This window comes from Clostridioides sp. ES-S-0048-02 (assembly GCF_020658495.1).
Lineage (GTDB): Bacteria > Bacillota > Clostridia > Peptostreptococcales > Peptostreptococcaceae > Clostridioides.
Window position 1 is genome coordinate 1 of the sequence record NZ_JACVWH010000006.1, and the last position, 57,671, is coordinate 57,671.

A 57,671-nucleotide genomic window follows, 5' to 3' on the forward strand; every position below is an offset into this window, starting at 1 on the left:
TCAAGATAAGATTTCCCACCGCAAGGGTAAGACCCCAGAAAGACTATCTGGTTGATAGGTCGAAGGTGTAAGTGCAGCAATGTATTTAGCTTATCGATACTAATAGGTCGAGGACTTGACCAATATTATTTGATGTTCATTGATTAAAATATATATGTAGTTTTTAGAGTGTTAACTCTAAAGAATCTAGTTTACTAGTTTCAATAACTTAATAGTAATATTAAGCATAAAGATTATGTGGTTACAATAGCAGAGAGGATACACCTGTTCCCATTCCGAACACAGAAGTTAAGCTCTCTAGCGCTGATGGTACTTGGTGGGAAACTGCCTGGGAGAGTAGGACGTAGCCACGTTGAATATTCCAAGGTAGCTCAACGGTGGAGCAACCGGCTGTTAACCGGTAGGCTGTGGGTTCGAGCCCCACCCTTGGAGCCAAAAAAGCCGAAGTGGCGGAACTGGCAGACGCACAGGACTTAAAATCCTGCGGGACTTACCTCTCGTACCGGTTCGATTCCGGTCTTCGGCACTTATTTATAAAACAATATCGCGGAGTGGAGCAGTTGGCAGCTCGTCGGGCTCATAACCCGAAGGTCGTAGGTTCGAGTCCTGCCTCCGCAACCATTAAAATGGCTCGTTGGTCAAGAGGTTAAGACACCGCCCTTTCACGGCGGTAACAGGGGTTCAATTCCCCTACGAGTCACCAAAAAACAATTAAATAAGCGGGTGTAGCTCAATGGTAGAGTTCTGGCCTTCCAAGCCAGCTGTGAGGGTTCGATCCCCTTCACCCGCTCCAAAAAATGGGATCATAGCTCAGCTGGGAGAGCACCTGCCTTACAAGCAGGGGGTCGCAGGTTCGAGCCCTGCTGGTCCCACCATTTGCGGCCTGGTAGTTCAGTTGGTTAGAATGCCAGCCTGTCACGCTGGAGGTCGAGGGTTCGAACCCCTTCCAGGTCGCCAAATTAAATAAGCGGGAATAGTTCAGTGGTAGAGCGCAACCTTGCCAAGGTTGAAGTCGCGAGTTCGAATCTCGTTTCCCGCTCCATAATGATTTGGGTGCATAGCTCAGCTGGATAGAGCAACGCCCTTCTAAGGCGTGTGTCCGGGGTTCGAATCCCTGTGCGCTCATTAAGAAAAGTTTACTATATTTATAGTAAACTTTTATATTGTTTAAAAAGACACAGGATACATGCATGTCACCTGTGTCTTTTTCTTTATAAATATAAAATTATATAAGAGTTACATTATATTCATTAATATTGTAATCATATTAATGGTAATGTATAATAGTCTACAAGAAGTTTATAGAAAGATTTATTGCATAGATTTAATTAATTAGTAAATAGGCTCATATACATTATACTGTATACTTTATAGTACTAAGATATTAGAATACTATTTAAATTTATAAATTAATTTCTTATACTGAAAAAGAACGATGAAATCTACTATGAAATACTAGAGATTCTAAATACTTGATAATATAGTGCTTGTAGATTATTGTATTAAATGAATTGTTATACTTATAAGTAATATATCTATGACTTTGAAATAGATAAGTTGTTTTAATTATTTTTATAATAAAAGATAATTTCTAGAAAAGATACATAATAAGATATTAATAGAACTTGATATAAATTATTTATAAGGTAAATTATTAGTATAAGATAAAAATAATATTACTAATATAATATTAATAGAAATAATGTTACAATTTTATATAATTAATAAATAGATTATTAAATTTATTGTAGCAAACATATATTGAAAAATAATATGTATTTTGAAATAGATTTTATAGTATAAAATTGCATCAAGGCGCGAGTACTATTTTGTATTCGCGCCTTGATGATTTGAATTATTTAAACTAGATTTAACTTTAATAAAAAATATATATTTAATGAGCAATATTTTTAATGTATTTAGAGATTATTTAACAATCTCAATCTATAAAAATAGAATTATTTACACAAAAGTTAAATAGTTTGTATAGAGTTAGATTTATATAGTATAATACATAGTGTAAATAATTAAGAAGTTATCGAACAGGAGGATAAAACTGTGTTAGATATAAATTCTTTTTTAAATGAATTTTTTAATATAATATTAAGAATGAGTATATATGATTTAATTGACATATCCATAGTAGCATATATTTTTTACAAAATATTTATGTTTATAAAAGATACAAGAGCAGAACAAGTATTTAAAGGTATAATATTTCTTTTGCTAGCAACTCAACTTAGTAACACTTTTAAATTGCATACCGTTTATTGGATATCTCTTAAGGCTCTGGATTATGGAGTTATAGCAGCTCTTATAATTTTTCAGCCAGAATTTAGAGCAGGACTTGAACATATAGGAAGAGCAAAGTTTAATTTATTTGGAAAAAATGTAAATACTTCAGAAGAAACTCTTAATAGAACTATAGAAGAGATTGTAGAAGCTTTATATTCACTTTCTAGACAAAAAATAGGAGCTCTTATCATAATGGAGAGAGAAACCAGAATAAGTGATATAATAAATACAGGAACTATAATTGATGCTGAAATTTCTAGGCAATTATTGATAAATATATTTATACCAAATACACCATTACATGATGGCGCTGTTGTAATTAGAGATTCTAAGGTAAAGGCAGCTGCATGTTTCTTGCCGTTGACAGAGAGTAAAGATTTAAGTAAAGATTTAGGCACTAGACATAGAGCGGGAATAGGTGTAAGTGAAGTATCTGACTGTATAACACTAATCGTATCAGAGGAAACTGGAGGCGTATCAATTGCTAAAGCTGGTAAGTTATATAGAGATATTTCTAGAGAAAGAATGATGAATATATTACGTAGTAATCTAAAAACGAATACGGAAACAAGAAGTTTTTTCAAAGGTGGTATATTTAAATGATAAATAGACTAAAAAATAATACCAAAATAAAAATAATATCATTTTTAAGTGCAATTGCTTTATGGATGTATGTCATGGCTGTAGTTGACCCTGAAGAAACTAGAGGGTTTGAAGATATACCTGTATCTATAAGTAATATGAGTGATTTAAATGATAAAAATCTTGTTATATATCCAGACGAAAAATTAACAGCAGATGTGTATATAAAAGGTAGTTTATCAAAGGTACAAAAAGTTAAAAAAGAAGATATACATGTATATGGAACTGTTGAAGACCCAATACAAGGTAAGAAGGAAGTATATTTAAAAGCAAATATTCCTCAAGGTGTTACTTTAGAATTTAAGCATGACGTTTTAATAGTAAATCTTGAGAAAAATATAAAAGAAAAAAGAGATATAAAGGTAGAAGTAAGTGGAAATTCTAAAAGAAATATAGATAAAATTGAACTGAATAAAAATTATGTCGATATATCGGGTCCAATGAGTCTAGTTAAGGAAGTTAAGAATATAAGAGCTAATCTAAATGTAGGTAACGAGACAGAAGATTTCTCTAAAAAATTGGATTTAATACCTTTAAATAGTGATGGAACTAAGGTTGAAGGTGTGACACTAAGTTCAAATTCTGTAACAGCAAGTGTACAATTATTAAAAGAAAAAACTGTACCAATAAGAGTAGATTTAAAGGATAATAATCAAGATAATAATACATTGAAAAATTATAAATTAAGTAAAGATGAAGTTAGCATAAAAGGTAAAAAAGAAAGTATAGACAAAATAAATTATATTAAGACAAAACCTATTGATTTAGTTGATTTAGCTAATGGAGAGGAAAAAGAAGTGAGTCTAGAGATTCCAGAAGGAATAACTATTGATGATAGCTCTATAACTATAAAACTAAATGAAACAAAACAATTAAGTGCTGAGTTTGTATATAGTTCAGAAGATATTATGTTAAGAAATATTCCAGCAAATATGGACAATCCGAGTATAATTTTTACTGGAGATATTCAAGTTGTTGTAGAATCAACAGAAGATTTAAGTAAGCTAAATAAAAAAGATATTTCGTTATATATCGATTTATCAGAAGCACCTACTGAAAATGGTAAATATAAAATAAAATATGAAACAACATATCAATTTAAAAAAATAAATATAGAACCTAATATTGTTGAAGTGGAATGAACAAATATTTTGAATATTTAGTTGTTACAAGATGTGACAAAAAAATCTATAAAATTAAGTTTGTTAATTTTATGTTTTTGTTGCATCTTGTTTATTTTAGTTATATTATAAAATAAGGACAATGAGATATTTGTTAAATCTAAAAAGTGTTAGATATATGAAAAAAGACTGATAAATAGATTTAAATAAATATTTTTGAATTAAATATTTCAATTATCCCTAGGAAAACGTTGCTGAACGAGTTATAATTTAATTGAGATATAAAAGTTCTATTTCAAAAAATTCAAGATGAGGTGGAAATGCATGAGAAGTTTTGAAGAAGTAATTAAGTTTGCAAAAGAAAGAGGACCTAAAACTATATCAGTAGCATGTTGTCAAGATAAAGAAGTTTTAATGGCAGTTGAAATGGCTAGAAAAGAAAAAATAGCAAATGCCATTTTAATAGGTGATATAGAAAAGACTAAAGAAATTGCAAAAAGCATAGACATGGATATCGAAAATTATGAAGTAATAGATATAAAAGATTTAGCAGAAGCATCTCTAAAATCTGTTGAATTAGTTTCACAAGGAAAAGCCGATATGGTAATGAAAGGCTTAGTAGACACATCAATAATACTAAAAGCAGTTTTAAACAAAGAAGTGGGTCTTAGAACTGGTAATGTATTAAGCCACGTAGCAGTATTTGATGTAGAGGGGTATGACAGATTATTTTTCGTAACTGATGCAGCTATGAACTTAGCTCCTGATACAAATACTAAAAAGCAAATCATAGAAAATGCTTGCACAGTAGCACATTCATTAGATATAAGCGAACCAAAAGTTGCTGCAATATGCGCAAAAGAAAAAGTAAATCCAAAAATGAAAGATACAGTTGAAGCTAAAGAACTTGAAGAAATGTATGAAAGAGGAGAAATCAAAGGTTGTATGGTTGGTGGACCTTTTGCAATAGATAATGCAGTGTCTTTAGAAGCAGCTAAACATAAAGGTATAGATCATCCTGTAGCAGGAAGAGCTGATATATTATTGGCTCCAGATATCGAAGGTGGCAATATATTATACAAAGCTTTAGTATTTTTCTCAAAATCAAAAAATGCAGGAGTTATAGTTGGAGCTAAAGCACCAATAATATTAACTTCTAGAGCAGATAGTGAAGAAACTAAGCTTAACTCAATAGCCTTGGGCGTTTTAATGGCAGCAAAGGCTTAAATTTAAGGGGGAAATAGGCAAATGAGCAAAATATTTAAAATCTTAACAATAAATCCTGGTTCGACATCAACTAAAATAGCTGTATTTGATAATGAGGATTTAGTATTTGAAAAGACACTAAGACACTCTTCTGAAGAAATAGGAAAGTATGAGAAGGTTTCAGACCAATTTGAATTTCGTAAACAAGTAATAGAAGAAGCATTAAAAGAGGGTGGAGTAAAAACATCTGACTTAGATGCTGTAGTAGGTAGAGGTGGTCTTCTTAAGCCTATAAAAGGTGGAACTTACTCAGTAAGTGATGTTATGATAGAAGATTTAAAAGTAGGAGTTTTAGGAGAACATGCTTCAAATTTAGGTGGTATAATAGCAAAACAAATAGGTGATGAAGTTAATGTTCCTTCATACATAGTAGACCCAGTTGTTGTGGATGAACTAGAAGATGTTGCTAGAATTTCTGGTATGCCTGAAATAAGTAGAGCAAGTGTAGTACATGCTTTAAATCAAAAGGCAATAGCAAGAAGATTTGCTAAAGAGATAAACGCAAAATATGAAGATATAAATCTTATAGTTGCACATATGGGTGGAGGAGTTTCTGTTGGAGCTCATAAAAATGGTAGAATAGTAGATGTTGCAAACGCATTAGATGGAGAAGGTCCTTTCTCTCCAGAAAGAAGTGGTGGATTACCAGTAGGAGCATTAGTGAAAATGTGCTTCAGTGGAGAATATACTCAAGATGAAATTAAAAAGAAAATAAAAGGTAATGGTGGATTAGTTGCATATTTAAATACTAATGATGCTAGAGAAGTTGAAGAAAGAATTGAAGCTGGTGATGAAAAAGCTAAATTAGTATATGAAGCTATGGCATATCAAATCTCTAAAGAAATAGGAGCTAATGCAGCAGTTCTTAAGGGAGATGTAAAAGCAATATTATTAACTGGTGGAATCGCATATTCAAAAATGTTTACAGATATGATTGCAGATAGAGTTAAATTTATAGCAGATGTAAAAGTTTATCCAGGTGAAGATGAAATGATTGCATTAGCTCAAGGTGGACTTAGAGTTTTAATTGGTGAAGAAGAGGCTCAAGTTTATGATAACTAATGATAAAAGAATAAGAATCATAACAGGTCACTATGGAAGTGGTAAAAGTGAATTTGCGATGAACTATGTTGTTAAATTAAGAGATATGGTTTCTGGCAAAGTTGCTATAGCTGATTTGGATGTGGTGAATGTATACTTTAGAACTAGAGAAAAGAAAGAGTTAATGAAATCTTTAGGTATACAACCAATAGATAGTTCAATTAATGCTCCAACATTAGATTTACCAGCAGTATCAGCAGAAGTAATGTCACCTATGGTTGATCATTCATACAATTCTGTTATAGACTTAGGCGGAGATAATGTAGGTGCTAGAGTTATAGGAAGATTTAGTCATTTATTAAAAGAAGGCGACTATGACATGCTTTTTGTAATAAATGCAAATAGGGAGAAAACTCAAACTTCTGAAGAAGTTATCCAATATATAAAGGAAATAGAAAAATCTTCTAAACTAAAGGTAACAGGTCTAATTAATAATACTCATCTTATTAGATTTACTACTATTGATGATGTATTAAGAGGTCAAAAAGTTGCAGAAGAAGTTTCTAAGGAGTGTAATATACCTATAAGATATGTTGCATGCTTAGAAAATCTTGTTGAACAATTACCAAAAGATTTAGAGGGAGAAATTTTTCCAATAAAATTATATATGAGAGAAGACTGGATGTAGTTTGAGCTCAAATATATAGAAAGTTTAAGGAGGCTTAGGTAAATGGCTAAAGGAAAAGTATCTTTTAATCAAGAACGTTGTAAAGGTTGTGGATTATGTGTTGAAGCATGTCCAGTAAAAATCATACAATTAGACTCAAACACAATAAACAAAAAAGGGTATAACCCAGCAACTGTTTCTGAAATGGAAAAATGCATAGGATGTGCAAGTTGTGCGACTATGTGTCCAGATGTAGTTATAACAGTAGAAAGAGATTAATTTAAATTAATATTTAAGGGGGAATTTTAATGGCTAAGATACTTATGAAAGGTAACGAAGCATTTGGAAAAGCAGCTATAGAAGCTGGTTGCAAATATTTCTTCGGTTACCCAATAACTCCACAAAGTGAATTACCAGAATATTTATCAAGAGAGTTACCTAAAATAGGTGGAGCGTTCGTTCAAGCTGAATCAGAAGTTTCTGCGATAAACATGGTTTATGGTGGAGCAGGTGCAGGAGCAAGAGTTATGACTTCTTCATCTTCACCAGGAGTTGCTTTAAAACAAGAAGGTATAACATATGCAGTAGGAGCAGAAGTTCCTTGTGTTGTACTTAACGTAATGAGAGGTGGTCCAGGACTTGGAAGTATACAACCTTCACAAGCTGACTACTTTATGTCTACAAGAGGTGGAGGAAATGGAGACTACAGAACTCCAGTATTCGCACCAGCTACAGTTCAAGAAGCTGTTGACATGATAATGGAAGCTTTTGATGTTGCAGATTACTACAGATCACCTGTTATGGTAGTTGCAGATGGTATGATAGGTCAAATGATGGAGCCAGTTGAATTCAAAGCTCCTGAAAAGAAAAGAGAATTGCCTCCTAAAGATTGGGCAACTGTTGGAACTAAAGGAAAAAGAGTACCTAATGTAATAAACTCTTTATACTTAGAGCCAGAAGTATTAGAAGATCACTGTTGGCACTTAGAAGCTAAATTCAATGAAATGGAAAAAAATGAAGTACAATATGAAATGTACAAAACAGAAGACGCTGAATTTATATTTGCAGCTTATGGAACTACTTCAAGAATAGTGAAAAGCGCAATTGATATATTAAGAGAAGAAGGAATAAAAGCAGGTCTTATAAGACCTAAAGTATTATGGCCATTCCCATTTGAAGCATTTGATCAAATCCCTAGTGCTAGAAACATATTAACTGTTGAAATGAGTATGGGACAAATGGTGGAAGATGTAAAAATGGCAGTAGAAGGTAAATTACCAGTTTACTTCCATGGAAGACCAGGAGGAATGACTCCAACACCAGCAGAAATAGTTGAAAAAGCTAAAAAAATTATTGCCGGAGAATTGGTTGCAGGAGGTGCTAGATAATGGCTGTTGTATTTAAGAAAACTGAAGGGTTACAAGATACTCAAACTCACTACTGTCCAGGATGTACACATGGTATAATCCATAGATTAGTTGGTGAAGTATTAGAAGAATTAGGAGTATTAGGTGATGCTGTAGGTGTTGTTCCAGTTGGATGTTCAGTTTTAGGATATAAATATTTTAACTGTGACACTCAAGAAGCAGCTCATGGTAGAGCACCAGCTGCTGCTACAGGAATAAAAAGAGTTCATCCTGAAAACACAGTATTCACTTATCAAGGTGATGGAGACTTAGCTTCAATCGGTACTGCTGAAATAGTTCATGCAGCTGCTAGAGGAGAAAAAATAACTACTATATTTGTAAACAATACAACATATGGTATGACTGGTGGACAAATGGCTCCAACTACATTAGTTGGACAAAGAGCTACTACTGCTCAATCAGGAAGAAATGCTGAAACTCAAGGTTATCCAATAAGAGTAAGTGAAATGTTAGCTACATTAACAGGAGCTGTATTTGTAGAAAGAGTAGCAGTTGATACTCCAGCTCATGTTAGACAAGCTAAAAAAGCTATAAAGAAAGCATTCCAAGTTCAACAAGCAGGATTAGGATTTGGAATAGTAGAAGTATTATCTACTTGTCCTACAAACTGGGGACTAGCTCCAAATGATGCTTTACAATGGTTAAGAGACAATATGATACCATACTATCCATTAGGAAATTTCAAAAATGTTGAAGTTGAGGAGGTGAAGTAAATGTCTACAGCTAGAGTAATATGTGCAGGCTTCGGAGGCCAAGGTGTTATGTCTATGGGACAATTACTTACTTATGCAGGAATGTTAGAAGGTAAAGAAGTTTCTTGGTTACCATCTTATGGACCAGAAATGCGTGGAGGTACAGCAAACTGTGCAGTAACTGTATCTAGTGAACCAGTTGGTTCTCCACTTATAACAAATGATGCAACTGCAGCTATATTATTAAATATACCAGCATTTGAAAAATTTAAAGATGATGTTGTACCTGGTGGAAAAATAATAGTAAATAGCTCTTTAATAAAAGAAAAAGTTGAAAGAACAGATGTAGATGTTTATTATATCCCAGCAAATGAATTAGCTGTTGAATTAGGTAATGATAAAGTTGCTAATATGATAATGCTAGGAGCTTACTTAAAAGTAGCTGATACAGTAGATATAGAGTCTGTATTAGAAGCATTTAAAAAAGTTTTCGGACCTAGAAAAGAAAAATTTGTTCCATTAAACAGAGCAGCTTTACAAAAAGGTATGGATGCTACATGTTGCGGAGCAACTAACTAATAAAGAAAAAAGATGTCAAAAAAAAGACAATAGAATTATTTCTATTGTCTTTTTTGCTGAGAAGTATTAAAATATTTTTATGACTGAAATTAAGAATATAATAGTATTTTATGAATTATAAAAATATAATACAAATTACAAGCTTTTCAATTATGAAAGGAGAATATTTAGTGAGAAAGTATTTTGGAACAGATGGAGTTAGAGGAATAGCAAATACAGAATTAACATGTGACTTAGCATATAGACTTGGTAGAGCTGGTGGATTTGTTTTAGCTCAAGGAGACCATAGAGTAAAAGTAGTAGTAGGTAAAGATACTAGAATATCAGGAGATATGCTGGAGGCATCTTTAATAGCAGGTCTTATGTCTGTTGGATGTGATGTTATTACTGTTGGAATAATACCAACCCCTGCAGTTGCATATTTAACTAGAAAATATGGTGCTGATTGTGGTGTGGTTATATCTGCATCTCATAATCCTGTTGAATATAATGGAATTAAATTCTTTAATAAGAATGGATATAAATTGGATGATGAAATAGAATTAAAGATAGAAGAATATATAGATGACATGGCTAAAGTAGATTGTATGCCAGTTGGTGAAAATGTAGGACGAAGATTACATGAGCATTATGCACAAAGAGATTATGTAGATTATTTAAAATCAATAATTAACACTGATTTTAGAGGATTAAAAGTGGTTTTGGACTGTGCTAATGGTGCATCGTATAAAGTAGCACCAATAGTATTTGATGAATTAGGAGCAAGTGTAATTTCAATAAATAGTTCACCAGATGGAAACAATATAAATTATAAATGTGGCTCTACACATCCAGAACAACTTCAAAAGGCTGTTTTGGAACATAATGCTGACTTAGGTCTTGCGTATGATGGAGATGCTGATAGATTAATTGCAGTAAATGAAGAGGGTCAAATTGTTGATGGAGACCATATAATGATATTGAGTGCTTTAAATTTAAAGAAAAATAATAAATTAGCACAAGATACTTTAGTAGTTACAGTTATGAGTAATATAGGATTAACAATAGCTGCAAAAGAAAATGGAATAAAATTATCTACTACAGCAGTTGGAGATAGATATGTTTTAGAAGACATGGCTAAAAATGGATATAATCTTGGTGGAGAACAATCTGGACACATGATATTCTTAGATTACAATACTACAGGAGATGGAGTTCTTAGTTCTTTAATACTTGCAAATATAATATTGCAAGAAAAGAAACCTTTATCAGAACTTGCATCAATAATGAGTCAATATCCACAAGTACTAGTGAATGCAACAATAAAAAATGAAAATAAAACCAAATATATGGAATATCCAGAAATAAAAGCTGAAATAGAAAGAATAGAATCTATTTTAGATGGAAATGGTAGAGTCTTAATAAGACCATCAGGAACTGAACCATTAGTTAGAGTTATGTTAGAGGGTAAAGAGGAAGGTCAAATAAAAGAATTAGCAACAAATTTAGCTAATCTTATACAAGAAAAATTATCGTAATTTATAAGGGTATTCTCAGATATAAACCCTGAGGACACCTTTCTAAGCGCCAGAACTTAGTTATAGGCACAAGAATTAAGTATTATTGGAACTAAGTTGACGAGGTCAGAGTTAATCGAATTGTCGGCGGATGCTCTGCGGTGTGTTTACCATCGAAAGACTTCTTTAAATAATAGGAGTAATCCTATGGACAAAGGGAAGCCAAAGTAAACTTATATGACCTAACTCTTAAAATATATAAATAATATTTTTAGGAGGACACAAATAATGTGTGGAATAGTTGGATATTTAGGAAGTAGAAAGGCAGCAGAAGTTATCATAGAGGGGCTTTCTAAGCTAGAGTACAGAGGTTATGACTCAGCAGGTGTAGCAGTTAATGGTTCTAATTGTGATGAACTTAATATTAGAAAGTTCAAAGGTAGACTTTCTGTGCTTGCAGAAGATTTAGAAAAAAATCCTATTGATGGAAATTTGGGAATAGGACATACAAGATGGGCAACTCATGGAGAACCATCTGATGTAAATTCACATCCTCATTTTAATCAAGCTAAAACAATAGCAGTTGTTCATAATGGGATAATAGAAAATTATATGGAAATCAAAGAAGAATTAATTTCTGAAGGTGTTAAATTTGAATCTCAAACAGATACAGAAGTAATAGCACATTTAGTAGATAAATACTATGAAGGTAACTTATTAGACGCTGTATATAAAACTATATCAAAATTAAGAGGAGCTTATGCATTAGGTGTTATATGTAAAGAACATGGAAATGAATTAGTTGCAGTAAGAAAAGATAGTCCTCTTGTAGTTGGTGTGGGTGAAGGCGAAAACTTTATAGCATCAGATATACCTGCTTTATTAAAATATACTAGAGATGTTTATTTCTTAGAAAATGGAGAGATAGTTCACCTAAAAGATGAAAATGTAACAATTTATGATTCTAATAGAAATGTTGTAGAAAAAGAAGTATTCCATGTAACATGGGATGTAGAAGCTGCATCTAAAGGTGGATATGATTACTTTATGTCAAAAGAAATACATGAGCAACCAACAGGAGTTAGAGAAACTCTAGAAAGAAGACTTGATGATAATGGAAATATAATTTTAGATAGTATAAATATTTCTAAAGAAGATTTAGATAAAATAAATAAAGTTTATATAGTAGCTTGTGGAACGGCATATAATGCTGGATTACTTGGTAAGTATGCTATAGAAAAATTTGTAAATATACCAGTAATAACTGATATAGCATCAGAATTTAGATATAGTGACCCATTTGTAGATGAAAACTCATTAGTAATATTAGTTAGCCAATCTGGTGAAACAGCAGATACTTTAGCAGTACTAAGAGATTCAAAAGCTAAAGGAGCAAGAATACTTTCAATAACTAATGTTGTAGGTTCATCTATAGCAAGAGAATCAGATGATGTTTTCTATACTTGGGCAGGACCTGAAGTAGCAGTTGCATCAACTAAGGCATATACAACTCAAATAACTTCTTTATATATGATAGCTTTAGATTTTGCTATTAAAAAAGGAACAATAACTAGAGCGTTTTATGATGGTATGATTACTAAGATGAAAGAAATACCATCAAAAATACAAGAAATATTAGATAATGAAGAATATATAAAAGAAGTTGCTAAAACAGTTGTTAGCTCTGACCATGCTTTCTATTTAGGAAGAGGTATAGACTATAGTTTAGCAATGGAAGGTTCATTAAAATTAAAAGAAATATCATATATACATGCAGAAGCTTTTGCAGCAGGAGAATTAAAACATGGAACAATAGCATTAATAGAAAAAGGAACTCCTGTAATTGCTATAGCTACTCAAGAAAAATTATTTGAAAAAATGGTTTCTAATATGGAAGAAGTAAGAGCAAGAGGAGCTTATGTTGTAGCAATTGCTCAAAGTCATAATAAAGACGTTGAAAAAGCTGCTGAAAAAATAATTTATATACCAAACTCAGATGATATTTTATCACCAATATTAGCAGTTGTACCAATGCAATTACTTGCTTATCATGTTTCTGTATTAAGAGGTTGTGATGTAGATAAGCCAAGAAACTTAGCTAAATCAGTAACAGTTGAATAAAAATATATTAAAAAGTGCATAGATAATATCTATTAGAAAAAACTCATTCTATTTGTTATAATTTTATAGAATGAGTTTTTTATTATAGAAAAAAGCTATTAATCAATATGGAGGTGTATTTGTATAAAAGAGGTAAAGTTAAAATTAGAGACGTTAAAAAAAATCGAAAAAAATAACAATGATTGTATAAATTGCAAAAAATGTTTTAAGGTATGTCCTATGATGAAAGAATTTGGAGACTCACCAAGAGAACTTATGATAGACATTTTGCAAAATAAATCAATAAATAAAAATATACCATATTCTTGCATGTTATGTGGAATATGCAAGGTAGAGTGTCCAAAAGATATAGATTTAAAAGAAATGTTTTTTGATGTAAGGAAAGAAATATTTCATAGCAATCAAAAAGAATTAAATGATATAGGATATAGAACAATAAAATTTCATCAAACTAATAGTTTCTCTTCATTATTCTCAAAAAAATTTATTAAAAAAAACACTAAAAAGATTTTTTTTCCAGGATGTAGCCTTTCTAGCTATAGTAGTGACTTAGTATTAGCAACATATAAATATTTAGAAAATCATATAGAAAATATATCCTTAGCTTTTGAATGTTGTGGCAAGCCAACTTTAGCTATGGGAGATACAAATAAATTTGATAAATATTATTCTAAAATAGACAAGCTATTTAGAGAAAATTATATAGACGAAGTAATCGTAACTTGTCCAAATTGTTTTAATACTATAAGAAATAATAGTGATATAAAAGTGACTTCAATATGGGAAGTGATAAAAGAATATGGACTTCCAGAAAATCTAAAAAATCATTATGATGATTTAAATCAGGAATTTTTATTACATGACCCATGCCCTATAAGAAATGAGCATAATATACATGAGTCAGTCAGATATATACTAGGTTTTATGGGAATAAAAATAATTGAATTTGAAAAAAATAGAGAAAACACAGAGTGTTGTGGCTCTGGAGGTATGGTAAGAGTTACTAATAATGAAGTTGCTATAAACCAGACCAAAAATAGAGCAAATAATGAAAAAACAGATTATGTAATCTCATACTGTCAATCTTGTTGTGAGTCTATGTTAATGGCAGATAAAAAAGTACTACATGTATTAGATTTAATTTTTGATGTTGATGTTATAAACAAAAATAAATTAACCCAGAAGAAAACATCATCTATTAAAAAATGGAGTACAAGGTATAAAGGAATAGAAGTAGCAAAGACGATGAATATAGAAACTTAATAAATTCCCATAAAAAGTATATAAGCTAATGAAAGGAAATAATATGTTAGATACACATGCAAGAAAATATGTAGAGCCATTTATAATCAAAGGAGCAGAGTTCTTTTTAAAACTTAAATTAACTCCAAATAACGTGACAATAATAGCACTTATAGTTGGAATATCTACGTCTTTATTTATATATCTCGATATGAAAGTGCTAGCAATAATTACATTATGGGTTTCAGGATACCTAGATGCTGTAGATGGTGATATGGCGAGAAGTAGTAATAAAACATCCTTATTTGGAACATTAATGGATATTACTTTTGACAGAATAGTAGAAATAAGTATGATTTTAGTATTTGGCTTGAAGATGATTGATGTAAGGTTAAATCTAATGATTCTTTTAAGTAGTATTCTTATGTCAATGACTATATTTTTAACTGTTGGGGCCTTAACTGATAAAAAAGGTATGAAATCATTTTATTATCAAGCTGGTGTAGCTGAAAGGAGTGAGGGATTTATACTTTTTACTTTGATGATTTTATTTCAAAGTTATATTGGAACGATAGCAAATCTATTTTCTATAGTCGTTTTATTTACAGCAGTTCAAAGACTACTAGAAGCAAAAAAAATATTATAAATTAATTTTTGAGAGGGGAAAAAATGAAAAAGAGGATATTAACAATATTATTATGTTTAGGGCTTGTATTTGGATTGATAGGGTGTTCAAATAACGATAAAAAAGAAGAGCCTCAAAAAGATATATTAAAAAGTAGCAATGAAGAGATTTTAAAATCTGCAAAAGGTACAACAGTTAACTTTTATGGATATGGTGGAAATGAAGTAATGAATAAATGGTTTGATAGTTATGTAATTCCAAAGATGAAAGAAGACTATGACATAACTGTAAAAAGAGTAGGAATGGATATAGAAAACATTCTTAATAAACTATTGTCAGAAAAACAAGCTGGAAATGCTAAGGGTACTATAGATGTGGTTTGGATAAATGGAGAAAACTTCAAAACAGCAAAAGAGAATAAATTGTTATTTGGACCTTTTGTAGAGAAACTTTCTAATTATGAAAAGTATGTTGATTCATCTTCTGAAGATATTACTACAGATTTTGGAGTTAGGGTAGAGGGGATGGAAGCTCCTTGGGGGAAATCTCAATTTGCAGTTGTAACAGACATATCTAAGATTAATACAAAAATAACTGATGCAAAAACACTAAAAAAAGTAATTGTATCTAATCCTGGAAAATTTACCTATCCAGCCCCACCAGATTTTACAGGAAGTGCATTTGTCAGAAATATAATATATGATGTAGTAGGATATGATAAAGTAAAAAATTTACCAGAAGATGAAGCTAAAGTAAAACAAGTCATACAACCCGCTATGGAGTATCTTAAAGAAATAAAACCATACTTATGGAATAAAGGTAAAACTTATCCTGCGACATCCTCTCAGTTAGATAATATGTATTCAGATAATGAAACCTATTTTACAATGACTTATGCTCCCAATGTATTATTAGGAAGGATAGAAAGTGGAGAGTTTAGCAAATCTACAAAAGCAATAGAATTTGAAAAAGGAAATATAAGTAACACACATTTTGTTGCTATACCAGATAATTCTCAAAATAAAGAAGGTGCAATAGCGTTAATAGATTTTTTGATGAGTATAGATGCACAATCCTCTAAGACAGAAACTAAAAATTGGGGAGATACATCTGTTTTAGATATGAAGAAGATTCCAGGTGAAGATGTTAAGAAATTTAGTGAAACTATAGTATTAAAAAATTCAGTTCCAGAATTAAAAGCAGGAATAGTTCCAATAATAGAAAAAATATGGACTCAAGAGGTACTAGAAAGTGAAAAGTAAAATAATTAATGATAAAATAATTCCATATTTATTAATAGCACCTGTATCTATCATCTTGATACTTATAATGGGTGTAGGAATTATAAATTGCATCTCACAAAGTCTAGGATTTTTTCCTCATATTGGTCTTGAGCAAATTACATTAAATTATTATAGAGAAATTTTTAGAGATTCTAATTTTTTAGAATCTCTTATCTTTAGTTTGAAGATTTCTTTAGTGTCATCAATTTTGGCTATTATTATAGGTATACTTTTAGCATATATAATGTCTCAAAATAAATTTTCTAAAGTTAGATATATGATTCTAAATGTTCCACTAGTAGTTCCACATGTAATAGCTGTATTATTGGTATTTATAATATTTTCTCAAACAGGTATAGTTTCAAGAGTATTTTATTTTTTCAATATAATAAAGGATTCATCTGAATTTATACCAATGGTTTCTGATAAAAATGGAATAGGGATAATTTTAGTTTATTTGTGGAAAGGAATACCATATATAACACTGATGGTTTATAATATATTGAAAAATATAAATGATAATCTACAACAAGTGTCTATAAATTTAGGTGCAAGTAAACTTCAAACGTTTAGATATATAGTGTTGCCGCTTGCTATGCCTACAATAATTTCTTCATTTATAATAATTTTTGCCTTTTCATTTGGTTCTTTTGAAGTACCTTTTTTAATAGGTGCATCAACTCCAAAAGCATTACCAGTTCAAGCATATCTGAGTTATTCTAGCTCAGATTTAATGCAAAGACCAATCTCAATGTGTATCAATGTTGTATTATCTGGAATAAGTTTTATACTATTAATAATTTATGATAGATTTTTTAATAAAATATCAAAATATAATGTATAGGAGTATCTATGAGTAAAAAATTTAATATAATTCTTAATATCATGTTTGTAGTTATTATAGCTCCTATAATATTATTGTCAATATGGGGAGTTGTAAATACATGGGCATTTCCAAATCTTTTACCTAAGGAATTTTCATTAAGAGGATTTAGATATATTTTGGATATAAATAATCTGAATATCATTTTGAGAAGTATTATAATATCAATAACTGTAGTCTTAGTTACTATTTTATTAAGTATACCAGCATCTAAAGCGTTAGCACTATACGATTTTAAAGGAAAAAGGTTTTGTGAGTTACTGATATTGTCTCCAATTATAATTCCACTAATATCTGTTGCTATGGGCATACATATAGCATTTATTAGAATAGGTCTGGCCAATAATATTTTGGGAGTAATTATTATAAATATACTTCCATGTATACCATATTCAGTTCGAATAATAACAGATGTTTATAAATTAATAGGTGATAATTTAGAAATACAAGCGAAAGTACTTGGAGCAAGTAGATTTAATACATTTAGATATGTAACTTTCCCTTTGATTTTGCCAGGGATATTGGGTGCATCAAGTATGTCTTTCATAATATCCTTTAGTCAATATTTTTTGACTCTTCTTATAGGCGGAGGTAGTGTCATAACTTATCCAATGATTATGTTTCCATATATACAAAGTGGAGACAGGACAATCGCATCTTTGTATAGTATGCTCTTTTTAATAATAAGTTTATTTATCTTGATAATAATAGAATACAATGTAAAAAAGAACTATAAGCATATTCAAAATACAAGGCTATTTTAGTACGATTGGAGGTGTAATAATTGTCATCAGTTAAACTTATAAATTTATGTAAGAGTTTTAACAAAATCAAAGTTTTAAACAATATGAATTTAGATATAAAAGAAGGAGAAATAGTTTCTCTTTTAGGTCCATCAGGTTGTGGAAAAAGTACTACTCTAAAATTAATTGCTGGTATTTTACATCCTGATTGCGGAGATATACTTTTAAATAATGAATCAGTATTAGATATACCTATAGGAAAAAGAGATACTGTAATAGTTTTTCAAGATTATTTATTATTTCCACATATGACTTTATATGAAAATATAGAATTTGGTCTTAAAATGAAAAAAATAAATAAGAATATAAGAAAAAGTAAAGTAAACGAGCTTATAAATTTAGTTAAGTTAAAAGGATATGAAAATAAATATCCAAACGAACTCTCAGGAGGACAACAACAACGTGTTGCAATAGCAAGGTCTTTAGCAATAAATCCAAAGGTACTGTTATTAGATGAGCCATTTTCAAATTTAGATATTAATTTACGCAATGAAATGAGGGAATTTGTATTAGGATTACAAAAACATCTAAAGATAACAACGATATTAGTAACACATGACAAAGAAGAAGCGTTAATGATGAGTGATAGAATAGCAGTTATGTTAAATGGTGAGGTTAAACAATTCGACACACCTGATAATCTTTATGAAAATCCCAAAAGTAAAGAAGTTGCAAATATATTTGGAGAAAAAAATTATTTAATCGGAAATATAAGAAATGGAGAATTTGTAAATGATATAATTTCTATTAAATTAGATAAATATAAAAATATAAATATAGATAATGTAGAGTTAATGATACCAAAAGAAAGTATAATCCTAAAAACGATTGATAATGATGTAGGAAGACAAGGGTCTATATTGAAAAAAAGATATGCAGGAGATAAAGTTTACTATGATGTAGATATTGATGGAACGGTATTAAAAGCTAGTAGCAACAATAATTTATATGAAATAAATGAAAAGGTAGATGTGTTTATGGAACAAAGAAAAATTCTATTCTTTCCTGTTGAACTATAGAAAAAAACTATGGCTGTAAACAAGTAAATAAGTATCAAATATATTTTAATTTTGTTATAATGAATTCGAATACTATAATAAAATAAGATTTTATATCAAAAAAGGGAATATTTTTAATATTTGGAGGGTAATTTTATGAAATTTAGTAAAAGATTTAAAGTTTTAGCTATTGGTTTAACTTTAGTATTAACATTAGGGAGTGTAGTTGGTTGTGATTCTAAAGAATCAGAAAAACCAAAAGAATCTTCTCAAAGTCAAGATAAGGCTAGTTATAAAGAAGCCACAGGTGAAGAGGCTGTAAAAATGATGAAGAAAAATAAAGAATTATTGATATTAGATGTAAGAGGTGCAGAGGACTATGCTAAAGGTCATATTATAAATGGTATAAATATATCAGTAGATGATTTAGAAGATAAATTAAGTGCTTTAGAAGGATATAAGGATAAAACTATATTAGCGTATTGTAACTCAGGTAAAAAAAGTGCAAAAGCTGCTGAAATATTAGTAAAAAATGGATTTAAAGATGTTTATAATGTAGAAGGTGTGAAAGATTTTGATTATGAATTAGTTACATATAATGATATAACTGCGCCTGAAATGTTAAAGTTAATAAGCGAAAATAAAGATTCTATAGTAATAGATGCTAGAAAGTCAAAAGAATTTGAAACTGGACATTTAAAAGAAGCTATCAATATACCACTAGAAGACACAGAAAAGAAAATGGGAGAACTTGATAAAAATAAGGATATAATTTTATACTGTAGAACTGGAAATAGAAGTGGGCAAGCAGCTAAAATACTTTCAGAGAATGGATTTACAAAAGTATATAATTCAGTTGATGGTGTGGATGAATATGATTTTGATTTAGTTAAATAGATTTAAAATAATAAAAGATTGATTAGAAATCGGAGTACAAATTATGTCGAAGAAATTAAGAGAAGAAATAGAAGAAGGTTTTTGTGCTAATGTTAAATCAATTTCTACAGAAGATTTGAAAGAGAAAGTACAAGATGAATCTTGGGTTATAGTTGATACTCGTTTAAATGATGCATATAATGGCTGGAAATTAGATGGAGTAAAAAGAGGTGGACATATAAGAGGAGCAGTAGATTTTTCTGCGAATTGGTTATATGTAGACTCAGATAAAAAAGACAAAGTATTAGAACAAGCACTAAAAACAAAAGGTATTGATTTAGATAAAAATATAGTACTATATGATGCTAATGGAAAAGATGCTTTACTTGTAGCTACTTACTTATCTAAAAAAGGATATAAAAATCTATATAAATATGATATTAAACAATGGGCAAATAATGAAAATCTTCCAATGGAAAGATATAAAAATTATCAAATGATAGTACCTGCTTCCATAATAAAAGATATCTTGGATGGAAAAATTCCAGAGACATTTGAATATTCTAAGAATATAAAAATGATTGAAGCAAGTTGGGGAGAAGAAAAAGAATCTTATGCAAAAGGGCATATACCTACAAGTGTTCATATAAATACTGATATTATAGAACCTCCTCCAACATGGATGCTTACTAACAATGATAATTTGGCCAAATTTGCTTTAGACTATGGATTTACAAAAGATGATACTGTGATAGTTTCAAGTAGCGCATCTATGGCTTCTTATAGAATTGCTATTATATTACGATATATAGGAGTAAGAGATGTAAGAGTTTTGAATGGTGGAATAAACTCATGGTTATCAGAAGGATATGAGCTGGAGTTAACTAGCAATCCAAAAAGTTCATGTACTACTTTTGGAGCAAATATACCAGCTAATCCACAACTAATTGTTAGTATACCAGAATTAAAGCAAAAACTAAGAGATAAAAATAAATTTACATTAGTGGACAATCGTTCTTGGGATGAACATATAGGTAAAATATCTGGATATAGCTATTATGATAAAAAAGGTCGTATACCAGGAGCCTTATATGGTCATGCAGGTAGTGACAGTGTATCACTAGAAGAGTATCGTAATATAGATAACACAATGAGAAATCAATATGAAATATTGGCAATGTGGGATAAAGAAAATATAGATACTAATAAACAACTTGCATTTATGTGTGGCAGTGGATGGCGTGCTGCAGAGGTATTAACATATGCAAATGTTATGGGATTTGAAAATACTTCTCTCTATAGTGATGGATGGATGGGATGGAGTCTTGATGATTCAAATCCAATTGAAACAGGAGATTCAAAATAGAATTTTGTAAAAAATATAATATAATTGTTTAAAATGAAGGTATATTCAGTTTATTAAGTTGAATATACTTTTGTTATGTTTTAAAATATAAACATAGTTAGAATATGCTTATATGGATGTGCACTTATTTAAACATATTATTAGCAATATAGAATTATAAAATTATATATTATGAGGTGTGAAATATGATTAGTAAAGATGAAAAAGCAAGGTTAAAAGCTGAAGGTATATTAGCCCAAAGCCAAGAAGGGTATTTCTCAATAAGAATATTGAGTAGAGCGGGAAACTTTACAGCAGAACAGCTTATCAACTTATCAAAGTTATCTGAAAAATATGGTAGAGGTTATTTAGGTGTTACTACTAGATTAGCTGTTGAAATACCATGGATAAAGTATGAAGATATAGATTTAATGAAGGAAGATTTAAAAGCTGTAGGGCTAAAGCATGGTGGTACGGGTAAAAAAGTAAGACCATTAGTCGCATGCAAAGGTACTGTATGTCAACATGGAATATATGATACACAAGAATTATGTGGAAAGTTACATGATTCATATTTTGGATATGATTTACCATCTAAAACTAAAATTACACTAGTTGGATGTCCAAATAACTGTGCAAAAGCAAATACTAATGATGTGGGTATAGTAGGTCAAGTATACGTAAAATTTAATGAAGATAAATGTAAAAATTGTGGATTGTGTACATCATCTTGTAGACAAAAATCAGTTTATATGGAAGATAAGAAATTAGTGTGGAATAAAGAAGAATGTGTAAATTGTGGAAAGTGTGCTCAAGCATGTCCATTTGGAGCTATGGAAGTTGATAAAAAAGGACTAGCTGTTTATCTTGGTGGTAGAATGGGAAGAGGCTATAGATTTGGAGATAGACTTAGTAATTTGTATACAGAGGATAATATAGAAGAATTAGTGCAAGATGTATTTTATACATATAAACAATTAGCAAGTCCAGGAGAAAGAATAAGTAAAGTATTAGAGAGAATTGGAATCGAAGAGTTTGAAAAACATTTATTTAATATAAAATTACAAAATGCATAAAAATACATATTGATAAAGTATATCTCTCTTAAATTTGTTAATAATTCTGTTATAGAGAAAAACAAATTTAAGGGGGATTTTTATTATGAAGATAATAAAATTAGTTGTAAGTTTTTTTATGTTAATGGCTATAGGCATGACAATATCTTATGCAAATATAAATACTAGATATAATAAATTAATTAGTGCTCTTGAAACTTCAGAAGCCGATTTTAAATATTATAATATGAAAATTAATTCTGTTATAAATTACAATTTATCAAATAAAGAATTACATAATATTTTTCTAGAAATAATTAACAATCTAAAGTTAGATGAAAAAGGAATAAATTGGAACCAAAAAGGGTATGGCGATGAAATACAATTATATGCTACTATAAAAGATAGCGATAAAGAAATTTCTATAAAAGGAATAAATAAAAATAATAAAGAAAGCTACATAATAGTTGACATATTGGACAACAAAGTATATAAACATAAAGAGGATATTTATAGTAGTGTAGAAAACGTGTTAAATAAATATTCATCTCAAGTAGATGTATCTGCTTGTATTGTTGGAGAATACACAAAAAGGTTACAAAACCACAAATATGATGATATTTTACAAAAAATATTATATAATATGAGTGCTAAGCAAATAGATAAAGTGAAAGACGTAAACTTTTTATCTATAACAGCATATAGTAAAGTATTAAATGATGATGATTTAGAATATTTAGGGGAAAAAATCAATTTAAATATAGGAATTAAATATAATGAGGACGATGGAAAAACACTCATATATATTGCCACACCAATTATAAAATTAGATTATTAATTATGAGGAGATCAGAAAATATGGCTAAGATAATAGTAAAAAAGAGTAATCCACTTAAAGGTAGTGTTAAAATAGATGGCGCAAAAAACGCAGTTTTACCAATAATAGCAGCAACTTTATTAGCAAACGGGAAATCAACTTTAAATGGAGTTCCAAATTTAAGAGATGTTCATGTTATATCAGATTTATTAAGACATGTAGGAGCAGAAGTTGAATATAAAGAAAATACACTTACTGTTGACGCAAGTAATATAAGAACTTGTGAAGCTCCATATGAGCTTGTAAGAAAGATGAGAGCTTCTTTTTTGGTTATGGGACCATTACTTGCTAGATTTAATAGTACAAAAATTTCTATGCCAGGAGGATGTGCTATAGGAACGAGACCTATAGATTTACATTTAAAAGGATTTAAAGCTTTAGGTGCAAAAATAGAAATGGACCACGGTTTTGTTGAAGCCGCAACAGAAAAATTAGTAGGAAATAAATTGTATTTAGATTTCCCATCTGTTGGAGCTACTGAAAATATAATGATGGCAGCTTCTTTAGCAGAAGGAACTACAATAATAGAAAATGCAGCAGAAGAACCAGAAATAGTTGACTTAGCTAATTTCTTAAATGAAATGGGAGCAGATGTTAAAGGTGCAGGTACTAACACTATAAAGATAAAAGGTGTTAAGGAGTTAAAAGGAGCAGAACATAATGTAATTCCAGACAGAATAGAAGCAGCAACTTATATGGTTGCAGCAGCTATGACAAAAGGTGATATAACAGTTGAAAATGTTTTAATGGAGCATTTAAAGCCAGTTGTAGCTAAATTAAGAGAAGCTGGTTGTGAAATTACAGAGATGGACAATTCTGTTAGAGTAGTAGGTCCAAAGGTATTAAAGCCAATAGACATAAAGACTTTACCACATCCAGGGTTTCCTACAGATGTGCAAGCTCAATTTATGGCTATGCTTACTGTAGCTAATGGAACTGGTGTAGTTATAGAAACTGTTTTTGAAAATAGATTTATGCATGTTGCTGAATTCAATAGAATGGGTGCTAATATAAAAATAGATGGAAGAAGTGCGGTTGTTAATGGAGTAGATGAATTACACGGTGCAGCAGTAAATGCTACTGATTTAAGAGCAGGAGCAGCGCTTATTTTATGCGGTCTTATAGCAGAAGGAGAAACTCAAATAGGAGAAATATACCATATTCAAAGAGGTTATGTTGATATAGATAAAAAGATAACAGCATTAGGTGGTCAAATCAAAATAGTAGAAGATTAATAATTGGTTTAGATAAGTAAGTTATAAATTGATAGGGTTGTTCATATACTTAAATACAAGGTTTTAAAAGCTAAGGAGGAGAGTATATGAAGAACCCATTGGTTGTTTTGTTAGGATTTGTAACTTGCTCTGTGTTAGTCCCTTCATTGATAACTTTAGTTTCTTACAAAAATGTGGAGCTAACTGAAAAACCAGAGAAAGTAGTTTCCATAAACAAAACCATTAAAAAAAATGATATTAAAAATGAAGGTAAGAAAGAAGATAAAAAGGTAGTAAACTATGAAACTGTAGACAAAAAAACACCAGTTATAAATGTCTATAATCACATGTCAGGTAAAGTTGAAAAAATGGACATGGAAAACTATTTATGTGGAGTACTAGCTGGTGAGATGTCCTCGGATTTTGATATAGAGGCCTTAAAAGCCCAAGCTGTAGCAGCTAGAACGTATGTAGTATATAAGCAAGAACATGGGAAATCAAGTAAACATAAAAATGCAGTGGTATGTACTGATTATAAACACTGTCAAGAATACAAGAGTTATGCGACTCTTAAAAAGTTGAATGGTGAAGAATGGATTAAAAATAAGTATTCTAAAATTAAAAACGCAGTTAAAGGCACTAAGGGGCAGATAATAACTTACAATGATAAGGCTATACTTCCTCTTTATTTCTCTACCTCATCAGGGAAAACAGAGAATAGTGAAGAGGTATTTTCATCAAAATATCCTTATTTAAAATCTGTAGAAAGCCCATATGATAAGTATTCTCCCAAATTTGCATCAACACTTAAAATAAGCAACACAGATTTTGTTAAGAGCCTTAGAAAGTCTTATAGTAGCATTGTGATAGATGTAAATAACTTGAGTAAACAAGTTGCAATAACTGAAAGAAGCGATGCTGGAACTGTAGAAAAAATAAAATTAGGAAACAAAGAAGTCACAGGAAAAGATGTGAGGACTGTTTTTAACTTAAATTCTGCAAACTTTGATATAAAATTTGGAGAAGGATACATAGATTTTGTAGTAAAAGGATATGGTCATGGAGTTGGTATGAGCCAATGGGGAGCTGAAGGTATGGCAGAAGAAGGCTATAAATACTATGATATATTATCACATTACTATACTGATACAAAAATAAAAGATATATACTAATAATTGTATAAAATACCAAAAACACGTCAATAATCCAAATGTAGAAATATATTTGGAGGTGCGAAATGAAGAAAAAACTGTTAGAAAAAGATGGTTTTTATTTATCTTTATTTGTATGTGTTTGTTTATTAGCAGTAGGTGGAGTTTGGTTTACAAATAATAATGTAGATAAATTAGCTTCTAATAAAGGCATGATAGAAAAATCTAATAAAGATAGTGAAGAGGAAATACATTTAATTGAAAAAGATAAGAAAGATGCTATCCCTACTGCGACAGATTCAAAACAAAACTTAGAAAAAGCTAAGGCAAAAGAAGAAAATAAGTCAAGTACAACAAAATTAAATTACATTGGTGATAAGATAATAAGAGAATATTCAGAAAAAGAACCTAGTTATTCTAAAACATTGGATGTTTGGGAAACTCATAAAGGTATAGATGTTAGTTGTACTAAAGGTAAAGAAATAAAATCTCTATTAAACGGAATGGTAGTAGATGTATTTGATGATGAAGAATATGGAAAATCAGTAAAAATAAAAAGCGACAATAATACTGTAGTAGTATATTCAAATCTAGATGAAAATGTTAGTGTTAAGAAGAATCAGAAAGTAACAGAAGGACAATCATTAGGGACTGTAGGAAGTACTTCTCAGATAGAAAGTGAAGAGGGTATACATGTGCATTTAGAAGCATATAATGGAGAAAAATCTATAGACCCAATGAGTCTAATTAAGTAAAAGTATAACAAGTTTAATCATATTTGGTTAAGCTTGTTATATTTTTTGGTGTTTTTACATATATATCATTAAAGCTATTATGTGAGGGGGGTAATCTTTGAGATCTCATATAGAGGAAAGAGCCATAGTGGTAGCAAAATATATACTTGAAAAAAACACTACAGTAAGACAAACAGCCAAGACATTTGGAGTAAGTAAGAGTACAATTCACAAGGATGTTACAGAAAGATTAAAGGAAATAAATCCATCCCTTGCCAAAGAAGTTAAAAGTGTGCTAGACAAAAATAAATCAGAGAGACATATTAGAGGGGGATTAGCAACGAAATTAAAGTATGAGAAGGAACATAAAAAAATGTAGGTTAAAAACCTACTTTTTTTATTACATTAAATTATTGTAAGAAATATATTATATAATTATAAATAGCAAAAGAATAATACTCTCAAAACATTTATTTTCTCTTGATTAAAGCGAGATTTTTGTATATGCTTTATTATAGGAGTATTAATAAATAGGCTTATAATCTAATATATAAATGAAGGAGTTGAAAAAATGGCTGGAGCTGATATAGGCATAGATTTAGGTACTGCAAATGTACTTGTTTATGTTAGTGGTAAGGGAATCGTTTTAGAAGAACCATCTGTTGTTGCAATAGACAACAGAACAGATTCTGTTTTAGCTGTAGGAGAAGAGGCTAAAAAAATGATAGGAAGAACACCAGGAAATATAGTTGCAATAAGACCTTTAAGAGATGGTGTAATTTCAGATTATGATGTAACTGAGAAGATGTTAAAATCTTTTATAGATAAGATAGTTGATAAAAAGGGATTTGGAAGATTTTTCATGCCTAGAATTATGGTATGTGTGCCAACAGGTGTTACAGAAGTAGAAAAGAGAGCAGTAGAGGATGCTACTAGACAAGCTGGGGCTAGAGAAGTGTATATCATAGAAGAGCCAATAGCAGCAGCTATAGGAGCTGGTGTAGACATATCACAACCTAATGGTAATATGATTATAGATATTGGTGGAGGAACTGTAGATATAGCCGTAATATCACTAGGGGGAGCAGTTGTAAGTGAATCTATAAAAGTTGGCGGAGACCGATTTGATGATGCTATAGTTAAGTACATGAAAAAACAACATAATCTTCTTATTGGAGAAAGAACCGCAGAAAAAATTAAGTTTGAAATTGGTTCTGCATTTAAGAGAGAAGAAGAAAAGTATATGAAAATAACAGGAAGAAATCTGATTACAGGTCTTCCTAGTTCTATAACTATAAACTCAGCAGAAATGTTAGAAGCCCTTAGAGAATGTGTTGAACAAATAGTTGTTGCAACTCATGCTGTTTTAGAAAAAACACCACCTGAATTAGCAGCAGACATAGGTGATGTTGGTATAATAATGACTGGCGGAGGCTCATTATTATATGGATTAGATAAGATAATAGAACAGAGAACAGGAATAACTGTTACAATAGCAGATGAACCACTATCTTGTGTTGCGAAAGGAACAGGGATTGCTTTGGGCTCAATAGATTTACTTGAAACAGGTGGGTCTTTCAAAAGAAAATAATTAGGAGAGTTTAAAATGTTAAATATAGATGAAATAAAAGAACTAATACCACATAGATATCCATTTTTATTAGTGGACAAGATTACAGAGTTAGAAGTTGGAAAAAGAGCTGTTGGTATAAAAAATGTAACAGTTAATGAACCATTTTTTCAAGGTCATTTTCCAAATTACCCATTGATGCCAGGAGTGCTGATAGTAGAAGCTCTAGCACAAGTGTGTGGAGTAGCAATGATGTCTTTGGAAGAAAATAAAGGGAAATTAGGTGTATTTGCTGGTATTGATAAAGTTAGAATCAAGAGAGAAGTAAGACCAGGAGATACATTGACTATGGAAGTTGAAATGACAACGCTTAGAAGAAATATAGCAAAAGCAGATGCTAAAGCTTATGTTGGTGAAGAACTTGTCTGTAAAGGTGAGTTAATGTTTGCTCTAGTAGAAAAATAAAATTTTTAAAAATGAAAAGCATTAAAACAGAAGAATAAATATCAAAATAAAAAGGTAGATAATTTGGAGTATTTATTAAATTAAATACTCTATAGTATCTACCTTTTTAATACAAAAAATTTTATCAGTTACCTTATATAAGATTTAAGTAGATACCAATAGTGCTAAGGCTATTGTTTCAGCTAAGTCTAGTATAAAGCTAAGACGTATATTATTAAATGAAAGTCTGTTATTTTCATCAATTTTATCTACAATCCCTACTATAGAATAATTTCCTATTTGAGGTAGTTTTTTTCCCACACCTTTTCCGGGCAGGATAGGTCCTTCTCTAATCTGTATATTGCCTATGTTACTCTGTGACCCCAAGCAAGCATCTATAGCCAAGAAGTTACCTTGCATATGTGTATTTTTTATAGTATCTAAAGACTCATATATATTTAAGGCGTGAATAGGGTTATCTAGTGTACCGTAAACGGGGTATTTAAATTTACTGTTTTTAAGTATTGTTCCAACTAAAGGGCCTAAAGTATCACCTATAGCCCTGTCTGTTCCTATGCAAACAACAATCGTATTTTCATTAATTATGGTTTTGAGAACTGAACTTAGCATCTGTATAACATCATCATCGCTGTAATTTACTTTAGCTAAATACAATAGGAACACCCCCTTCAAAAAAATATATGAATAAAAAACACTAAAAAGACCTAACTTTAAATTTCAGATAGAGATAATATTTTATTTGTCTCACAAAAAAAGTAATGGCAAAAATATGACTAAAAATCTTGACAAAATTTTAAAAAAATAGTAAGCTAATAAAGTAAAATAAAACTTAAATCTTGATTACCTTATCAAGAGCGGCTGAGGGATAGGCCCTGTGAAGCCCAGCAACCACCCAAATGGGAAAAGGTGCTAATTCCTACAAGACAAAAGTCTTGAAAGATGAGGTCAGTTAATTAGTATGCGATTACGATTATTAACCTCTTCTTATAAGGAGAGGTTTTTTATTTTGAGTAAAATTTCTAAGAATTGAAGATAAGGTAAAACCTATAATAAAAATTAAGAATGAATAAGGAGGAACAAAAATGGCAAGACATTTATTTACGTCAGAATCAGTTACAGAAGGACATCCTGATAAGATATGTGACCAAATATCAGATTCAATATTAGATGCATTGTTAGAAAAAGACCCACAATCTAGAGTAGCTTGTGAAACTACAGTAACAACAGGCTTAGTTTTAGTAGCTGGAGAAATAAGTACATCTGCTTATGTAGATATACCTAAATTAGTAAGAGAAACAGTAAAAGAAATTGGATATACAAGAGCAAAATATGGATTTGACTGTGACACTTGTGCAGTTATAACTTCTATAGATGAACAATCTGGAGATATAGCTATGGGAGTTGATGAAGGTCTAGAAAGTAAGACTGGAGAAGAAATAGAACAAGAAATAGAAAAAGTAGGAGCTGGAGACCAAGGTATAATGTTTGGATTTGCATGTAATGAAACTCCAGAATTAATGCCACTTCCAATATCATTAGCTCATAAATTATCAAGAAGACTTACAGAAGTTAGAAAGACAGGTTTAGTTGATTATTTAAGACCAGATGGAAAAACTCAAGTTACTGTTGAATATGAAGGAAATAAAGCTGTAAGAGTACATACAGTTCTTATATCAGCTCAGCATTGTGAAACAGTATCAAATGATAAGATAAGACAAGATTTAATTGAGCATGTTATAAAATCAGTTATACCAGCTGAATTACTTGATGAAGATACTAAAATTTATATAAACCCAACAGGCAGATTCGTTATAGGAGGACCTCAAGGGGATACAGGTCTTACAGGAAGAAAAATAATAATAGACACTTATGGTGGATATTCTAGACATGGTGGAGGAGCTTTTTCAGGAAAAGACCCTACAAAAGTTGATAGATCTGCTGCTTATGCTGCTAGATATGTTGCTAAAAATATTGTTGCGGCTGGACTTGCAGATAAATGTGAGATAGAACTTGCATATGCTATAGGTATAGCTAGACCATTATCTATATTTATAGATACTTTTGGGACAGGTAAAGTTTCAGAAGAGAAGCTTGTTGAACTAGTAAACAAACACTTTGATTTAAGACCAGGAGCAATAATAAGAGATTTAGATTTAAGAAAGCCTCTTTACAAAAAGGTTGCTGCTTATGGTCACTTTGGTAGAACGGATATAGATTTACCATGGGAAAGAACTGATAAAGTAGAACAATTAAGAAAAGACGCATTAGGTGAATAATGCTTAGATAAGGAGCTGCTAGAATGTAATTTTAAAATTACGTTTTAGCAGTTTTTTATTTTATGATTAAATATATTTAATAAATACTAATTTTAAATCATATAATAAATAAACATTATTTAGTGAGATTAATATATTTCATTATATAATATTGCATTAAATTAATACATAGTAGAAGGAATATGTTAAAAACTGGTTAAGATTTCGTTAAGTAATGTTAAATAATTCAAAAAATATTGAAAAGCATCAATAATACAACTAATATAGTCTTAATAAACTTACATTAAATTTTACTTATTAAAAAATTTATTTTATTTAGGAGGGAGTAGTGTGTATGTCGGATAAAATAAACATCAAAATGGTTATAAGTTTTGCTGGAGCATATGTAGCGACTGTAATAGGTTCTGGATTTGCAACTGGTCAAGAGATAGTACAATTCTTTACGTTTTATGGGTATGCTGGAATTATAGGAGGAATAATATCTATGGTATTATTCTCATGGTTTGGAGCAGAAGTTATAGAAAAAGGGAGAGAATTAAAGCTTAAAGAACCAATAAAGATTTATCAGGTATATTGTGGAAAATATCTTGGTACATTTTTTGAGTGGTTTGGACCATTGTTTTTGTTTGGTACATTAGTAATAATGATTGCAGGAGCAGGAGCTACATTATCAGAGTATTATGGTCTAAATCCATATGTAGGTAGAATTGGTATGGCAATCGTTTCCCTAATAACTGTATCTCTAGGTTTGACAAGGCTTTCAAAGATACTAGGTAATATAGGTCCTATAATAATAATATTTACACTTTTAGTAGGAGCAATTAGTCTATTTAGTAATATTGGCGCTTTATCAAATGCAGGAGCTATAATTGATAGTCTAAACGTTAAAACTGCTACATCAAATGGATATTTCTCAGGTGTACTTTATACTTGCTATAATGTAATAATAGTAATAACATTTTTAACTGGAATGGGAGCTTCAGCAAAAAATAAGAAAGATGCTGTATGGGGAGGTATAGTAGGTGGAGTAGCCCTTATGGCAGCTGCTATAATGATGAATCTAGCATTACTTTCAGATGTAGGAAATATATACACAAAAGAAATACCAGCTCTTTATTTAGCTGACAAGATATCTCCAATTATAGGTATTTTATTCTCAGTAGTACTTTTATTAGGAATATATACTACAGCTGTACCATTATTATGGTCAGTAACTAATAGATTTGTGGAAGATGACCATCCTAAATTTAAAATAATAACAGTAGTAGTAAGCATATTAGCATGTATAGGAGGATTATTACCATTTGATAAGCTTGTAGGGACATTATATCCATATACAGGTTATATGGGAATTTTAATTTTACTATGTATGCTTTATCGAAGAATTACCAAAACTGAAGGATACAAGGAAAATAAATCTGAGGTAAATTAATATCAAAATAAATTTGTGAAATTTAATCTATGTTTTAGAAGTAAGCTGGTTGAAATAAAATAATTATTTATATATGGTACCTTTACTTTAAGGTACCATATTTTTAGGGTGCAGATTTTTTTTGTTTCTGATAAAATGTATAATAGTTAGAAATTAAGTTAAGTATAAAAATATAGAAAAATTTTCTGATAGAATCCTATCATAGAACTTAATATATTTAAGTATACTAACATACGAACGGAACAATTATTAGTATTTTTAGGAGATAAAAATGGAAAAATTAGAAGGAATGATAAGTGAAATAGTCTTTAAAAATGAAGATAATGGCTATACAATAGCTCATCTGGTAAATGAAAATGATGAAATTGTTGTTGTAGGATGTATGCCTACTTTAGCAATGGGAGAGAGTATAGAGGTTGAAGGTAAATGGGTAAACCACAAAATTTATGGAACTCAATTTGAAGTGAATAGTTTTATGCCAGTGACACCATCATCTTTGGAAGGAATTTATGTTTACTTATCTTCTGGTATGATACATGGAATTGGCGAAAAAATGGCTAAGAGAATAATTGATAAGTTTGGTGTTGACACACTAGATGTAATACAAAACTACCCAGAAAAATTACAAGAAGTAGAGGGTATAGGTAGTAAAAAGGTAAAGCAAATAGTAAAGAGTTATGAAGAAGATAGAGAATTAAGAAACATAATAATTGAACTATCTCCTTTTGGAATAACACCCAATTACTGTCTAAAAATATATAAAAAATATAAAAGTAGTGCAATAGAAATTATAAATAAAAATCCATATAAGCTTGCTGAAGACATAAGAGGAATAGGGTTTAAAGTAGCCGATAGTATAGCTAATAAAATTGGTATAGATAAGAATTCTAAAGATAGAATATGCCAAGGAATATTATATACCTTAAATAAATCACTAAGTAATGGGCATACATATTTGCCAGAACATATTCTAATACAAGATTCGGAAAAATTGTTGGAGTTAAGTGGAGACATAGTAAAAGAATGTGTAATGATGTTGGTATATAATCAAAAAATACATATAGAAAAAGTAAATAATGAAAATCTCATATATCTTATGCCATACTATTTGTCTGAAAATGGAGTATGTAGTCAAATAGTAAAATTGTCGCAGTATGAATTTGAAGATTTGAATATAGATATAGAAAATGAAATTAAAATTTTAGAAGATGATAAGAATATTAAGTTAGCAGAGAAGCAAGTTTTAGCAGTTAAAGAATCTGTGAACAGTGGCGTATTAATTATAACTGGTGGGCCAGGTACTGGAAAAACTACCACTATTAATGCAATTATAGATATATTTGAAAATAATGGGAAAAGTGTAACTTTAGCTGCTCCAACGGGAAGAGCAGCTAAGAGAATGAGTGAAACTTCTAATAAAGAAGCAAAGACTATACATAGATTATTAGAAATGGGATTTTCAACAGATGATGATTTAACATTTTTTAAAGATGAAGAAGACCCAATAAATTCAGATGTAATAATAGTCGATGAAGTATCAATGGTAGATATTATCTTAATGTATAATTTACTTAGAGCAATAAAATTAGGAACAAGAGTAATATTAGTTGGGGATAGCGACCAATTACCTTCTGTAGGTGCAGGCAATGTACTTAAGGACATGATAGATTCAAATATTATAAATGTAGTCAAATTAAATGAAATATTTAGACAAGCTCAACAAAGTATGATAATTGTGAATGCGCATAAGATAAATAATGGAGAACCACTTCATTTAAATACAAAGGGAAAAGACTTCTTTTTTATAAGAAAATCAACAAATGAAGAGATATTAAATGAAATAATAGGTTTGGTAAATGAAAGATTACCTAAATTTTATAATGTTGATAAACTAAAAGATATACAAGTGTTATCTTCAATGAGAAAAGGAGAGCTAGGAGTTACCAATCTTAATATAGAGTTACAAAAGTATCTTAACAAAAAGGAGAAGTTTAAAGTAGAAGAAAGTTTTTCTAAAAGGTTGTTTAGAGTTGGTGACAAGGTAATGCAAGTAAAAAATAATTATACAAAAAAGTGGGAGACAGAAGACCAAAAGGAAAGTGGGGAAGGTATATATAATGGAGATATAGGCTATGTATATCATATAGATAAGGATAAGAAAACTATTTATGTACTATTTGACCAAACTAAAATTGTATCATACTTATATGATGAATTAGATGAGATTGACCATAGTTTTTGTACAACCATACATAAAAGTCAAGGAAGTGAATTCCCAGTCGTAGTGATACCAATAACTTGGGCTCCTCCTATGTTACTAAGTCGTAATTTATTATATACAGCAGTGACAAGAGCAAAAAAATTAGTTGTGTTAGTTGGAGATGTGAAATATTTGGAATATATGATAAAAAATAACAGAGTAAATCAAAGATATTCAAACTTAGGATATAAGTTAAACAAATTCAAACAAGAAGGGCTGTTGATAGAGTAAATATGAAAATATGCAATGATAATTTTATTAAGAGTCTTAGAAATCTAATTAATAAATGTCTGGATTTTATTTATCCTGAAAATATAAATTGCATAATTTGTGATAAATCAATAAAAAAAACTAATACCTATTCAGTCTGTAAAAGTTGTTTTAATGAAATGAATTTTATACTGAATGGGTGTATAAAATGTGGAAAGCCAATAATACATCATTCACTTGAAAAAGAATTTATTGAAGGATGTAGCTATTGTTTTGATAAAAGTTTTTATTTTGACAAGTCAATCTCCTGTATTGAATACAACGAGATAACTAAAAAAATAATATTAGGATTAAAGTACAATCAAAAAACATTTATGGCTAAATACATAGCGCAAATAATGAAAGAAAAGTTGGATTTAGAAAATGTGAAATTTGATTATATATTATTTGTTCCACTTCATAAGAAAAGACTTAATAAAAGAGGATTTAACCAAGCACAAAAAATAGCTTTGAGTTTGAGTAAAATAATCAATGTTCCAATGTTAGATTGTATATCCAGGGAAAAAAATACAAGGATGCTTTATAAGTTAAGTAAACAAGAGAGAAAAAAGGAATTAAAAAATGTATTTGCTGTTAATGAAAATATTAAATTAATAAATAATAAAAATGTACTTTTGATAGATGATATATTTACAACTGGCGTGACAACAAATGAAATATCTAAGATTTTAAAGTTATCTGGTGTTAATAAGGTTTTTGTAATGACGTTGCTTACAAGAGCAAATGACAACTACGTTATGGAATAATCTTATATATTGACAATTTTACTTTAAAATATTAAAATGAATAAGTGATATTTAGGTCTGTGGTTGAAAGTCCAAGCCAGTCGCAGGCAAAAGGATCCACGTAAGTTAACACTAAAAATTGGGTTAATGAGCATGGTGCGGCTTAGAAGTAAGACCTACCGATAATAAAATCGAGAGAGAGTAGTAGTGCGGCGAACCCAAGCGAACCCTCCAGTAGGCGAGTGTGGGGTCAAAGACCAGGTCAGCTAAATATCATATTAAAAGAGAGCTAGCATAATGTTTTTATGTGTAGCTCTTTTTTATATATAATAAATTTAGATTGAATCATAAAGAGGTGATATATATGAACAAAAGACAAGAGAACTTGTTGACAGTATTGCTATTGAAAGAAGAATTTATAAATATCAATGACATTGCTAACGATTTTGAGTGCTCAGAGAGAACAATAAGAAATGATTGTAAGTACATTGATGAATGGTTGTCTACTTTTTGTAGTGCTTATATTAAAAGAAAGCCTAAAATAGGAATTAAGTTTAGTGGAGATGATACAGATAAAATAATAGTAAATCAGAAGTTAAGAGGTGAAGTTAAAAGAGTAAATAGTGAACTCCATAAACAAGTTGAGATATTGAATCTATTACTTTGCAATAATAAGAAGATTACCTTAAATGATTTGTCCAATAAATTGTATATAAATAAAAATATTGTTAGGGAAGAAATAAATACATTATCAGTAGAATTAAGTAATTATAATTTGAAAATTTCAACTAAAACGGGCAGTGGTATATGTATTGAGGGAAATGAGAAAGACATAAGGATAATGTTAGTGGCATTTTTATTTAAATATATAGATAAATACAGACTAAACATGGATGAAATAGAATATTTCCATATAGTAGACATAATAGTTGTCAAAAATATAATGTCTATAATAGAAGATAAAATGGATATAAGACTTACAGATGTTTCATTCAGGCAATTGATGTTATTTTTACTTATAAATATCATACGAATAAGGTTGGGGAATTCTTTTGAAATAGTAAATATTAAAAAAGAATTAAAGTTAGAAATTCTTATATTAGATATAGAAAATGAGTTGAAATCCAGTCTATCTATAGTATTAAACCATGAAGAAAAATTATTTATAGAATCACTAATACTTGGCATGAATAAACAAATAAATAGTAAAGATACTAAAAAATCACTATACCTTAATGAAGAATTATCAGAGTATACAAAAAGAATTATAAATCTGGTATCAGAAGAATCGGGTATAAACTTTAATAATGATATATTGCTTTATGACCAATTAATATGTCACTTAAATGTTACAATGCACCAAATGCAAAGTAACGTTTATTTGGAAAATCCACTTTTAGATAATATAAAAAATAAATTTTGTTTTTTATTTACAGTAATTTCAAATTCAATAGGAATTGAGCAAAAAGGAACACAAATAACTGAAGATGAAATAGGTTATCTTACTCTTCACTTTCAAACATCTTTAGAAAGAAAAAGTAATAAGAGAGAATCAACTAAAAAAGCAAGTATCGTATGCCCATTTAGTTTTGGAGTAAGTATGTTACTAAAAGTAAAGATAGAAAAGAGATTTAATAATATAGAAATAGTCGAAACACTAAGGGAAGAAGATTTAAGAAGAGATAACTTCAATAAAATGATAGATTTTATAATTGCATTTCAAGAATATGAAAATGTACAAAAGCCAATTTTTATAACAACACCACTATTTACTGATGAAGATGAAAATAAACTCAAAGAATTTACCAACAAAATAAAAGAAAAAGATACATCATATAAACTTATGAATAGATTAATGATGTCTGATTATTTAATAAGAGAGCTAGAACATAATGATATTTATGAGGCTATAGCATACTTAACTAATTTATTAATCGAAAAGCATTATGCAGATAAAGAATATTTAAATTCTATTATAGAGAGAGAAAAGGCATATCCAACTAATGTTGGGAAAGGAATATTATTTCCTCATGGAGATATGAAGTATATAAAACAATCTGTCTTATGTTTTGCAAGATTGAAAACACCAATAAAAATTAGAAATGGAAAATACATAAAGATTATACTTTTATTAGCTTATAAAAAAGATGATGATAGAAAAGTATTTAGAGAATTATTCAAAGAAATATCTAAATTGACAGAAGATGAAAATATGCTTGATGTGCTAAGTAAATGTGATATTAAAAATATAAAAAATATTCTTATATAAATTTATATCAAAATGTGAATAAGCACAAAATTTTCCATGTAGTGGAAAAAGTTGTGCATGTTTTTTTGTTTTTATAAGATATTATATATCTATCAGATAGAAATCAGTTAAAAGTAGACAAGTAATTTAGGAGGAAGAAATGGAAGAAATAGTATTAAAGATTATAATTCATGCTGGAAATGCAAAATCTATGCTTTATGAAGCTCTTGATTGTGCAAAGGAAAACGATTTTGAAAAGGCTGATGAATTAATCGAAAGTGCAAATGAAGAAATATTAAAAGCACATAAAGTACAAACAGAACTTATACAAAAGGAAGCAGGAGGAAATAAATCAGATATATCTATTTTACTAATTCACTCTCAAGACCATTTAATGACTTGTATGAGTGAAAGAAACCTTATAAAAGAAATGATAGTGCTAAGAAAAGAAATTCAAAAATTAAAATAAAAAGTAATTAAGGGGGATTTAAGATAATGAAGAGAAAAGTATATTTATTTTGTAGTTTTGGTATGTCAACAAGCTTACTTGCAGGAAAGATGCAGAAAGTAGCAGATGAACACAATTTACCAATAGAAGTAGAAGCATTTCCAATAGCAGAAATTGATAAGATAGTTGCAGAGAAGAATCCAGATTGTATATTGTTAGGACCTCAAGTTAAATACATGCTAAAGGAGTTAAAGCCAAAGTTTGAAGCTCAAGGAAAGCCTGTGGATATAATAAACGAAACTGATTATGGAACTATGAATGGAGAAAAAGTACTAAAGCTTGCTATAAAATTAATAAAATCTAAACAAGCTTAAAATATAGTAAAAAGATACTGAGAAATGAGGGTGGATAGATGAATAAATTGGAAAGAATACTTATGCCGTTGGCTGAAAAAATAGGTAAAAATAAATTATTAATTGCAATTAGAGATGGTTTTTTAGTATCATCACCATTATTGATAATAGGGTCATTATTTTTATTAGTAGCAAACTTCCCAATAAAAGGATGGGACGAATTTGTAGGTCAAATTTTTGGTCCAGATTGGGCAGTAAAATTACAACAGCCAACTATAGCGACTTTTGAAGTAATGACTTTACTTGCAGTTTTAGGAATTGGTTACTCTTATGCTAAACAAATAGATGTAGACCCAATTGCATCAGCAGCAGTTGCAATAGTCGCCTTTTTTATAGTTACACCATTTGTAATACCATATACACCAGAAGGAACAAAGGCAGTCTATATGGTAACTGGTATCCCATTAGGTTGGATGGGTTCTAAGGGAATGTTTGTAGGAATGATAACCGCAATAACATCTGTTAAGTTATTTGCAGTAGTTGTCAAAAAAGGGTGGACATTGAAGATGCCAGATGGAGTTCCTCCAACTGTTTCAAAATCATTTGCTGCATTAATACCAAGTGCAATAGTTATGGTAGTTTTCTTTTTAGTTAAGATTGCTTTTGAAGCTACACCATATGGAAGTATACATGAATTTATATTTAAGTTTTTACAAATGCCATTATTAAAATTAGGAAATAGTTTAGGTGCTATGGCAATAGCTTATATATTCTTACATTTATTCTGGTTCTTTGGAATAAATGGTAGTAGTGTTGTTGGAGCTGTCTATAATCCAATATTAAAAATTTTATCAGCTGAAAATTTAGCGGCTTTTCAAGCTGGTTCAAAAATACCAAACATAATAACTGGTCAATTCCAGGATATGTTTGCAACATTTGGTGGGGCAGGTAGTACACTATCCTTAATTATAGCTATGTTACTTATATGCAAAAGTAAACGTATAAAATCAATGGGTAAATTATCAATTTTACCAGGGATATTTGGAATAAATGAGCCATTAATATTTGGTCTACCAATAATGCTTAACCCAATATTATTGATACCATTTGCAATAGTTCCAACAATAAACATAATAATAGCTTATTTCTGTATGTCAGCAGGATTAGTACCACTTACAAATGGAGTTCAATTACCATGGACAACTCCAATTATATTCTCTGGATTTCTAACAACAGGATGGCAAGGTGCTTTATTACAAATAATACTTCTTGTACTAGGAATATTTATGTACATGCCATTTATAAAGATGTTAGATAAACAATATTTAAAAGAAGAAAAAACAAATGTTGAAGAGGAAGATGATGATATATCTTTTGATGATTTAGTATTATAGGAGGAAAATTATGAAGAAAATAGTTATGATATTGGATCAAATACAAGCAGGTGCAGGTGGGAAAGAAAAAAGCAATATACCTCCTGCTGGAAAATCAAGTCCATTAGGTCCAGGTGTAATGATGGAACCATTTTTAAAAGAATCTAAAGTAATAGCGACACTTTTCTGTGGGGATGAATTTTTTATAAACAATGAAGAAGAAGTGACAAATAAAATGATAGCTATGGTTAAAAAGTTAAATCCTGATGTAGTAATTTGTGGACCAAGTTTTAACTATGAAAATTTTTCTAAGATGTCAGCAATATTATCTAAAAATATAAATAATAAAACAGATATACCAGCTTTTGCAGCTATGTCAGAAGAAAATACATACGTAATAAACGAATACAAAAATGATATATGTATAGTTAAGACACCTAAAAAAGGTGGAATTGGTCTTAATGATTCACTAAACAATATATGTAAATTAGCAAATTCAATAGCAAATAAAGAAGACATAACTTTAATGAAAGAAGAATTTTGTTATTAATTAACACTTTACTAGGGGACAGGTTTAAGTAAAATATTATTTACATTAAAGTATGTGGATAGAGTTTCTATAATTAAGGAGGGATTTTCTGATATGTGGGGAATGATAGCAACATGGAGAATGGCTATAGAAGGAATCACTGAAGCATCAGAACATTTAGAAAAAGGAATGGAAGCAGGAGATGCTGTAGAACTTGCTGTAAGAAGAGTCGAAGATTATCCATTCTATAAATCGGTTGGATATGGAGGACTTCCAAATGAAAATTGTGAAGTAGAACTTGATGCTGCATTTATGGATGGAAACACACTAGATATAGGAGCAGTTGCAGGTATAAGAGATTATTCTAACCCTGTCAGCATAGCTAGAAAACTAAGTTATGAGAAAGTGAATAATTTCTTAGTTGGAATCGGAGCTGAAGAATATGCCCATAAAAATGGATTTGAAAGAAAAAATATGTTAACAGATAGAGCGAAACTACATTATAAGAAGAGAAAAAAAGAAACTTTAGATAAAGGATTAAGCCCATATGCTGGTCATGATACTGTTGGGATGATATCTTTAGATAGAGATGGAAAGATGTGTGCAGCAACCTCAACAAGTGGTCTATTTATGAAGAAAAGAGGTAGAATAGGAGATTCTGCACTATCTGGTTCAGGGTTTTTCGTTGATAGTAACATAGGAGGGGCTACAGCTACTGGTCTTGGAGAAGATTTGATGAAAGGGTGTATATCATATGAGATAGTTAGACTTATGAAAGAAGGAAAACATCCACAAGAGGCATGTGATATAGCAGTAAATGAGTTAGATGAACAACTTATCAAAAGACGAGGAAAAGCTGGAGACTTATCATTAGTTGCTATGAATAATAAAGGAGAATGGGGAGTAGCTACAAACATAGCTGACTTTACATTCTCAGTAGCTACTAAAGCAGAAGAACCTACAGTGTATATATCAAATAGAATAGATGGTAAAACTATACATAAGGTTGTGTCAAACGAGTGGATGGAAGCATATGAAGCTAGGATAAAGGCTCCAATAGAAGTGAGTGAATAAAGTTTGTATTTATGCAGCAAAGTAGAGTCTTTAATATTTAAAAGGAGATTTTTATGAATATTATAAACAATAAAGTAGACGAGATAAAAGAACATTTATTAAGTGATATTGTAGATATTGTAAAAATACCTAGCGTTGAAGGGGAGTCAGAAAATGACTTCCCTTTTGGCGAAAAGGTAGGAAAAGCACTCAATAAAGCACTAGAAATTTCAAGAAAATTAGGCTTTAAAGTTAGAAACTTAGACAATTATATTGGTTATGCAGAATATGGAGATAGCGAAGATTATATCTGTGTAATTGGCCACGTAGATGTAGTACATGAAGGGGAAAATTGGATATATCAACCTTATGGAGGAGAAATATATAATGGAAAAATCTATGGTAGAGGGGTATTAGATAATAAAGGACCTATAATGTGTGCTTTATATGGATTATATGTTATTAAGGAATTAGGTTTAAAGTTAGATAAAAAAGTTAGGATAATTTTTGGCACAAATGAAGAAAGTGGATTTAAAGATATACCATATTATTTAAAAAATGAAAAACCTCCTATAATGGGGTTCACACCAGATTGCAAATATCCTGTTGTATATGGTGAAAAAGGTATGGCGAAAATTATAATCAAAAATAACTGTAACTATAAGGAAGATACATTTTTAAGCTTTATAGAAAATATGTCTGAAAAGGTGATTGTCACAAATAAAGAGTTACATAAAGAGAATAGTTACATAATACTTGAGATAAAGGTAAAATATGAATTTAGTTATAAACTAGAAGATGTCTTAGATGAAATAAAATCTAATTTTCCCAATGATACAGAGATAGAAGTAATTTCTAATTTTAACCCTGTATATTTTGATAAGGATAGTAAGCTTGTTAAAAAACTTCAAATAGCTTATGAAAGAGTAACATCATTAGATGGTACTCCAGTAACAACTAATGGAGGTACATATGCAAAAGTAATGCCAAATATAGTTCCATTTGGACCTTCGTTTCCAGGACAAAAAGGAATAGCACATAATCCTGACGAATATATGGATATAGATGATATAATCTTAAATGCAAAGATATTTTCAAATGCAATATATGAATTAGCAAAGGAGTAGTTATGCTAGAGATAATAGGAATGACAGTAGAAGACGCTAAGATTATAGAAGATTGTGGCGCAGATAGAATAGAATTAGTTAGTGCTTTAACTGAAGGAGGGCTAACACCAAGTTTTGGACTTATAGAAAGTGTTGTTAACAGTGTAAAGATACCTGTGAACGTAATGATAAGACCACATGCTAAAAGCTTTGTATATAGTAAAGAAGACATAAATATAATGTTAAAAGATATAAATACAGTCAAAAAGATTGGAGCTAATGGAGTTGTATTTGGAATGTTAGACAAGAATAATAATATAGATGAAGAAAATTTAAATTTTTTGTTGCAATATTGCGATAATCTTGATGTTACATTTCATAGAGCAATAGATGAATCAAATACAATAGAAAGTGTTAATCTTTTAAAGAATTATGACAGAATTACAAATATATTAACGTCAGGGGGAAAGGGAAGTATAAGAGAGAATATAAAAATTATAAAAGATATGATGCTTAACTCTAATAATATAAAAATTCTTTTAGGTGGAGGTCTTAATTTTAATAATATAGTTGAAATAAAGGGAGTAACTAAGGCAAATAATTTTCATTTTGGTACAGCTGTTAGAATAGATAAAAATCCATTTGAAGATATAGACAGACAAAAGCTAAAACAATTAGTGGATATAATTTCGAAATAATATAAACATATATAATTTATATAACTTATTAGATTAAATAAAGAGTGTTAGTCAATTGTAGTTTGGGTATATGAATATTATGAGTATTGATTAAGAAATTATTGTTATGATGCTTTACTACTTTTAGATAATTTTGAAGTTAAACTAAATAGTGAAAGAAAAAATGAAATATGGAGGTTTTAGAAGGTGGATAACTATGAAAAATTTATAAAAGTTAAGTAACATATAATACATATAATTTCCTAAAATTACCACTTTATGACATGAATTCACATATTAATAAACAATTATTGGAGATATTTGTGGATAGAAAGGATAATAAAAATAGCTTTAAATACACAGGAACAAGAGTTATTAACAGTTTTATCCACATTATCCACAGGGTATTGTTATAATATTAATCCACATAAGCATTAAGGTGATTAAAAATGAAAAATAATTCTATCAATTGAATAGAAAAAATCACAAAAGTTAATAATAAAAGAAGGATTATGAGATTTCGTGTAGAATATATTATTAAGTATAAATTTTCTTATACTGGCATAATTGAAGGGAGATGTACTTATGAACATAATTATATCTGGAAAACAAATCGAATTAACTGATGCAATAAAAAATAAAATCGAAAGCAAGTTAAGTAAGTTAGATAATTACATTCATCCAGACACTGATGTAAAGGTTACAGTAAGTGCTAAAAAAACAAGACAAAAAATAGAAGTAACAATAGCTACTGTAAATGGTCCTATAATTAGAGCAGAAGATATGCAGGAGAATTTATACACAGCTATAGATGTTGTATATGATAAATTAAGCAAACAATTAAAAAAATATAAAAAGAGATTACAAGATAAGCATCAAGACAATAAGAGTATAAGATTCCAAGATGCAGAGATAAATCTAGCAGATGAACAAGAAGATTATGAAGATGAAAATCAAGATATAGTAATTCAAAGACGTAAGAAATTTAGTGTTAAGCCAATGAGCGAAGAAGAAGCTGTATTACAAATGGAATTAGTAGGACATGATTTCTATATGTTCAAGAATATAGATTCAGATGAAATAGCTGTAGTTTATAAACGTCATAATGGCGGATATGGTATAATAGAACATGAATAAAGCAATTTAGATTTAATCATATTAGCTATCGATAAATTATTTATCGATAGCTTTTTAAATTAATATTAAAAGTATAGTTTTTATGGTAAAATGAATAATAGTACAATAAAGAACGAGGAGAGATGTAAAATATGAGCTTTATGGATAGTTTATTCAACATGGCAGATAAAAAAGAATTGAAAAAGTTCAATAAGACTGTTGATATAATAGATTCATTAGAACCTAAATTTGAATCTATGGCAGACTCGGAACTTAAAAATATGACAAATACATTTAAAGAAAGATTAGAAAATGGAGAAAGTATAGATGATATACTTCCAGAAGCATTTGCAGTAGTCAGAGAGACTTCTAAAAGAGTATTAGGTCTTAGACACTACAGAGTTCAAATGATTGGAGGTATAGTATTACATCAAGGAAGAATAGCTGAGATGAAAACAGGTGAAGGTAAAACTTTGGTTGCAACTGCTCCTGTTTATTTGAATGCTCTTACTGGAAAAGGTGTACATGTTGTAACGGTAAATGATTATCTTGCAAAACGTGATAGAGACCAAATGGCAAAAGTTTATGAGTTTTTAGGAATGAGTGTAGGTGTTATTGTACATGGTCAAAATCCAAAAGTTAGAAAAGAACAATATGATTGTGATATAACTTATGGTACAAATAATGAATATGGATTTGACTACTTAAAAGACAATATGGTAATACACAAAGAGCAAAGAGTTCAAAGAGGATTAAATTATGCGATAGTGGATGAGGTCGACTCTATACTTATAGATGAGGCTAGAACACCACTTATTATATCTGGGCCTGGAGATAAATCAACTCACCTATATTCAGATGCAAATACATTTGTGTTAACTTTAAAACCTGATGACTATGAATTAGAAGAAAAAGATAAGGCTGTATCTCTAACAGCATCAGGTATACAAAAAGCAGAAGTATATTTTAATGTTGATAATATAACAGATATATCTCATACAGAGTTATATCACCATATAAATCAGGCTTTAAGGGCACATGTAATAATGAAAAAAGATGTTGATTATGTTGCTAAAGATGGAGAAATAGTAATAGTTGATGAGTTTACTGGTAGACTTATGTTTGGTAGAAGATATTCAGAAGGCTTGCATCAAGCAATAGAAGCAAAAGAAGGTCTTAAAATACAGAGAGAATCTAAAACACTAGCTACTGTAACATTCCAAAATTACTTTAGAATGTATAAAAAACTTTCAGGTATGACTGGTACAGCAAAAACAGAAGAAGAAGAGTTTAAAGCAATATATAAAATGGATGTCTTCCAAGTGCCTACTAATAAGCTTATGGTAAGAGAAGACTTGCCAGATTGTGTATATAAAAGTGAGATAGGTAAATTTAATGCTGTAGCTGAAGAAATAATTGAAAGACATAAAGTTAATCAACCAATACTTGTAGGTACAGTTTCGATAGAAAAGTCAGAACTACTATCACAAATATTAAAGAAAAAAGGTATTAGACATGAAGTATTAAATGCTAAACACCATGATAAAGAAGCAGAAATAATAGCTCAAGCAGGTAGACTTGGAGCTGTTACAATAGCTACTAACATGGCTGGTCGTGGTACTGATATAGTTTTAGGTGGGAATCCAGATTTCTTAACTAAGAGAGAAATGAGAAGAAATGGATTTAAAGAAGATGTAGTAAATAGAGTTGATACTCCAATAGAAGGAATACCTGTGGCAGGAAATGAAATTTTATTTGAAGCTAGAGCAGAGTACGAAAGATTATATAAACAATTTAAGCAACAAACAGAAGACGAACAAAAACAAGTAGTAGAAGCAGGTGGACTTGCTATAATTGGTACAGAAAGACATGAATCTCGAAGAATAGATAACCAGTTAAGAGGTCGTGCTGGTCGTCAAGGTGACCCAGGTAGCTCAAGATTTTATATAGGTCTTGATGATGACCTTATGAGATTGTTTGGAAGCGATAGAATATCTGGAATCGTAAATAAAATAGGTCTTGAAGAAGACATGCCTATAGAACATAGAATATTATCTAAGTCTATTGAAGGTGCACAAAAGAAAGTCGAAGGTAAAAACTTTGGAATAAGAAAACATGTACTTCAATATGATGATGTTATGAATAAGCAAAGAGAAATAATATATGCAGAGAGAAAACGTGTATTAGAAGGTGAAGATTTACAAGAGCAAGTACAATCAATGACTCATTCTATAATAGAAGAATCAGTGACTCTTTATACACAAGATAAAGGATTTGATGAAGAAGGATTTAAGGAACATATGTATAATCTGTTCTTACCAAAAGGTAGTATAGAAATTCCAGAGATAGAAAAGCTTAATCCAGTTGAAATAACAGAAAAAGTTTATGAAATAGCTATGAAGATATATACTGCAAAAGAAGAACAAATAGGTTATGAAAGAATGAGAGAAGTTGAGAGAGTTATCTTACTTCAAGCTGTTGATAATCATTGGATAGACCATATAGATGCAATGGATCAATTACGTCAAGGTATAGGGCTTCGTGCTGTAGGTCAACAAGACCCAGTTATTGCTTATAAAATGGAAGGTTTTGATATGTTTGATGAGATGAATAAACATATCAAAGAAGATACTGTAAGATATTTATTTAATATAACAATAGAGGCTCCAGTAGAAAGAAAAGCAGTTGTAGATGTTGAAAATCTAACTTCTCCCTCAGATGGAACTCTTCCAACAATCAAAACTATTAAAAAAGATGAAAAAGTTGGAAGAAATGATTTATGTCCTTGTGGAAGTGGTAAGAAATATAAAAACTGTTGTGGAAGATAGTTTTGGAGGATTAAATGTTAAAGATACAAGAGTATAGACATAGTGTGGAGCAAATAGCTTCAAATTTAGAAGAATTGAGGGTTTCTCTTTGACGTAGCTTCATTGATGGAAAAGATAAAAATTAATGAAGAGAAGATAAATAAACAAGATTTTTGGAATGACAATGAAGTAGCGCAAAAAGTACTTCAAGAAAACAAAGCTTTAAAAGAAACTATAGATGAATATGAAAGTCTAAAAAACTTATTAGAAGATGTAGAAGTATTGATTGAAATAGGCCTAGAAGAAGAGGATGATTCTGTTGAAAAGGATATAGAAATGTCTATAGAATCAATAGAAGAAAAATTATCTGAGATGAAAATAAAAACTCTTTTAAATGGCGAGTATGATAAAAATAATGCTATATTATCTATAAATGCTGGAACTGGGGGTCTAGATGCTCAAGATTGGGCTCAGATGCTTTTAAGAATGTATATAAGATGGGCAGAAGGTAAGGGTTATAAAGTTAAGCTTTTAGATATAATATCAGACCCTGAAGCGGGAATAAAGACAGCTACAATTCTTGTAGAAGGAACCAACACTTATGGATATTTAAAAAGTGAAAAAGGGGTTCATAGATTGGTAAGAATATCTCCATTTGATCCATCAGGAAAGAGACATACTTCATTTGCTTCTATAGATGTAACACCAGAGTTAGATGAAAATATAGAAGTAGAAATTAATTCATCAGATTTGAAGATAGACACATATAGAGCGTCTGGTGCTGGAGGACAACATGTAAACACAACTGATTCAGCTGTTAGAATAACACATATTCCTACTGGTGTAGTGGTTCAGTGTCAAAATGAAAGGTCTCAACATTTAAATAAAGATAGAGCTATGAGACTTTTGATGGCAAAATTGATAGAGTTAAAAGAATTAGAGCAAAAGGAAAAAATAGAAGATATACAAGGCAAATACTCACAAATAACGTGGGGTAGCCAAATTAGGTCCTATGTTTTCCAACCATATAAGTTAGTTAAAGACCATAGGACAAATGCTGAGTTTGGAAATGTAGATAGTGTGATGAATGGGAATATAGACTTGTTTATCAACGAATACTTAAAAATGAATAAGACAGTTTAATAAACAATGTACAGTAATTAAGATAGATATATAAGAAGGTTAGTGCTTACTATGCACTTTACAGCACTTAGGCTGAGGACTACAACCCTCAGCCTTCGTTCTGTTTGTTATACTTATGAAAAAACTAACATTAGGAGTGAAAAAAATTGGATATAAATCAAATCTTAAAAAATGAATTTAATCTCAAAGATGAACAAATAAATAATACGCTAAAGCTTATTGATGAAGGAAATACAATACCATTTATAGCTAGATACAGAAAAGAAATGACTGGTGAGATGAGTGATGTCACATTAAGGGAATTCTATGAAAAATTGATGTATCTAAGAAACCTTCAAAGTAGAAAAGATGATGTAGTTAGATTAATAGATGAACAAGGAAAATTAACAGATGAGATAACACAAAATATAGAAAAAGCAAAAACACTACAAGAAGTAGAAGATATATATGCTCCATATAAACAAAAGAAAAGAACTAGAGCAACAATAGCAAAAGAAAAAGGGTTAGAAAATCTAGCAGTATCAATACTAGAGAGTAATCTAGATAATATAGATTTAGAGGCGAAGAGTTATATAAATGAAGAAAAAGAAGTAACTTCTGTTGAGGATGCCTTAAAAGGTGCAAGAGATATAATTGCAGAAACAGTTTCAGATGATGCGAAGATTAGAAAATACATAAGAGAGCTTGCTTTAAGAGAAGGAATGATAGTTAGTAAAAGTTCTACTGATGAGAAATCAGTTTATGATATGTATTATGATTATAGTGAAGCAGTGAAAAGTATGGCTCCACATAGAGTTTTAGCAATAAATAGAGGAGAAAAAGAGAATTTTTTAAAAGTCAAATTAGAAATAAATAATGATAAAGTTTTAAATTATATAGTAAATGAATATGTAAATGATAAAAACTTTAAGAATAAAGATGAAATTGTAAATTCAATAGAAGATTCATATAAAAGATTAATTTTCCCATCGATAGAAAGAGAAATAAGAAATCATCTGACAGAAATAGCTCAAGAAAGGGCTATAAGTGTATTTGGAAAAAATGTTAAAAGTTTATTACTTCAACCACCAGTTAAAGATAAAGTAGTTATGGGATTTGACCCTGCATTTAGAACTGGTTGCAAAATAGCGGTTGTAGATAAAAATGGTAAATTATTGGACTATACAACAGTATATCCAACAGACCCTCAAAATAATGTAGAAGGGGCAAAGAAGACTTTAAAAGAATTAATTGAAAAATATAATATAGACATAATTTCAATAGGAAATGGGACAGCATCAAGAGAGTCAGAAACATTTGTGTCAGAAATGATAAAAGAGATAGATAGAGACGTTCAATATGTTATAGTCAGCGAAGCTGGTGCATCAGTTTACTCAGCATCTGAACTCGCAAATGAAGAACATCCAGATATAAATGTATCAATAAGAGGAGCTATATCTATAGCGAGAAGACTACAAGACCCCTTAGCAGAACTTGTGAAAATAGACCCTAAGAGTATAGGTGTAGGCCAATATCAACATGACTTAAATAAGAAGAGATTAGAAGAAGTATTAAATGGAGTTGTTGAGGATTCCGTAAATAGTGTTGGAGTAGATTTAAATACTGCATCATATTCTCTATTAGAGCATATTGCAGGAATAAGTAAGGTTATCGCAAAAAATATAATAGCATATAGAGAAGAAAATGGAGACTTTACATCAAGAGTACAACTGAAAAAAGTAAAAAGACTTGGCCCTCAAGCATTTACTCAATGTGCTGGATTTATGAGAATCTTAGATGGAAAGAATCCTCTAGATAATACAGGTGTACATCCTGAAAGTTATGATATATGCAAAAAAATGATTGAAATAATAGGATATTCTTTGGATGATGTAAAAAATAAAAATATAGAAGAAATAGATGAAAAAGTTAAGGAAAATGGTTTGAGAGAATTAAGTGAAAAATTGGAAGTAGGCCAAGTTACTTTAAGAGATATCATAGCTGAGATTAAAAAACCAGGAAGAGACCCAAGAGAAGAAGGAATAAAGCCTATACTTAGAACTGATGTCCTAAAAATTGAAGATATACAAGAAGGGATGTCTTTAAAAGGTACAATAAGAAATGTTGTAGATTTTGGAGCATTTGTAGATATTGGAATAAAAAATGATGGGCTAGTTCATAAATCAGAAATGAGTAATAGCTTTGTAAAAGACCCTATGAGTATTGTTACAGTAGGTGATATAGTAGATGTAAAGGTAATTGGAATTGATTTAAATAAAAAAAGAGTTGCATTATCAATGAAAAAATAGGTTAATTTATGTTTAGTTATGATACTTATGTGTAACAATTATAAATGTAAGTAGCATAATAAAAAATTTAAGAAATTATGAAATGAGACTGTAAAGAGATAATATTTAAAATAGTTAGTATAGTATTGAAAATCAGGAGGAAAATGAATGGTTTTTATAAAAAATGGTAATATAAATACCATAACAAATGGAATAATTCAGGGAGATATACTTATAGACCAAGGAAAAATAATAGAGATAGGAAAAGACTTAATAGCACCTTTAGATGTAGAGGTGATAGATGCAAGTGGTAAATTTGTGTTTCCAGGGTTTATAGATGCCCATACTCATTTAGGATTGTGGGAAGATGGTATAGGATTTGAAGGAGCAGATGGAAATGAAGAAACTGACCCAATAACACCACAATTAAATCCTATAGATGGGGTTAATCCAATGGACAGAACATTTAAAGAAGCTTTTGAAGGTGGTATAACTTCTGTATGTACAACTCCTGGAAGTGCAAATGTTATGGGAGGTCAATGTATAGCTATAAAGACCTATGGGAAAAGAATTGATAAAATGGTAATAAAAAATCCAGTAGCATCTAAAATAGCCTTTGGAGAAAATCCAAAAAGCTGTTATGGTCAAGATGATAAATCTCCACAAACTAGAATGGCAATAGCTTCATTACTTAGAGAGAATCTTAAAAAAGCAGAAGAATATTTAGAGGAAGTCGACCTGTATGAAAGTCATGATGATGAAGATTGTGAAAAACCTGAATATGATATAAAAATGGAAAGTTTAATACCCGTTTTAAGAGGAGAAATTCCTTTTAAAGCACATGCCCATAGAGCTGATGATATGTTCACAGCCATAAGGATTGCAAAAGAGTTTAATTTAAAGCTTACATTAGACCATTGTACAGAAGGTCATCTTATAGTGGAGGAGCTATTGGAAGAAGGATTTCCTGTAATAGTAGGGCCATCATTATCAGAAAGGTCTAAATTTGAACTTAGAAATTTAACGTTTAATACAGCTGGAATACTTTCAAATGCAGGACTTGATGTATGTATAATGACAGACCATCCAGTAATACCAGTTCAATATCTTCCAATATGTGCAGGGATAGCAGTTAAGCATGGAATGAAAGAAGAAAAAGCAATAGAATCCATTACAATAAATCCAGCTAAGACTCTAGGAATTGAAGATAGAGTAGGTTCTATAGAAGTTGGTAAAGATGCAGATATAGTAATTTGGGATAATTCTCCACTAGAGATTCAAAGTAATGTACTTTACACTATAATAAATGGGAAAGTAGTGTATGAAAAAAAATAACTTGACAATTATTAAAAAATTAACTAATATAAGAGTGTAAGGAAAATTAAAAAATCAAAGAAGATCTTCGGGGCAGGGTGAGATTCCCTACCGGCGGTATAGCCCGCGAACTACTTATGTGGTTGATTTGGTGAAATTCCAAAGCCGACAGTAAAGTCTGGATGAGAGAAGATATTTATGGAATATAAATAAGTTTATTTTAGTTTGTTTAAACTATATCCATAAAAACTCGAAGATAAGGTCTTCGAGTTTTTTGTTTTTCCTAAAAAAATATAAATATATTTATTAGGAGGATAATAATTATGCAAAGTACAGCAAAAAGAAGTAATATGATTTCAACAAGAACTTTAGTAGTAATGTCAATTTTATCAGCAATATCTTATTTACTAATGTTTATTCAAGCACCAATACCAGGTATATTTCCAGATTTCTTAAAAATTGACTTATCAGATATTCCAGCAATATTTGGAGGGATGTCTTTAGGACCATTAGTTGGATTTGGAATAGTTGTAGTAAAAAATATACTACAAGCGATTACAGCAACAACAACTGTAGGAGTAGGAGAGTTTGCAAATATATTAATTGGTGGTTCTTATGTAATGATACTTTGTTATTCATATAAGAAAAGGAAAGATTTAAAAGGCATATTAATTGGATTTGTATTAGGAACAATAGCTATGACTATAATTGGCTCAGTGTTAAATTACTTTGTAATGTTACCACTTTATGGTCAATTTATGGGACTAGATGCTATAATAGGGTTAGGTTCAGCTATAAATCCTAAGATTCATGACCTATTTACTTTTGTAATTTGGATGATAGCTCCATTTAATGTACTAAAAGCTGTGATAATATCTTTAGTAACATTACCACTTTATAAAAAAATGGGAAATGTAATAAAAAAATAATCAGACAAGAAAATATAAAATTTTAAAATTAAATATATTGGAAAGCCATAATTTATTTATAACTTCAGTCTCATGTTGTGATTGATGTATTAAATACATTATGGCTTTATTAATTTATCAAAAAATGTATTTAAAATAAGAAATATTTAGACAGATTTAATTTTTAAAATAAAGGAAGAATTAAAACGATTAACTATTAAAATACTAAAAAGGTATCTACAATATGCAGAGCGAATTCATAATAAACAAAAAATAAAGTTATTATTAAGAATAAATAATGTTTTGAACTGTAATTCTTAATAAAAACTAATTTAACGATGATAGGAGAGTAGATTTATGAAAGTATGTAAAAAAATGAAAAAAGTATTTTTAGACGATAAAGGGTATTATTTTAATAGTGATTGGGAAAATATTCATATAGGCATTGATAGTAAAATGTTAGGAGATTCTTTAAAGTATATTACGAATGAATATATTGAAAATATGGAAAGAGTGAAGTATGACTATCATGAATTAGAAAATATAAATAATCAAACAGATGGTATGTGTATTTTAGCTATAAGACAGAATTATAAAGCTTTGAAGTATGTAAAAGAGCAAACAGAAGAATTATGTTTAGAAGCTATAAGGTACAATTATAGAGCACTTGAATATGTAAAAGAACAAACTGAGTATATATGCCTTGAAGCAATAAAAAAAGATTGCAATGCACTTAAGTATGTAAGAAGTCAAACAGAAGAACTTATTATAAAAGCAATAAGATGTTCTTCTAATATAGATGTTGTAAGTATATTAAAAGCTTTAGAGGTTCAAACAATAAAAATATGTTTAGAAGCAATTAAAAAAGATGGCAGGTGTCTTGCATATGTTAGAGAACAAAGTGAAGAATTATGTATAGAAGCAATAAAACGAAACTATAAAGCACTTAAATATGTACAAAACCAAACAGAAAAAATGTGTATTGAAGCTGTAAGTCAAAATGGTATGGCATTACAATATGTAAATCAGCAGACAGAAAGAATATGTTTAGAAGCAGTTAAACAAGATGGAAGAAGCCTACAATTTGTTAATAATAAGACAGAAGAAACATGTATAAGAGCTATAAGATACTTGGATAAAAAGTACAATATTAAAGATGTACTAAATTACATAGATAACTATACAGAAGAGATATGTACAGAGATTGTAAGACAAAATGGAAAGATGCTTATGTATATAAAGAATCAAACAGAAAAAATGTGCATTGAAGCAGTAAAAGAAAATTATAAATCTCTCAAGTATGTAAAAGAGCAATCAGAGGAAATATGTAAAGAAGCCCTGAAACAAAATTGTAAGGCAAAAGAATATGTAAGGATTGCTATTGATGATTATATATAAGTTTTAATAGAATCATCAATATTGAAAGATAAACAAAAAAGATAAATAGAAGTACTTTATAATAGTTGGGGCTTATACTATAATTAATTAAGCAGTGATATAAATTCACACGACGATTATATCAAGATGGAGATGAATTAATGGCAAAAATATATTTAGAAAATGAAAGTAAAACTAGAGAAATAGGATATAAATTAGGTAAATTATTAAAAGAAGGTAGTGTAATTTGTTTAGTGGGGGATTTAGGAGCTGGAAAGACGACAATGACACAAAGCTTAGCAGACTCATTAGGTATAAATGATTATATAACAAGCCCAACTTTTACTATAATAAACGAATATGAAGGAAAAATACCTTTGTATCATTTTGATGTTTATAGAATTGGTAGTAGTGATGAAATGTATGATATTGGATATGATGAATATATAAATTCAAATGGAATCTGTATAATTGAATGGGGTAATTTAATAGAAGATATACTTCCAAAAGAATATTTAAACATAGAATTAAGGTACAAAGATGAAGGAAGAGAAATGATATTAACTCCAAAAGGAGATTATTATAAAAGTATAGTTGAGGAGTTGATTAAATAATGAAGATATTAGGTATAGATACATCTTCTATGGCAGCAAGTGTAGCAGTTGTTGAAGATGATAATTTAATCTGTGAGTTTACAGTAAATAACAAAAAAACTCATTCACAAAAGCTTATGCCAATGATAGAAAATATGTTGGATATAAGTGATTTAAACATAAAAGAGATGGATTTGTTAGCTATATGTATAGGCCCTGGTTCATTTACAGGTCTTAGAATAGGTATGGCTACAGTAAAAGCTATAGCCCATGTAAATAATCTACCAATAATAGCAGTAAATTCTTTAGAATCTTTAGCAGGTAATATGAATTTATGTAAAAGAAAAATATGCTCTATATTAGATGCACAAAAAAATCAGGTGTATTCAGCTAAATATAAGTTTGAAGATGGAGAGTTAATAGAGTTAGATAGTGTCGATGTTGTAGAATTTGAAACTTTACTAAAGGAAATTAAATCAAGTGATGAAGAATTTATAATAGTTGGAGAAGCTGTTTATAAATATAAGGATGAGCTAGAAAACGTAAAAAATATAAAGATACCTTCACCAGCTCATAATGTATCTAAAGCAGGAAGCTTATGTTCTGTAGCACTAAATAAATATAGTAAAAATATAGATGTACATACTTGTTATACAATAAACCCTATGTATATCAGAAAATCTCAGGCCGAAGTACAATATGACGAAAAAATGAAGAGGATAAATAATGAAAGATAATACAAAACAAATAATAGATGATGTAAAAATAGAAGAAATGACTATTAAAGATATAGATGAAGTTTTTGAAGTGGAAAAAAATTGTTTTGAAGATTATTGGTCAAAAGAATCTTTTAGAAAAGAGTTATCTAATGAAGTAGCAAAGTATATAGTAGCAAAACTAGATGGAAAAGTAGTTGGATATGTTGGAATTTGGCTTATACTTGATGAAGGTCATATAAATAATGTGGCTGTTCATAGTGACTATAGAGGCAAAAAAATAGGAGATAAGTTAATAAAAAGATTAGTTGATTTATGTAAAGATAATAATATTGCGTCTATGACATTAGAAGTTAGAGCATCAAATAAAATAGCACAAAATCTATATAGAAAATATGGATTTAAAATGGGTGGAATCAGAAAAGAATACTATAATGATAACAAAGAAGATGCAATTATAATGTGGAATCAATTAAAAGAGGTGTAGAGTTTATGGGTGATATAATAACATTAGCTATAGAGAGTAGCTGTGATGAAACAGCTGCATCAGTTTTAAAAAATGGTAGAGAAGTACTTTCAAACATAATCTCTACTCAAATAGAAACACATAAAAAGTTTGGCGGAGTAGTACCAGAGGTGGCTTCAAGAAAACACGTTGAAAATATTGATATAGTTGTTCAAGAAGCTTTAGATGGGGCAAATATAGGATTTAATAATATAGACCACATTGCAGTTACATATGGCCCAGGACTAGTAGGGGCTTTATTAGTAGGATTATCTTATGCTAAAGCACTTGCATATACATTGGATATTCCTCTTGTAGGAGTAAATCATATTGAAGGACATCTAAGTGCAAACTATATAGAGCATAAAGATTTAAAACCTCCTTTTATAACATTAATAGTATCTGGAGGTCATACTCACTTAGTAGAAGTTAAAGATTATGGTAAATATGAAATTTTAGGAAAGACTAGAGATGATGCATCTGGAGAAGCCTTTGATAAGATTTCAAGGGCTATGAATTTGGGGTATCCAGGAGGACCTATTATTGATAATTTAGCTAAAAAAGGGAATAAGCATGCTATAGAATTTCCAAGAGCTTATTTAGAAGATGATAGCTATGACTTTAGTTTTAGTGGTCTAAAATCTTCTGTATTAAATTATTTAAATGGAAAAAGGATGAAAAACGAAGAAATAGTAGTTGAAGATGTTGCTGCATCTTTTCAAGAAGCAGTAGTTGAAGTTTTAGCTACTAAAGCATTAAAAGCGACAAAAGATAAAGGTTATGATGTTATAACTCTTTCTGGTGGAGTTGCTTCCAACTCTGGTCTTAGAGCTAAAATAACAGAACTTGCAAAAGAGAGTGGAATTATAGTTAAATATCCTCCTTTAATTTTATGTACAGATAATGCTGCTATGATAGGTTGCGCAGGATATTATAATTTTATAAACAATAAAACACATGATATGAGTCTGAATGCAGTTCCAAATCTTAAGATAAACCAGTAATATAAACTAAGTTTAAAAATATATTGAGCAAGTATTTTTATAAAATTAAATATAGTATATGTTAAAGCTTAAAACAAGACAATGGACAATCTTTATATTTTAATAAATCAGTAGGTTTTTAGATATTTAGATATAAGGTAAATTTATGGTCTAAAATGTTTTAAGTTTTATTTTTTTGTAGAAAGATTATTTTAGAAAGTGGGTAATAGACTCTTTTTTTCCCTTCTTAAAAAGTTTTATACTAAGTATAGAAAGTTTAAGGAGGGGAAGAAATGAGTCAAAGTAAAGAAGATAAAATAAGAAGTATTTTAGAAGCAAAAAATATTAAAGCAAATTTTCAAAATCAGGAAAATTTAGATGAACTTAGTGAAAAAAAAGCAAGTAAAAGAGCAGATGATTTATTGAATGTATATTACAATACATTGTCTACAGCTGATATGGAATTTCCATATTGGTACAATAGAGAATATAGAAAATCAGATGGGGATATAGCAGTAGTTAGAAGAGCTAAAGCTCTTAAAGCTGCTTTTTCTCATATGACACCAAATATAATACCTGGTGAGAAGATAGTAATGCAAAAAACACGCCATTATAGAGGTTCTTTCCCAATGCCTTGGGTAAGTGAAAGTTTCTTTGTTGCTCAGGGAGAACAAATGAAAGAAGAAGCAAAGAAATTAGCTAGTAATACAGCAGATGAGCTTAC

General features: G+C 29.7%; 52 protein-coding genes, 9 tRNA genes, 2 rRNA genes and 2 riboswitches (1 of these 65 running past the window's edge). Of the genes, 62 read left to right on the plus strand and 1 reads right to left on the minus strand.

The window, feature by feature from the left end; all coding sequences use genetic code 11:
* The 38 genes from IC173_RS09690 to fabZ all read left to right on the plus strand — a co-directional run.
* Positions 1-123 (plus strand): 23S ribosomal RNA (locus tag IC173_RS09690); the annotation flags it as partial.
* Positions 124-236: 113 nt separating this feature from the next.
* Positions 237-353, plus strand: a 5S ribosomal RNA gene (gene rrf, locus IC173_RS09695).
* 7 nt (positions 354-360) lie between these two features.
* Positions 361-435: transfer RNA gene (locus tag IC173_RS09700), tRNA-Asn, on the plus strand.
* 5 nt (positions 436-440) lie between these two features.
* Positions 441-526: transfer RNA gene (locus IC173_RS09705), tRNA-Leu, on the plus strand.
* Between the two features lie 19 nt (positions 527-545).
* A tRNA-Met gene (locus tag IC173_RS09710) sits at positions 546-621 on the plus strand.
* Between the two features lie 7 nt (positions 622-628).
* A tRNA-Glu gene (locus IC173_RS09715) sits at positions 629-703 on the plus strand.
* Positions 704-719: 16 nt separating this feature from the next.
* Positions 720-793: transfer RNA gene (locus tag IC173_RS09720), tRNA-Gly, on the plus strand.
* A gap of 6 nt (positions 794-799) precedes the next feature.
* Positions 800-875: transfer RNA gene (locus IC173_RS09725), tRNA-Val, on the plus strand.
* 5 nt (positions 876-880) lie between these two features.
* A tRNA-Asp gene (locus tag IC173_RS09730) sits at positions 881-957 on the plus strand.
* Positions 958-967: 10 nt separating this feature from the next.
* Positions 968-1,042, plus strand: a tRNA-Gly gene (locus tag IC173_RS09735).
* 9 nt (positions 1,043-1,051) lie between these two features.
* Positions 1,052-1,125: transfer RNA gene (locus IC173_RS09740), tRNA-Arg, on the plus strand.
* A gap of 933 nt (positions 1,126-2,058) precedes the next feature.
* On the plus strand, positions 2,059-2,898 hold the full coding sequence (gene cdaA, locus IC173_RS09745; RefSeq protein ID WP_227434523.1) for a diadenylate cyclase CdaA: 840 nt from the start codon (positions 2,059-2,061) through the stop codon (positions 2,896-2,898).
* Entirely contained in the window at positions 2,895-4,079 is a 1,185-nt protein-coding gene (locus IC173_RS09750; RefSeq protein WP_227434524.1) for a YbbR-like domain-containing protein, read from the plus strand. The genes cdaA and IC173_RS09750 overlap by 4 nt, the downstream gene beginning before the upstream one ends.
* Before the next feature lie 303 nt (positions 4,080-4,382).
* On the plus strand, positions 4,383-5,285 hold the full coding sequence (ptb, locus tag IC173_RS09755; RefSeq protein WP_227434525.1) for a phosphate butyryltransferase: 903 nt from the start codon (positions 4,383-4,385) through the stop codon (positions 5,283-5,285).
* 21 nt (positions 5,286-5,306) lie between these two features.
* The gene (gene buk / locus IC173_RS09760) at positions 5,307-6,386 is read left to right on the plus strand and encodes a butyrate kinase (RefSeq protein WP_227434526.1); all 1,080 of its coding nucleotides are present in this window, start codon (positions 5,307-5,309) and stop codon (positions 6,384-6,386) included.
* Positions 6,376-7,053, plus strand: coding sequence for an ATP-binding protein (locus tag IC173_RS09765; RefSeq protein WP_227434527.1), 678 nt, complete (start codon positions 6,376-6,378; stop codon positions 7,051-7,053). The genes buk and IC173_RS09765 overlap by 11 nt, the downstream gene beginning before the upstream one ends.
* A gap of 42 nt (positions 7,054-7,095) precedes the next feature.
* Positions 7,096-7,311 carry a 4Fe-4S binding protein gene (locus tag IC173_RS09770; protein WP_227434528.1) on the plus strand — a complete coding sequence of 72 codons (216 nt, stop codon included), beginning with the start codon at positions 7,096-7,098 and terminating at the stop codon, positions 7,309-7,311.
* Between the two features lie 29 nt (positions 7,312-7,340).
* Positions 7,341-8,420 carry a 3-methyl-2-oxobutanoate dehydrogenase subunit VorB gene (locus tag IC173_RS09775; RefSeq protein WP_227434529.1) on the plus strand — a complete coding sequence of 360 codons (1,080 nt, stop codon included), beginning with the start codon at positions 7,341-7,343 and terminating at the stop codon, positions 8,418-8,420.
* On the plus strand, positions 8,420-9,172 hold the full coding sequence (locus tag IC173_RS09780) for a thiamine pyrophosphate-dependent enzyme (RefSeq protein WP_003420710.1): 753 nt from the start codon (positions 8,420-8,422) through the stop codon (positions 9,170-9,172). The genes IC173_RS09775 and IC173_RS09780 overlap by 1 nt, the downstream gene beginning before the upstream one ends.
* Positions 9,173-9,730, plus strand: coding sequence for a 2-oxoacid:acceptor oxidoreductase family protein (locus IC173_RS09785; RefSeq protein ID WP_227434530.1), 558 nt, complete (start codon positions 9,173-9,175; stop codon positions 9,728-9,730). It abuts the gene before it with no gap.
* A gap of 170 nt (positions 9,731-9,900) precedes the next feature.
* Entirely contained in the window at positions 9,901-11,247 is a 1,347-nt protein-coding gene (gene glmM / locus IC173_RS09790; RefSeq protein WP_227483570.1) for a phosphoglucosamine mutase, read from the plus strand.
* Positions 11,248-11,514: 267 nt separating this feature from the next.
* Positions 11,515-13,347, plus strand: a complete 1,833-nt coding sequence (glmS, locus tag IC173_RS09795) for a glutamine--fructose-6-phosphate transaminase (isomerizing) (protein WP_227855481.1) — start codon at positions 11,515-11,517, stop codon at positions 13,345-13,347.
* Between the two features lie 186 nt (positions 13,348-13,533).
* Positions 13,534-14,610, plus strand: coding sequence for a (Fe-S)-binding protein (locus IC173_RS09800; protein WP_227846154.1), 1,077 nt, complete (start codon positions 13,534-13,536; stop codon positions 14,608-14,610).
* A 28-nt stretch (positions 14,611-14,638) separates the two neighbouring features.
* Positions 14,639-15,235: a CDP-alcohol phosphatidyltransferase family protein gene (locus IC173_RS09805; RefSeq protein WP_227853332.1), complete on the plus strand. Its 597-nt coding sequence runs from the start codon at positions 14,639-14,641 to the stop codon at positions 15,233-15,235.
* Positions 15,236-15,258: 23 nt separating this feature from the next.
* A complete protein-coding gene (locus IC173_RS09810) occupies positions 15,259-16,476 on the plus strand; it encodes an ABC transporter substrate-binding protein (protein ID WP_227483569.1) in 1,218 nt (405 codons plus the stop codon).
* On the plus strand, positions 16,466-17,341 hold the full coding sequence (locus IC173_RS09815; protein WP_227855482.1) for an ABC transporter permease subunit: 876 nt from the start codon (positions 16,466-16,468) through the stop codon (positions 17,339-17,341). Before IC173_RS09810 ends, IC173_RS09815 begins: the two co-directional genes overlap by 11 nt.
* 8 nt (positions 17,342-17,349) lie before the next feature.
* Positions 17,350-18,144, plus strand: coding sequence for an ABC transporter permease subunit (locus tag IC173_RS09820; protein WP_227836204.1), 795 nt, complete (start codon positions 17,350-17,352; stop codon positions 18,142-18,144).
* A gap of 20 nt (positions 18,145-18,164) precedes the next feature.
* Positions 18,165-19,202 carry an ABC transporter ATP-binding protein gene (locus IC173_RS09825; protein WP_227434537.1) on the plus strand — a complete coding sequence of 346 codons (1,038 nt, stop codon included), beginning with the start codon at positions 18,165-18,167 and terminating at the stop codon, positions 19,200-19,202.
* 135 nt (positions 19,203-19,337) lie between these two features.
* Positions 19,338-20,078 carry a rhodanese-like domain-containing protein gene (locus IC173_RS09830; RefSeq protein ID WP_227434538.1) on the plus strand — a complete coding sequence of 247 codons (741 nt, stop codon included), beginning with the start codon at positions 19,338-19,340 and terminating at the stop codon, positions 20,076-20,078.
* 43 nt (positions 20,079-20,121) lie between these two features.
* A complete protein-coding gene (locus IC173_RS09835; RefSeq protein WP_227831459.1) occupies positions 20,122-21,423 on the plus strand; it encodes a rhodanese-like domain-containing protein in 1,302 nt (433 codons plus the stop codon).
* A 185-nt stretch (positions 21,424-21,608) separates the two neighbouring features.
* Positions 21,609-22,478 carry a 4Fe-4S binding protein gene (locus tag IC173_RS09840; protein ID WP_227483564.1) on the plus strand — a complete coding sequence of 290 codons (870 nt, stop codon included), beginning with the start codon at positions 21,609-21,611 and terminating at the stop codon, positions 22,476-22,478.
* An 85-nt stretch (positions 22,479-22,563) separates the two neighbouring features.
* Positions 22,564-23,295 (plus strand): YwmB family TATA-box binding protein, encoded by a 732-nt coding sequence (locus IC173_RS09845; protein ID WP_227855483.1) that lies wholly within the window; start codon positions 22,564-22,566, stop codon positions 23,293-23,295.
* A gap of 20 nt (positions 23,296-23,315) precedes the next feature.
* Positions 23,316-24,569, plus strand: a complete 1,254-nt coding sequence (murA, locus tag IC173_RS09850; protein ID WP_227434542.1) for a UDP-N-acetylglucosamine 1-carboxyvinyltransferase — start codon at positions 23,316-23,318, stop codon at positions 24,567-24,569.
* A gap of 86 nt (positions 24,570-24,655) precedes the next feature.
* On the plus strand, positions 24,656-25,720 hold the full coding sequence (spoIID, locus tag IC173_RS09855) for a stage II sporulation protein D (protein ID WP_227434543.1): 1,065 nt from the start codon (positions 24,656-24,658) through the stop codon (positions 25,718-25,720).
* A gap of 65 nt (positions 25,721-25,785) precedes the next feature.
* Positions 25,786-26,454, plus strand: a complete 669-nt coding sequence (locus tag IC173_RS09860; RefSeq protein ID WP_227434544.1) for a M23 family metallopeptidase — start codon at positions 25,786-25,788, stop codon at positions 26,452-26,454.
* A 97-nt stretch (positions 26,455-26,551) separates the two neighbouring features.
* On the plus strand, positions 26,552-26,812 hold the full coding sequence (gene spoIIID, locus IC173_RS09865) for a sporulation transcriptional regulator SpoIIID (protein ID WP_044212029.1): 261 nt from the start codon (positions 26,552-26,554) through the stop codon (positions 26,810-26,812).
* A gap of 192 nt (positions 26,813-27,004) precedes the next feature.
* On the plus strand, positions 27,005-28,024 hold the full coding sequence (locus IC173_RS09870; RefSeq protein WP_227434545.1) for a rod shape-determining protein: 1,020 nt from the start codon (positions 27,005-27,007) through the stop codon (positions 28,022-28,024).
* 15 nt (positions 28,025-28,039) lie between these two features.
* Positions 28,040-28,468 carry a 3-hydroxyacyl-ACP dehydratase FabZ gene (gene fabZ / locus IC173_RS09875; protein ID WP_227483562.1) on the plus strand — a complete coding sequence of 143 codons (429 nt, stop codon included), beginning with the start codon at positions 28,040-28,042 and terminating at the stop codon, positions 28,466-28,468.
* Positions 28,469-28,612: 144 nt separating this feature from the next.
* On the opposite strand, the gene yyaC is transcribed toward fabZ, so the two are convergent.
* Complete coding sequence (gene yyaC / locus IC173_RS09880; protein ID WP_021382545.1) at positions 28,613-29,122, minus strand: spore protease YyaC; 510 nt, start codon at positions 29,120-29,122, stop codon at positions 28,613-28,615.
* Between the two features lie 188 nt (positions 29,123-29,310).
* Positions 29,311-29,414: riboswitch (SAM riboswitch) on the plus strand.
* A gap of 136 nt (positions 29,415-29,550) precedes the next feature.
* Between yyaC and metK the strand changes: the two genes are divergently transcribed.
* From metK to hpdB, 24 genes are all read left to right on the plus strand, one after another.
* Complete coding sequence (gene metK, locus IC173_RS09885; protein ID WP_227434547.1) at positions 29,551-30,744, plus strand: methionine adenosyltransferase; 1,194 nt, start codon at positions 29,551-29,553, stop codon at positions 30,742-30,744.
* Between the two features lie 334 nt (positions 30,745-31,078).
* Positions 31,079-32,176, plus strand: a complete 1,098-nt coding sequence (locus tag IC173_RS09890) for a hypothetical protein (protein WP_227434548.1) — start codon at positions 31,079-31,081, stop codon at positions 32,174-32,176.
* Between the two features lie 271 nt (positions 32,177-32,447).
* On the plus strand, positions 32,448-34,667 hold the full coding sequence (locus IC173_RS09895; RefSeq protein WP_227855484.1) for an ATP-dependent RecD-like DNA helicase: 2,220 nt from the start codon (positions 32,448-32,450) through the stop codon (positions 34,665-34,667).
* Positions 34,668-34,669: 2 nt separating this feature from the next.
* A complete protein-coding gene (locus IC173_RS09900; protein WP_227851676.1) occupies positions 34,670-35,452 on the plus strand; it encodes a ComF family protein in 783 nt (260 codons plus the stop codon).
* 343 nt (positions 35,453-35,795) lie between these two features.
* Positions 35,796-37,700: a BglG family transcription antiterminator gene (locus tag IC173_RS09905; RefSeq protein WP_227434551.1), complete on the plus strand. Its 1,905-nt coding sequence runs from the start codon at positions 35,796-35,798 to the stop codon at positions 37,698-37,700.
* A 139-nt stretch (positions 37,701-37,839) separates the two neighbouring features.
* Complete coding sequence (locus tag IC173_RS09910; protein ID WP_227483559.1) at positions 37,840-38,148, plus strand: PTS lactose/cellobiose transporter subunit IIA; 309 nt, start codon at positions 37,840-37,842, stop codon at positions 38,146-38,148.
* 26 nt (positions 38,149-38,174) lie between these two features.
* Positions 38,175-38,501 carry a PTS sugar transporter subunit IIB gene (locus IC173_RS09915; RefSeq protein ID WP_227434553.1) on the plus strand — a complete coding sequence of 109 codons (327 nt, stop codon included), beginning with the start codon at positions 38,175-38,177 and terminating at the stop codon, positions 38,499-38,501.
* Positions 38,502-38,539: 38 nt separating this feature from the next.
* Positions 38,540-39,874, plus strand: coding sequence for a PTS cellobiose transporter subunit IIC (celB, locus tag IC173_RS09920; protein WP_227434554.1), 1,335 nt, complete (start codon positions 38,540-38,542; stop codon positions 39,872-39,874).
* Positions 39,875-39,884: 10 nt separating this feature from the next.
* Positions 39,885-40,403, plus strand: a complete 519-nt coding sequence (locus IC173_RS09925) for a GrdB-related putative oxidoreductase (RefSeq protein ID WP_227434555.1) — start codon at positions 39,885-39,887, stop codon at positions 40,401-40,403.
* 54 nt (positions 40,404-40,457) lie between these two features.
* A complete protein-coding gene (locus tag IC173_RS09930) occupies positions 40,458-41,456 on the plus strand; it encodes a N(4)-(beta-N-acetylglucosaminyl)-L-asparaginase (protein ID WP_413927546.1) in 999 nt (332 codons plus the stop codon).
* A 53-nt stretch (positions 41,457-41,509) separates the two neighbouring features.
* The gene (locus IC173_RS09935) at positions 41,510-42,562 is read left to right on the plus strand and encodes a Sapep family Mn(2+)-dependent dipeptidase (protein WP_227434557.1); all 1,053 of its coding nucleotides are present in this window, start codon (positions 41,510-41,512) and stop codon (positions 42,560-42,562) included.
* A gap of 2 nt (positions 42,563-42,564) precedes the next feature.
* A complete protein-coding gene (locus tag IC173_RS09940; RefSeq protein ID WP_227434558.1) occupies positions 42,565-43,239 on the plus strand; it encodes a copper homeostasis protein CutC in 675 nt (224 codons plus the stop codon).
* A 564-nt stretch (positions 43,240-43,803) separates the two neighbouring features.
* A complete protein-coding gene (hpf, locus tag IC173_RS09945; RefSeq protein ID WP_227434559.1) occupies positions 43,804-44,355 on the plus strand; it encodes a ribosome hibernation-promoting factor, HPF/YfiA family in 552 nt (183 codons plus the stop codon).
* A 131-nt stretch (positions 44,356-44,486) separates the two neighbouring features.
* Positions 44,487-47,162, plus strand: a complete 2,676-nt coding sequence (gene secA / locus IC173_RS09950; protein WP_227483554.1) for a preprotein translocase subunit SecA — start codon at positions 44,487-44,489, stop codon at positions 47,160-47,162.
* Between the two features lie 14 nt (positions 47,163-47,176).
* Positions 47,177-48,284 (plus strand): peptide chain release factor 2 gene (prfB, locus tag IC173_RS09955; RefSeq protein ID WP_227434561.1). Its coding sequence is split into 2 segments (ribosomal slippage): positions 47,177-47,251 and positions 47,253-48,284, totalling 1,107 coding nucleotides; the frame shifts between segments, so codons are not numbered across the junction.
* Between the two features lie 146 nt (positions 48,285-48,430).
* The gene (locus IC173_RS09960) at positions 48,431-50,572 is read left to right on the plus strand and encodes a Tex family protein (RefSeq protein ID WP_227483553.1); all 2,142 of its coding nucleotides are present in this window, start codon (positions 48,431-48,433) and stop codon (positions 50,570-50,572) included.
* A 147-nt stretch (positions 50,573-50,719) separates the two neighbouring features.
* Positions 50,720-51,886 carry an amidohydrolase gene (locus IC173_RS09965; protein ID WP_227483552.1) on the plus strand — a complete coding sequence of 389 codons (1,167 nt, stop codon included), beginning with the start codon at positions 50,720-50,722 and terminating at the stop codon, positions 51,884-51,886.
* Between the two features lie 59 nt (positions 51,887-51,945).
* Positions 51,946-52,063, plus strand: a riboswitch (FMN riboswitch).
* Between the two features lie 125 nt (positions 52,064-52,188).
* Entirely contained in the window at positions 52,189-52,794 is a 606-nt protein-coding gene (locus IC173_RS09970; RefSeq protein WP_227483551.1) for an ECF transporter S component, read from the plus strand.
* Between the two features lie 336 nt (positions 52,795-53,130).
* Positions 53,131-54,171, plus strand: a complete 1,041-nt coding sequence (locus tag IC173_RS09975; RefSeq protein WP_227855485.1) for a DUF4116 domain-containing protein — start codon at positions 53,131-53,133, stop codon at positions 54,169-54,171.
* Positions 54,172-54,311: 140 nt separating this feature from the next.
* Positions 54,312-54,764 (plus strand): tRNA (adenosine(37)-N6)-threonylcarbamoyltransferase complex ATPase subunit type 1 TsaE, encoded by a 453-nt coding sequence (gene tsaE / locus IC173_RS09980; RefSeq protein ID WP_227434566.1) that lies wholly within the window; start codon positions 54,312-54,314, stop codon positions 54,762-54,764.
* Positions 54,764-55,480 (plus strand): tRNA (adenosine(37)-N6)-threonylcarbamoyltransferase complex dimerization subunit type 1 TsaB, encoded by a 717-nt coding sequence (tsaB, locus tag IC173_RS09985; protein ID WP_227855486.1) that lies wholly within the window; start codon positions 54,764-54,766, stop codon positions 55,478-55,480. Before tsaE ends, tsaB begins: the two co-directional genes overlap by 1 nt.
* Positions 55,470-55,946 carry a ribosomal protein S18-alanine N-acetyltransferase gene (rimI, locus tag IC173_RS09990; RefSeq protein ID WP_227824877.1) on the plus strand — a complete coding sequence of 159 codons (477 nt, stop codon included), beginning with the start codon at positions 55,470-55,472 and terminating at the stop codon, positions 55,944-55,946. Before tsaB ends, rimI begins: the two co-directional genes overlap by 11 nt.
* Positions 55,947-55,951: 5 nt before the next feature.
* A complete protein-coding gene (gene tsaD, locus IC173_RS09995) occupies positions 55,952-56,968 on the plus strand; it encodes a tRNA (adenosine(37)-N6)-threonylcarbamoyltransferase complex transferase subunit TsaD (RefSeq protein WP_227855487.1) in 1,017 nt (338 codons plus the stop codon).
* A gap of 272 nt (positions 56,969-57,240) precedes the next feature.
* Positions 57,241-57,671, plus strand: partial view of a 4-hydroxyphenylacetate decarboxylase large subunit gene (gene hpdB, locus IC173_RS10000; RefSeq protein WP_227434570.1) — the start only. 2,278 nt of this gene lie beyond the right edge of the window; only the first 431 of its 2,709 coding nucleotides appear in the window; the start codon lies at positions 57,241-57,243; its stop codon lies off the right edge, out of view.

Excerpts from the sequence above, each read along its gene's own strand:
- IC173_RS09870 (WP_227434545.1), top strand. The coding sequence starts at position 27,005 with ATGGCTGGAGCTGATATAGGCATAGATTTAGGTACTGCAAATGTACTT.
- IC173_RS09940 (WP_227434558.1), top strand. The coding sequence starts at position 42,565 with ATGCTAGAGATAATAGGAATGACAGTAGAAGACGCTAAGATTATAGAA.
- IC173_RS09910 (WP_227483559.1), top strand. The coding sequence starts at position 37,840 with ATGGAAGAAATAGTATTAAAGATTATAATTCATGCTGGAAATGCAAAA.
- tsaB (WP_227855486.1), top strand. The coding sequence starts at position 54,764 with ATGAAGATATTAGGTATAGATACATCTTCTATGGCAGCAAGTGTAGCA.
- IC173_RS09845 (WP_227855483.1), top strand. The coding sequence starts at position 22,564 with ATGAAGATAATAAAATTAGTTGTAAGTTTTTTTATGTTAATGGCTATA.
- IC173_RS09805 (WP_227853332.1), top strand. The coding sequence starts at position 14,639 with ATGAAAGGAAATAATATGTTAGATACACATGCAAGAAAATATGTAGAG.
- IC173_RS09925 (WP_227434555.1), top strand. The coding sequence starts at position 39,885 with ATGAAGAAAATAGTTATGATATTGGATCAAATACAAGCAGGTGCAGGT.
- IC173_RS09905 (WP_227434551.1), top strand. The coding sequence starts at position 35,796 with ATGAACAAAAGACAAGAGAACTTGTTGACAGTATTGCTATTGAAAGAA.
- IC173_RS09770 (WP_227434528.1), top strand. The coding sequence starts at position 7,096 with ATGGCTAAAGGAAAAGTATCTTTTAATCAAGAACGTTGTAAAGGTTGT.
- IC173_RS09860 (WP_227434544.1), top strand. The coding sequence starts at position 25,786 with ATGAAGAAAAAACTGTTAGAAAAAGATGGTTTTTATTTATCTTTATTT.
- ptb (WP_227434525.1), top strand. The coding sequence starts at position 4,383 with ATGAGAAGTTTTGAAGAAGTAATTAAGTTTGCAAAAGAAAGAGGACCT.
- IC173_RS09835 (WP_227831459.1), top strand. The coding sequence starts at position 20,122 with ATGTCGAAGAAATTAAGAGAAGAAATAGAAGAAGGTTTTTGTGCTAAT.
- rimI (WP_227824877.1), top strand. The coding sequence starts at position 55,470 with ATGAAAGATAATACAAAACAAATAATAGATGATGTAAAAATAGAAGAA.
- fabZ (WP_227483562.1), top strand. The coding sequence starts at position 28,040 with ATGTTAAATATAGATGAAATAAAAGAACTAATACCACATAGATATCCA.
- IC173_RS09965 (WP_227483552.1), top strand. The coding sequence starts at position 50,720 with ATGGTTTTTATAAAAAATGGTAATATAAATACCATAACAAATGGAATA.
- IC173_RS09890 (WP_227434548.1), top strand. The coding sequence starts at position 31,079 with ATGTCGGATAAAATAAACATCAAAATGGTTATAAGTTTTGCTGGAGCA.
- metK (WP_227434547.1), top strand. The coding sequence starts at position 29,551 with ATGGCAAGACATTTATTTACGTCAGAATCAGTTACAGAAGGACATCCT.
- IC173_RS09830 (WP_227434538.1), top strand. The coding sequence starts at position 19,338 with ATGAAATTTAGTAAAAGATTTAAAGTTTTAGCTATTGGTTTAACTTTA.
- IC173_RS09895 (WP_227855484.1), top strand. The coding sequence starts at position 32,448 with ATGGAAAAATTAGAAGGAATGATAAGTGAAATAGTCTTTAAAAATGAA.
- IC173_RS09765 (WP_227434527.1), top strand. The coding sequence starts at position 6,376 with ATGATAACTAATGATAAAAGAATAAGAATCATAACAGGTCACTATGGA.
- IC173_RS09840 (WP_227483564.1), top strand. The coding sequence starts at position 21,609 with ATGATTAGTAAAGATGAAAAAGCAAGGTTAAAAGCTGAAGGTATATTA.
- tsaE (WP_227434566.1), top strand. The coding sequence starts at position 54,312 with ATGGCAAAAATATATTTAGAAAATGAAAGTAAAACTAGAGAAATAGGA.
- IC173_RS09785 (WP_227434530.1), top strand. The coding sequence starts at position 9,173 with ATGTCTACAGCTAGAGTAATATGTGCAGGCTTCGGAGGCCAAGGTGTT.
- secA (WP_227483554.1), top strand. The coding sequence starts at position 44,487 with ATGAGCTTTATGGATAGTTTATTCAACATGGCAGATAAAAAAGAATTG.
- hpf (WP_227434559.1), top strand. The coding sequence starts at position 43,804 with ATGAACATAATTATATCTGGAAAACAAATCGAATTAACTGATGCAATA.
- glmS (WP_227855481.1), top strand. The coding sequence starts at position 11,515 with ATGTGTGGAATAGTTGGATATTTAGGAAGTAGAAAGGCAGCAGAAGTT.
- IC173_RS09915 (WP_227434553.1), top strand. The coding sequence starts at position 38,175 with ATGAAGAGAAAAGTATATTTATTTTGTAGTTTTGGTATGTCAACAAGC.
- IC173_RS09820 (WP_227836204.1), top strand. The coding sequence starts at position 17,350 with ATGAGTAAAAAATTTAATATAATTCTTAATATCATGTTTGTAGTTATT.
- IC173_RS09975 (WP_227855485.1), top strand. The coding sequence starts at position 53,131 with ATGAAAGTATGTAAAAAAATGAAAAAAGTATTTTTAGACGATAAAGGG.
- murA (WP_227434542.1), top strand. The coding sequence starts at position 23,316 with ATGGCTAAGATAATAGTAAAAAAGAGTAATCCACTTAAAGGTAGTGTT.
- IC173_RS09900 (WP_227851676.1), top strand. The coding sequence starts at position 34,670 with ATGAAAATATGCAATGATAATTTTATTAAGAGTCTTAGAAATCTAATT.
- IC173_RS09810 (WP_227483569.1), top strand. The coding sequence starts at position 15,259 with ATGAAAAAGAGGATATTAACAATATTATTATGTTTAGGGCTTGTATTT.
- IC173_RS09935 (WP_227434557.1), top strand. The coding sequence starts at position 41,510 with ATGAATATTATAAACAATAAAGTAGACGAGATAAAAGAACATTTATTA.
- tsaD (WP_227855487.1), top strand. The coding sequence starts at position 55,952 with ATGGGTGATATAATAACATTAGCTATAGAGAGTAGCTGTGATGAAACA.
- IC173_RS09750 (WP_227434524.1), top strand. The coding sequence starts at position 2,895 with ATGATAAATAGACTAAAAAATAATACCAAAATAAAAATAATATCATTT.
- IC173_RS09780 (WP_003420710.1), top strand. The coding sequence starts at position 8,420 with ATGGCTGTTGTATTTAAGAAAACTGAAGGGTTACAAGATACTCAAACT.
- spoIID (WP_227434543.1), top strand. The coding sequence starts at position 24,656 with ATGAAGAACCCATTGGTTGTTTTGTTAGGATTTGTAACTTGCTCTGTG.
- IC173_RS09970 (WP_227483551.1), top strand. The coding sequence starts at position 52,189 with ATGCAAAGTACAGCAAAAAGAAGTAATATGATTTCAACAAGAACTTTA.
- IC173_RS09775 (WP_227434529.1), top strand. The coding sequence starts at position 7,341 with ATGGCTAAGATACTTATGAAAGGTAACGAAGCATTTGGAAAAGCAGCT.
- celB (WP_227434554.1), top strand. The coding sequence starts at position 38,540 with ATGAATAAATTGGAAAGAATACTTATGCCGTTGGCTGAAAAAATAGGT.
- buk (WP_227434526.1), top strand. The coding sequence starts at position 5,307 with ATGAGCAAAATATTTAAAATCTTAACAATAAATCCTGGTTCGACATCA.